At 36.4% G+C, this 57,671-nt stretch carries 53 protein-coding genes (2 of these 53 running past the window's edge); 39 read left to right on the top strand and 14 right to left on the bottom strand.

Going from position 1 to position 57,671, the window contains the following annotated elements; genetic code table 11:
• The 3 genes in view from ACFSQJ_RS01735 to ACFSQJ_RS01725 are tightly spaced (at most 31 nt apart) and all read left to right on the top strand, a layout consistent with a single transcriptional unit that may run on beyond the window.
• Window positions 1–847 carry the 3' portion of a glycosyltransferase family 2 protein gene (locus ACFSQJ_RS01735; protein WP_377765052.1) on the top strand. It extends 584 nt beyond the left edge of the window, so only the last 847 of its 1,431 coding nucleotides appear in the window; the start codon falls outside the window, past its left edge; the stop codon is at window positions 845–847.
• Between the two features lie 8 nt (window positions 848–855).
• Window positions 856–3,231, top strand: coding sequence for a sulfatase-like hydrolase/transferase (locus ACFSQJ_RS01730; protein ID WP_377765051.1), 2,376 nt, complete (start codon window positions 856–858; stop codon window positions 3,229–3,231).
• Window positions 3,232–3,262: 31 nt separating this feature from the next.
• On the top strand, window positions 3,263–4,525 hold the full coding sequence (locus ACFSQJ_RS01725; RefSeq protein WP_377765050.1) for a YaiO family outer membrane beta-barrel protein: 1,263 nt from the start codon (window positions 3,263–3,265) through the stop codon (window positions 4,523–4,525).
• A 27-nt stretch (window positions 4,526–4,552) separates the two neighbouring features.
• On the opposite strand, the gene ACFSQJ_RS01720 is transcribed toward ACFSQJ_RS01725, so the two are convergent.
• Together ACFSQJ_RS01720 and ACFSQJ_RS01715 are read right to left on the bottom strand one after the other, a co-directional pair.
• The gene (locus ACFSQJ_RS01720) at window positions 4,553–5,824 is read right to left on the bottom strand and encodes a hypothetical protein (RefSeq protein WP_377765048.1); all 1,272 of its coding nucleotides are present in this window, start codon (window positions 5,822–5,824) and stop codon (window positions 4,553–4,555) included.
• A gap of 625 nt (window positions 5,825–6,449) precedes the next feature.
• Complete coding sequence (locus ACFSQJ_RS01715) at window positions 6,450–7,313, bottom strand: sigma-70 family RNA polymerase sigma factor (RefSeq protein ID WP_339334431.1); 864 nt, start codon at window positions 7,311–7,313, stop codon at window positions 6,450–6,452.
• Window positions 7,314–7,553: 240 nt separating this feature from the next.
• Between ACFSQJ_RS01715 and ACFSQJ_RS01710 the strand changes: the two genes are divergently transcribed.
• The 4 genes from ACFSQJ_RS01710 (at window position 7,554) to ACFSQJ_RS01695 (ending at window position 14,030) form a co-directional block, all read left to right on the top strand.
• Window positions 7,554–9,065, top strand: coding sequence for a DEAD/DEAH box helicase (locus ACFSQJ_RS01710; RefSeq protein ID WP_377765047.1), 1,512 nt, complete (start codon window positions 7,554–7,556; stop codon window positions 9,063–9,065).
• Window positions 9,066–9,143: 78 nt separating this feature from the next.
• On the top strand, window positions 9,144–10,373 hold the full coding sequence (locus tag ACFSQJ_RS01705; RefSeq protein ID WP_377765045.1) for a glycosyltransferase: 1,230 nt from the start codon (window positions 9,144–9,146) through the stop codon (window positions 10,371–10,373).
• A 103-nt stretch (window positions 10,374–10,476) separates the two neighbouring features.
• Window positions 10,477–11,508: a hypothetical protein gene (locus ACFSQJ_RS01700; protein WP_377765044.1), complete on the top strand. Its 1,032-nt coding sequence runs from the start codon at window positions 10,477–10,479 to the stop codon at window positions 11,506–11,508.
• A gap of 197 nt (window positions 11,509–11,705) precedes the next feature.
• The gene (locus ACFSQJ_RS01695) at window positions 11,706–14,030 is read left to right on the top strand and encodes a tetratricopeptide repeat protein (RefSeq protein ID WP_377765043.1); all 2,325 of its coding nucleotides are present in this window, start codon (window positions 11,706–11,708) and stop codon (window positions 14,028–14,030) included.
• A gap of 11 nt (window positions 14,031–14,041) precedes the next feature.
• Here ACFSQJ_RS01695 and ACFSQJ_RS01690 read toward each other — a convergent pair whose 3' ends face one another.
• Window positions 14,042–15,034, bottom strand: coding sequence for a VOC family protein (locus ACFSQJ_RS01690; protein WP_377765041.1), 993 nt, complete (start codon window positions 15,032–15,034; stop codon window positions 14,042–14,044).
• A gap of 69 nt (window positions 15,035–15,103) precedes the next feature.
• The gene (locus tag ACFSQJ_RS01685) at window positions 15,104–16,198 is read right to left on the bottom strand and encodes a pyridoxal phosphate-dependent aminotransferase (protein ID WP_377765040.1); all 1,095 of its coding nucleotides are present in this window, start codon (window positions 16,196–16,198) and stop codon (window positions 15,104–15,106) included.
• Between the two features lie 153 nt (window positions 16,199–16,351).
• Here ACFSQJ_RS01685 and ACFSQJ_RS01680 point away from each other — a divergent pair, with 153 nt between their 5' ends.
• Window positions 16,352–17,194: a 1,4-dihydroxy-2-naphthoyl-CoA synthase gene (locus tag ACFSQJ_RS01680; protein WP_377765038.1), complete on the top strand. Its 843-nt coding sequence runs from the start codon at window positions 16,352–16,354 to the stop codon at window positions 17,192–17,194.
• Window positions 17,195–17,201: 7 nt separating this feature from the next.
• Here the strand turns inward: ACFSQJ_RS01680 and ACFSQJ_RS01675 are convergent, their stop codons facing one another.
• Together ACFSQJ_RS01675 and ACFSQJ_RS01670 are read right to left on the bottom strand one after the other, a co-directional pair.
• The gene (locus tag ACFSQJ_RS01675) at window positions 17,202–17,591 is read right to left on the bottom strand and encodes a hypothetical protein (RefSeq protein WP_377765037.1); all 390 of its coding nucleotides are present in this window, start codon (window positions 17,589–17,591) and stop codon (window positions 17,202–17,204) included.
• A gap of 519 nt (window positions 17,592–18,110) precedes the next feature.
• Window positions 18,111–19,445 (bottom strand): serine hydrolase domain-containing protein, encoded by a 1,335-nt coding sequence (locus ACFSQJ_RS01670; RefSeq protein ID WP_377765036.1) that lies wholly within the window; start codon window positions 19,443–19,445, stop codon window positions 18,111–18,113.
• Between the two features lie 55 nt (window positions 19,446–19,500).
• Between ACFSQJ_RS01670 and ACFSQJ_RS01665 the strand changes: the two genes are divergently transcribed.
• A complete protein-coding gene (locus ACFSQJ_RS01665; RefSeq protein ID WP_377765034.1) occupies window positions 19,501–20,376 on the top strand; it encodes a pirin family protein in 876 nt (291 codons plus the stop codon).
• On the opposite strand, the gene ACFSQJ_RS01660 is transcribed toward ACFSQJ_RS01665, so the two are convergent.
• On the bottom strand, window positions 20,371–20,772 hold the full coding sequence (locus ACFSQJ_RS01660; RefSeq protein WP_377765033.1) for a DUF2452 domain-containing protein: 402 nt from the start codon (window positions 20,770–20,772) through the stop codon (window positions 20,371–20,373). The two genes, ACFSQJ_RS01665 and ACFSQJ_RS01660, sit on opposite strands and share 6 nt — an antisense overlap.
• Window positions 20,773–20,871: 99 nt before the next feature.
• Here ACFSQJ_RS01660 and ACFSQJ_RS01655 point away from each other — a divergent pair, with 99 nt between their 5' ends.
• The 4 genes from ACFSQJ_RS01655 to ACFSQJ_RS01640 all read left to right on the top strand — a co-directional run bounded on the left by ACFSQJ_RS01655 (window position 20,872) and on the right by ACFSQJ_RS01640 (window position 24,266).
• Window positions 20,872–21,303, top strand: coding sequence for a 3D domain-containing protein (locus tag ACFSQJ_RS01655; protein WP_377765031.1), 432 nt, complete (start codon window positions 20,872–20,874; stop codon window positions 21,301–21,303).
• On the top strand, window positions 21,300–21,959 hold the full coding sequence (locus ACFSQJ_RS01650; RefSeq protein ID WP_377765029.1) for a peptidoglycan recognition protein family protein: 660 nt from the start codon (window positions 21,300–21,302) through the stop codon (window positions 21,957–21,959). The genes ACFSQJ_RS01655 and ACFSQJ_RS01650 overlap by 4 nt, the downstream gene beginning before the upstream one ends.
• Before the next feature lies 1 nt (window position 21,960).
• Entirely contained in the window at window positions 21,961–23,415 is a 1,455-nt protein-coding gene (locus ACFSQJ_RS01645) for a M14 family zinc carboxypeptidase (protein ID WP_377765028.1), read from the top strand.
• A 251-nt stretch (window positions 23,416–23,666) separates the two neighbouring features.
• A complete protein-coding gene (locus tag ACFSQJ_RS01640) occupies window positions 23,667–24,266 on the top strand; it encodes a 3-keto-disaccharide hydrolase (RefSeq protein ID WP_377765026.1) in 600 nt (199 codons plus the stop codon).
• 1 nt (window position 24,267) lies between these two features.
• Here the strand turns inward: ACFSQJ_RS01640 and ACFSQJ_RS01635 are convergent, their stop codons facing one another.
• Both ACFSQJ_RS01635 and ACFSQJ_RS01630 read right to left on the bottom strand, forming a co-directional pair.
• Window positions 24,268–25,230, bottom strand: a complete 963-nt coding sequence (locus ACFSQJ_RS01635) for a 3-keto-disaccharide hydrolase (protein ID WP_377765025.1) — start codon at window positions 25,228–25,230, stop codon at window positions 24,268–24,270.
• A gap of 54 nt (window positions 25,231–25,284) precedes the next feature.
• Window positions 25,285–26,373 carry a vWA domain-containing protein gene (locus ACFSQJ_RS01630; RefSeq protein ID WP_377765024.1) on the bottom strand — a complete coding sequence of 363 codons (1,089 nt, stop codon included), beginning with the start codon at window positions 26,371–26,373 and terminating at the stop codon, window positions 25,285–25,287.
• A gap of 180 nt (window positions 26,374–26,553) precedes the next feature.
• Between ACFSQJ_RS01630 and ACFSQJ_RS01625 the strand changes: the two genes are divergently transcribed.
• From ACFSQJ_RS01625 to ACFSQJ_RS01570, 12 genes are read left to right on the top strand one after another with little or no spacing between them, the layout of a single operon-like run.
• Complete coding sequence (locus ACFSQJ_RS01625; RefSeq protein WP_377765023.1) at window positions 26,554–27,015, top strand: (2Fe-2S)-binding protein; 462 nt, start codon at window positions 26,554–26,556, stop codon at window positions 27,013–27,015.
• Window positions 27,016–27,037: 22 nt separating this feature from the next.
• Window positions 27,038–29,266 carry a xanthine dehydrogenase family protein molybdopterin-binding subunit gene (locus ACFSQJ_RS01620; protein WP_377765022.1) on the top strand — a complete coding sequence of 743 codons (2,229 nt, stop codon included), beginning with the start codon at window positions 27,038–27,040 and terminating at the stop codon, window positions 29,264–29,266.
• A 5-nt stretch (window positions 29,267–29,271) separates the two neighbouring features.
• Window positions 29,272–29,526 (top strand): MoaD/ThiS family protein, encoded by a 255-nt coding sequence (locus ACFSQJ_RS01615; protein WP_377765021.1) that lies wholly within the window; start codon window positions 29,272–29,274, stop codon window positions 29,524–29,526.
• A 9-nt stretch (window positions 29,527–29,535) separates the two neighbouring features.
• Window positions 29,536–30,519, top strand: coding sequence for a GTP 3',8-cyclase MoaA (moaA, locus tag ACFSQJ_RS01610; RefSeq protein ID WP_377765020.1), 984 nt, complete (start codon window positions 29,536–29,538; stop codon window positions 30,517–30,519).
• Window positions 30,520–30,549: 30 nt separating this feature from the next.
• A complete protein-coding gene (locus ACFSQJ_RS01605) occupies window positions 30,550–31,146 on the top strand; it encodes an NTP transferase domain-containing protein (RefSeq protein ID WP_377765019.1) in 597 nt (198 codons plus the stop codon).
• Complete coding sequence (locus tag ACFSQJ_RS01600; protein ID WP_377765017.1) at window positions 31,143–32,213, top strand: ThiF family adenylyltransferase; 1,071 nt, start codon at window positions 31,143–31,145, stop codon at window positions 32,211–32,213. Before ACFSQJ_RS01605 ends, ACFSQJ_RS01600 begins: the two co-directional genes overlap by 4 nt.
• Window positions 32,204–32,986, top strand: coding sequence for a sulfite exporter TauE/SafE family protein (locus ACFSQJ_RS01595; protein WP_377765016.1), 783 nt, complete (start codon window positions 32,204–32,206; stop codon window positions 32,984–32,986). The genes ACFSQJ_RS01600 and ACFSQJ_RS01595 overlap by 10 nt, the downstream gene beginning before the upstream one ends.
• Complete coding sequence (locus ACFSQJ_RS01590; protein ID WP_377765014.1) at window positions 32,983–34,182, top strand: molybdopterin molybdotransferase MoeA; 1,200 nt, start codon at window positions 32,983–32,985, stop codon at window positions 34,180–34,182. The genes ACFSQJ_RS01595 and ACFSQJ_RS01590 overlap by 4 nt, the downstream gene beginning before the upstream one ends.
• Entirely contained in the window at window positions 34,179–35,186 is a 1,008-nt protein-coding gene (locus ACFSQJ_RS01585; RefSeq protein ID WP_377765012.1) for an XdhC family protein, read from the top strand. Before ACFSQJ_RS01590 ends, ACFSQJ_RS01585 begins: the two co-directional genes overlap by 4 nt.
• A complete protein-coding gene (locus ACFSQJ_RS01580) occupies window positions 35,187–35,789 on the top strand; it encodes a nucleotidyltransferase family protein (protein WP_377765011.1) in 603 nt (200 codons plus the stop codon). It begins immediately after the preceding gene.
• On the top strand, window positions 35,776–36,861 hold the full coding sequence (locus tag ACFSQJ_RS01575; RefSeq protein ID WP_377765010.1) for an amidohydrolase family protein: 1,086 nt from the start codon (window positions 35,776–35,778) through the stop codon (window positions 36,859–36,861). Before ACFSQJ_RS01580 ends, ACFSQJ_RS01575 begins: the two co-directional genes overlap by 14 nt.
• Window positions 36,862–36,875: 14 nt before the next feature.
• A complete protein-coding gene (locus ACFSQJ_RS01570) occupies window positions 36,876–37,286 on the top strand; it encodes a tubby C-terminal domain-like protein (RefSeq protein WP_377765009.1) in 411 nt (136 codons plus the stop codon).
• 182 nt (window positions 37,287–37,468) lie between these two features.
• Here the strand turns inward: ACFSQJ_RS01570 and ACFSQJ_RS01565 are convergent, their stop codons facing one another.
• Complete coding sequence (locus tag ACFSQJ_RS01565; protein ID WP_377765008.1) at window positions 37,469–38,089, bottom strand: GntR family transcriptional regulator; 621 nt, start codon at window positions 38,087–38,089, stop codon at window positions 37,469–37,471.
• Window positions 38,090–38,147: 58 nt separating this feature from the next.
• Window positions 38,148–38,612 (bottom strand): hypothetical protein, encoded by a 465-nt coding sequence (locus ACFSQJ_RS01560; RefSeq protein WP_377765006.1) that lies wholly within the window; start codon window positions 38,610–38,612, stop codon window positions 38,148–38,150.
• A gap of 129 nt (window positions 38,613–38,741) precedes the next feature.
• Here ACFSQJ_RS01560 and ACFSQJ_RS01555 point away from each other — a divergent pair, with 129 nt between their 5' ends.
• The 8 genes from ACFSQJ_RS01555 to ACFSQJ_RS01520 all read left to right on the top strand — a co-directional run bounded on the left by ACFSQJ_RS01555 (window position 38,742) and on the right by ACFSQJ_RS01520 (window position 47,389).
• Window positions 38,742–40,055, top strand: a complete 1,314-nt coding sequence (locus ACFSQJ_RS01555) for an alpha/beta hydrolase family protein (RefSeq protein WP_377765005.1) — start codon at window positions 38,742–38,744, stop codon at window positions 40,053–40,055.
• Between the two features lie 26 nt (window positions 40,056–40,081).
• Window positions 40,082–41,272 carry a Gfo/Idh/MocA family protein gene (locus ACFSQJ_RS01550; RefSeq protein ID WP_377765004.1) on the top strand — a complete coding sequence of 397 codons (1,191 nt, stop codon included), beginning with the start codon at window positions 40,082–40,084 and terminating at the stop codon, window positions 41,270–41,272.
• A gap of 64 nt (window positions 41,273–41,336) precedes the next feature.
• Window positions 41,337–42,254: an EamA family transporter gene (locus tag ACFSQJ_RS01545; RefSeq protein ID WP_377765003.1), complete on the top strand. Its 918-nt coding sequence runs from the start codon at window positions 41,337–41,339 to the stop codon at window positions 42,252–42,254.
• A gap of 144 nt (window positions 42,255–42,398) precedes the next feature.
• Window positions 42,399–43,853, top strand: coding sequence for a hypothetical protein (locus ACFSQJ_RS01540; protein ID WP_377765002.1), 1,455 nt, complete (start codon window positions 42,399–42,401; stop codon window positions 43,851–43,853).
• Window positions 43,854–43,943: 90 nt separating this feature from the next.
• Window positions 43,944–44,981: a sensor histidine kinase gene (locus tag ACFSQJ_RS01535; RefSeq protein WP_377765001.1), complete on the top strand. Its 1,038-nt coding sequence runs from the start codon at window positions 43,944–43,946 to the stop codon at window positions 44,979–44,981.
• On the top strand, window positions 44,978–46,003 hold the full coding sequence (locus ACFSQJ_RS01530; RefSeq protein ID WP_377765000.1) for a histidine kinase: 1,026 nt from the start codon (window positions 44,978–44,980) through the stop codon (window positions 46,001–46,003). Before ACFSQJ_RS01535 ends, ACFSQJ_RS01530 begins: the two co-directional genes overlap by 4 nt.
• Before the next feature lie 11 nt (window positions 46,004–46,014).
• Window positions 46,015–46,773 (top strand): LytR/AlgR family response regulator transcription factor, encoded by a 759-nt coding sequence (locus ACFSQJ_RS01525; protein ID WP_377764998.1) that lies wholly within the window; start codon window positions 46,015–46,017, stop codon window positions 46,771–46,773.
• A gap of 61 nt (window positions 46,774–46,834) precedes the next feature.
• Complete coding sequence (locus ACFSQJ_RS01520) at window positions 46,835–47,389, top strand: DUF4251 domain-containing protein (RefSeq protein ID WP_377764997.1); 555 nt, start codon at window positions 46,835–46,837, stop codon at window positions 47,387–47,389.
• A 51-nt stretch (window positions 47,390–47,440) separates the two neighbouring features.
• Here the strand turns inward: ACFSQJ_RS01520 and ACFSQJ_RS01515 are convergent, their stop codons facing one another.
• On the bottom strand, window positions 47,441–48,043 hold the full coding sequence (locus ACFSQJ_RS01515; protein WP_377764995.1) for a pseudouridine synthase: 603 nt from the start codon (window positions 48,041–48,043) through the stop codon (window positions 47,441–47,443).
• Window positions 48,044–48,082: 39 nt separating this feature from the next.
• Between ACFSQJ_RS01515 and ACFSQJ_RS01510 the strand changes: the two genes are divergently transcribed.
• The 5 genes from ACFSQJ_RS01510 to ACFSQJ_RS01490 all read left to right on the top strand — a co-directional run bounded on the left by ACFSQJ_RS01510 (window position 48,083) and on the right by ACFSQJ_RS01490 (window position 52,262).
• Complete coding sequence (locus ACFSQJ_RS01510) at window positions 48,083–49,018, top strand: sugar phosphate isomerase/epimerase family protein (RefSeq protein ID WP_377764994.1); 936 nt, start codon at window positions 48,083–48,085, stop codon at window positions 49,016–49,018.
• Complete coding sequence (locus ACFSQJ_RS01505; RefSeq protein ID WP_377764992.1) at window positions 49,015–50,223, top strand: PQQ-dependent sugar dehydrogenase; 1,209 nt, start codon at window positions 49,015–49,017, stop codon at window positions 50,221–50,223. The genes ACFSQJ_RS01510 and ACFSQJ_RS01505 overlap by 4 nt, the downstream gene beginning before the upstream one ends.
• An 8-nt stretch (window positions 50,224–50,231) precedes the next feature.
• A complete protein-coding gene (locus ACFSQJ_RS01500; protein WP_377764990.1) occupies window positions 50,232–51,368 on the top strand; it encodes an MBL fold metallo-hydrolase in 1,137 nt (378 codons plus the stop codon).
• A gap of 138 nt (window positions 51,369–51,506) precedes the next feature.
• Entirely contained in the window at window positions 51,507–51,698 is a 192-nt protein-coding gene (locus ACFSQJ_RS01495; RefSeq protein ID WP_350288465.1) for a cold-shock protein, read from the top strand.
• A 105-nt stretch (window positions 51,699–51,803) separates the two neighbouring features.
• Window positions 51,804–52,262, top strand: a complete 459-nt coding sequence (locus ACFSQJ_RS01490; RefSeq protein WP_377764989.1) for a cold-shock protein — start codon at window positions 51,804–51,806, stop codon at window positions 52,260–52,262.
• A gap of 26 nt (window positions 52,263–52,288) precedes the next feature.
• Here the strand turns inward: ACFSQJ_RS01490 and ACFSQJ_RS01485 are convergent, their stop codons facing one another.
• Together ACFSQJ_RS01485 and ACFSQJ_RS01480 are read right to left on the bottom strand one after the other, a co-directional pair.
• Complete coding sequence (locus ACFSQJ_RS01485) at window positions 52,289–55,513, bottom strand: two-component regulator propeller domain-containing protein (protein ID WP_377764987.1); 3,225 nt, start codon at window positions 55,511–55,513, stop codon at window positions 52,289–52,291.
• Window positions 55,514–55,706: 193 nt separating this feature from the next.
• A complete protein-coding gene (locus ACFSQJ_RS01480; protein ID WP_377764986.1) occupies window positions 55,707–57,227 on the bottom strand; it encodes an alpha-L-fucosidase in 1,521 nt (506 codons plus the stop codon).
• 244 nt (window positions 57,228–57,471) lie between these two features.
• Here ACFSQJ_RS01480 and ACFSQJ_RS01475 point away from each other — a divergent pair, with 244 nt between their 5' ends.
• A protein-coding gene (locus ACFSQJ_RS01475) for a hypothetical protein (protein WP_377764985.1) crosses the window boundary here: on the top strand, window positions 57,472–57,671 show its 5' portion. It continues 1,771 nt past the right edge of the window; 200 of the gene's 1,971 nt are visible here — the first part of the coding sequence; the start codon lies at window positions 57,472–57,474; its stop codon lies beyond the right edge, outside the window.

Below are 57,671 nucleotides of genomic sequence, written 5' to 3'. Positions count from 1 at the left end.
TAAAAAGAGAGTGATTGCTGTTGGCGGTGTAATTCGTGTTGCAAACTCATGTAAAATATCAGGTGGTACTTTAGAGGAAATAAGACTCCCAAAAAGTTGGTTGGCACGCTTTCAGCTTTTGGAATATACACGCTCATTTTTAATAGGTCGTATGGCCTGGGGCCGCATAGACAGCCTATTAATAATATCTGGCGCTTTTGGTTTTTTTGATCGTGAAATCGCCCTTGCTATTGGCGGGTATGATACGGGTACTGTTGGAGAGGATATGGAAATGGTTTTTAGAATGCGAAGATATATGCATGAGCGCAAAGAACCTTATACCATAGAATATATTCCCGATTCACTATGTTGGACCGAAGTGCCTGAAGACTTGAAGATTTTGGTTAACCAACGTGATCGTTGGGCACGTGGTAATCTAGAAACACTGTATAAGCACAAAGACATGCTTTTTAATTCAAGGTTTGGTAGATTAGGTTTAATAAGTTATCCCTACTGGTTTTTTTATGAGTGGTTAGCTCCTTTATTAGAATTTTTTGGCTTTTTTACCATTATTTATTTCTGGTATTTGGGTATTATAAATTGGGATTTCTTCATTGCCTTGACCGCTGCTATTTACGTTTTTTCGATAACCTTTTCTTTTTATGCTATACTCTGGGATGTCTTTACCTATAATGAATACAAAAAAACAAAGGACATATTATTGTTGCTTTTTTGTGCAATAATAGAACCCGTAACATTTCATCCAATATTGGTTTTTTCCGCAGTGCGGGGTAATTACAAAAAGTTGTTTAGAGTAAATTCTGGCTGGGGTTCACAGGTGCGTAAAGGTTTTGCTAAAGCTGCATAATTTAAGTTATGAATACAAGTACGATAGATAGATATACCTTAAAGCAATACACAAGATTGATCATCTCTTTCTTTGGTACCTTATTGCTACTATCCATATATCAATATGCAACGCTTTATTTTAAGGGGGTCGTAGACACCATATTTAGTGGTAGTTTTTTTATTGCAGTTGCACACCAATTGGGTTATGCATCCATAATAGGTTTGATATTCGTATTTCCTTTTAACTTTTGGGAGAACTTTCGGCCGAGATATGGGTTCAATCTAGTTTTTGTGATTATTGCTTTTTTACTGATAATCGAAGCTGGATTAATAAGTTATTACTGTACAGTTTTGGTTCCTTTAGGTTCCGATATATTAGGATACAGTTTTTCAGATATAAAAATGACGATTTCTAACTCTGGCGGGGTCTCTATCCTGCCATTTATCGGTGTTATCGTTATCATCGCTATATATTTCGGATTATATAAAGTAACCTCAAAATATTACCATTACATCGGTAGAATGTATCCTTTTACAATTATCCTATTCAGTTTTTTCATTTCGACCCTGTACTTAGATGGAAAGCCGATAAATCAAAATAAAAGTCAATACCTTGCACTTAATATCTACAATAGTTCAACAGAGGACACCTCATATAACGCAGACATTGAGTATCCTTTAATTAAGCCGCAACCAGCAGAAAACCCATTGGGTGAATTCTTTAACCTTAAAGAAGAAAAGCCAAATATTGTTTTTATTATCGTAGAAGGACTAGGAAGAGATTTTGTCGGTGAAGGTGCAGAATATGGTGGGTTTACTCCCTTTTTAGATTCTTTAAGCCAAAAATCACTGTATTGGGAAAACTGTCTCAGCAATACGGGGAGAACTTTTGGAGTGTTACCCTCACTACTAGGGTCATTGCCTTTTGGCAAGAGCGGCTTTATGGAGCTTGAAAAATACCCTAATAAGCTTACCCTATTCAGTATTTTAAAAAATAACGGCTATCAAACGGCCTTTTATCAAGGCACCAATAGCTCATTTGATGGTGTGGATAAGTTTTTGCTAAGTGAGAATTTAGACTTTGTATTGGATAAGTCAGGTTTTGGCGCTAACTATACCATGCAAGAAGAAGATGCTGCAGGTTCTTCTTGGGGATACCCTGATAAAGAATTGTTCAAGAAGAGTATGAGTTTAAAGCGAGATGGCAGTAGCCCCAGAATTGAGGCCTATATGACCATTAGTAATCATGAGCCCTTTATACCCCCGAATCAAGAACATTATGAGAAAGAAGTGGCTAAAATAATGCCAGGTCTTAAGCATGATGGCAAAAAGATGAAGGTCATCAGAAAAAATGACAATGTTTTTGCAACATTACTTTATACCGATGATGCTTTAAAATTTGTCTTAGAATCATATAAAAAACAGCCAGGTTATGACAACACCATATTCATTGTTACCGGTGACCACAGATTGATACCGATACCGCAGCGGAATAACTTAAGTAGGTTTCATGTGCCTTTGATTATGTACAGTCCTCTTTTGAAAAAGACCAGAAAGATAAGTGCCATCTCTTCACACTTTGATGTAACCCCAAGTTTGTTGAGTTTACTTGAAAGACATTATGAGTTAAAAATGCCGAAAAAAGTTGCCTGGATGGGTGGTGCTTTAGATACAAACGAAAAGTTTAGATCAAAAAAGAATATTCCTTTAATGCGAAACAAAAATGAGCTTAAAGAATATGTAAGCGGTGACAAACTATATTCCGATGGCGCTGTATATAAAATAGATACCAATATGGATCTTAGTTCTTCTTTTGGTGGCGGAGACATAAAAGCCAAACTAAAGGCTTTCAAGTCTATGAATGCCTATGTGACCACGAACAATAAAATAATTCCTGACAGTCTGGCCATTTTTAGTATTAAAAAGGAAAAATTCACAGAGAGTGAAATGGTTTGGGTAAATAGTCTTTATAATGGACAAAATTATGATAGATATTATATGATAGCTAGAGATTTAGCTTTTGAAAAAGACTATCAAAAATCACTTCTGCTTTGCCGTTATGTACTGTCTGAATCGCCAAGTCACATAGATACTAAAATACTTAGCGGACGAGTACACGCATGGAAGCGAGATCGGGAGAAAGCTATAGAAATTTTTAAATCTTGTATTAAGGTAAACCCAAATTATATAGATTCTTATGCAGCACTTTTTGACGTTTATTTTTGGGAAGGAAGACACAGGGACGCATTAGAATTAATCAACATAGTAAATCAGAACAGTTCTAGTGCCCATATGATTTCCGATAAAATAGCGAGAGCAAAACGGGAAGCCAGAAAAGCGGGCGTAAAAACATTCAAAAAACCCGAAAACGATAAAATAGTTGCAGCCTTAGATAATGATTAGTTTACGAAACATACTGTACCTAGGCTTTGTGATGATATCATTTGTAGGATGGTGTCAAGATGTTTCTAGTAATGAAACAGATATATCCTATCCAAAAGCCCATCAATTGGCTTATGATGGAAAACATGAATCGGCTAAGGTTATTCTCGTTAAAATAACTAATGAAGAACCTGGGAACATTCAAGCGAAAGCATTACTGGCCAAAACCTATACTTGGAGCAGAGAATATAAAGAAGCTAGAAAAATATTTAATGGATTACTGGTTCAAGAACGAAATAATTCTCAGTATTGGATTTCTGCGATAAAGAATGAACTTTACGCAGGTGAAAATATGACAGCCTTAGGCCTTGCGAACAAAGCCATTTTCCAAGGAATCGACAGTAACGAAATCCTCCGTTTAAAGCAACTGGCCAGCAATCGTATTCAAAATAGAGATTATCCAGATTTGGGTTGGCATAACACCAATCAAAAAATCCACAACAGGTATAAAAAGTCAAAAAACAGCAAACAAGTAGATAGCAAAGAGGGAATAGCCACATCTGAGATTAAAAGGGAGGGTGTTACTGAGAGTAGGCTAGGGGTTGATAATGCCTATACCATGTTCAATGAACGCTACGAACCAATATTTTTTTCTAATATATCATATAACCACAGAACAGAAATCGGAAGTATAATTCCAAGAATAAACTACATCAGTAGATCTGGGAGAAACGGTCTTCAATATGAAATCGACCTCTACCCCAAATTTTTAAAGCGCTTTTATGCCTATTTAAATTATGGGTATTCTAACGACGAAATTTATCCATCACATAAAGCTGGGGGAGATATTTATGTAAACTTACCTGGTGCCATTGAGTTTTCGGCAGGTGGTAGATATATTGTAACACAAACAAGAAATGTAACCGCGATTACCAATTCTATTGGTCATTATCGTGGCAACTATTATTTTTCTTTACGCTCTTTTATAACACCAAGACCAAATAACCTTACCCGCATATCTGCGAATATATTAACGCGAAAATACCTTAAGGATGCAGAGAACTATTATGGATTTAGTTTTGGAGTGGGGTATTCACCAGAACTAAGACAAACTATTGCAGGTGATGTATTACTTGCTGAAACCCTGTTATTTATTGAATCACAAAGATTAGGGCTTGAGTATCAATTTACCAGTAAGAACAATCAAAATATATACAGAACTAGACTTGAGGTACGAAGGCAAGAACTTGCATTTGATTCTGGTAGTTTCTTTTGGGGCATTACCGCAGGACTTACCTATAATATAAAGATTTAAAAGTCTAACTGAGATAAATTTCAATTGTTATTCTTTGCTGAATGCCCATTTATCGGCGTACATTCCATAAACGAGACCTATCTCGTTATCATATACATACTTTTCATCTTTGCCAGCGTCAAAATTTACATGGTAGACATATACTTTTATACCTGCATCACGCAGCTGTAATAGTAATTTCTTCTCTCTCTTTATCATTCTTCTAGACAGGGCAATGTACTTGACATTATTGATCTTTAGAAAATCTAGTTTATCTCCTTTAATACTCATAAAAGGTATTTGTGAAATCATGGCATTCAGTCCATGGCTTGCGGCCTCTTCTGTGGCCATCACGCTAAATAATTCCATGATTAGCCTGTCCTTATCTACAAAAGATTCTGCAAAAGCTATAGGATCATTCAGCTTATCTGTTACCAATGTAGCATCCGGGTGCGCCGAAAACCAATCATTGATCCCTTTTAAATCCAGGGTAGTGTAATCTCCATAGATCTTATGTTTCATGAACTCTTCATGTGTTGGAGGTAGTTCCCCGGTAAAATCGGTAAATCTAGACCACATGCCCCAATCATGGGCCGCTACAAGTTTACCATCTGAAGTTTCAATAATATCAAGTTCAAAAAGGCGAAAGCCTTTGGCATAACTCTCATCAAGGGCGTCTTTAGTGTTTGTAGATTTAATACCGTTCACTTCACCACCGGCATGCGCAATGTATCTGTCAATCTTAGGCTCAAAGATATATAACTCTCTAGGAAAGTAGATTTTGCTATCCTTTATCGTATTTGACAATTGGATTCTTAAGTCAATGGAGCTATCATTTATTTCTTCAACAATTTTTCCGTTAAGATTGTGCATAATATACGCTTGTCTACTTTTTATCATGCTTAATTTCGAGAGCCCAAGTTTATTTAGTTCTGAAGTATTTCCCGCTAAACCCTTTGCTGCAGAATCATGTGCTAGCATTAGAAAAGAGGCTTTATTGGTAAACAATTCTTTTAAAATTTCAGTCATTGCCAAGGCTTCGTCTTCACTACCATGTGTATCATAAGTACGGTACTCCAGTTTTTCATTTGTTTGAAAATGAACAATAGTCAAACCTCTTTCTACTTGTTCCGTTAATCCATTTAATGAAAATGCACTCTTTTTCTTTGTATTAAAACTGTGGCTCTGCACTTTAAGCAATCCCTTTTCTTCGGATTGCTCAATTATAGTATTCGAATCGTTGGCCCTAAGAATTGGGCCTGAAATCAACAAGATGAATAATAGTAATATTTTTATTGAATTTATAATGAGCGTTTTCATGGTAGAAAATAATACGTTAAAAGCAACTATAGTATAGGATAAACGTTGATAAATGCTCCTTATTGCGATTTCATATCATCCATAAATGCCTTAGTGTATAAGGACCTATATATGTGATGATTTTAGCATCTTATTTCTTGATATAGAAATGACAAACCTTAGAAAATTATTTTTCTGTAAGATACAGACTACACAAAAACCATTGTTTTAACAAGTTTTTAGTAAATCGATCAATTCACAACATTTTCACGATAGTTCACCACATTTTATTGTCACCTTATGAACTTTGAGATAAGTTTACAGTGTTAATAAAATGACCCAAATTTAAAACCTAATCTAAAATGTTATACGATACCTACGGTGAGGAATACCTTGCATTTTTACAAGAACTAAACGAAATTTTAAGTTTGAACGAATTAGCTGAATTGGATTACCTGTAGCCTTTTTTGCCCCACAAAAACCTAAACTATGGAAAACCAAAATAACGAAAATACAGCCTACATGAATTTCATTAACAAGTTAAATGAAATTCTAACAGATTACAATATTTCCCAAATGAATTGTTCTTAGCGCTTAGTGTTACAATAAAAAAGCCGTCAAGATAGTTATCTTGACGGCTTTTTTATTACCCTAAATATGTTTTTAGGATTTTGCTTTTCGAGTTATGCCGCAATTTTCGAATTGCCTTTTCCCGTATCTGCCTAACACGTTCCCTTGTTAAATCAAACGTACTACCAATTTCTTCTAGGGTCATAGAAGGTTGTTGCCCTATTCCATAGTATAAACGAACCACATCTGCCTCACGCGGTGAAAGCGTATCTAAAGCTCTATTAATTTCCGTGTTCAAAGACTGATGCATCAATTCCCTGTCCGGTTTTGGAGACTCTCCTGCACGCATGACGTCATAGAGATTTGAAGTTTCACCTTCTTTTAAAGGAGCGTCCATAGAAACGTGACGCCCAGAATTTTTAAGTGACTGCTTGACCTCGGTAACGGTCATGTCGAGTTCTTTTGCGATTTCTTCCGCAGAAGGTGGTCGCTCATGGGCCTGCTCTAAATATGAAAATGTCTTCTTGATTTTATTTATTGAACCAATTTTATTCAATGGCAAACGAACAACTCTTGATTGTTCGGCCAAAGCTTGAAGTATGGATTGGCGTATCCACCAAACGGCATAAGATATAAATTTGAATCCGCGGGTCTCATCAAATCGTTTTGCCGCTTTAACCAAACCAACGTTTCCTTCATTGATTAAATCAGGCAATTTTAAACCTTGGTTTTGGTATTGCTTTGCTACAGAAACAACAAATCGTAAATTCGCATTGGTTAACTTTTCGAGGGCAACTTGATCGCCAGTGCGTATTCTTTGTGCTAATTCTACTTCTTCTTGGGCAGTTATTAAATCAATTTTACTAATGTCTTGTAGGTACTTATCTAAGGATTTGGATTCTCTATTGGTAACCTGTTTAATGATTTTAAGTTGCCTCATGCGTTTTTTAGGTTTTTTAAGTATTAATCCTCATTATACATTTTTAGAATCATTTTTCCTAATGACCTAGGGCTTTATTATCAAAAATTTATGAGCATCGCCAAAAAACAGGATGTTTTTTTAAGGGGAATATAATTGTTAATAGTATTTGGAATATTTCCTGCAAAAGAGCCTAGAAGTAGGATTAAAATCTCATAATTTTGTAAGGTTTGTTATTAACTAATCAAGAGACATAGCCTTTTGGAAGTAGAAAAAGAAGTTGCAAGAAAAGACCTCTACGATTACCAATTAGAAGATTTAAAAAGAATCTTTAAAGAATTGCATGGTATGCCGAAAGGCAGCAATTTATTATATCAACTACCAACAGGTGGTGGTAAAACCGTGGTTTTTTCTGAAATTACGAGACGTTATATTGAGCAGACCAAAAAAAAGGTCGTTGTATTAACGCACCGTATAGAACTTAGCAGACAAACCTCTAAAATGCTACATGGCTTCGGGGTTAAAAACAAGATCATCAACAGTGAGGTAAAAGAGTTTGACGACCAAGATGAGTTTACCTGTTTTGTTGCAATGGTAGAAACCCTTAATAATAGGCTACAGGAAGAAAAAATAAAAATCAAGGATATTGGCCTTGTTATTATTGATGAAGCACACTATAATTCTTTCCGAAAACTATTTAAGTATTTTGATGAGGCAACCATACTTGGCGTTACGGCTACCCCTTTAAGTTCAAACATCAAATTACCGATGAAGGACCACTATAAAAAATTGATAGTGGGTAAATCTATAAAGTCTTTGATTGAAAAAGGATTTTTATCCAAAGCCGAACTATATAACTATGATGTTAGCCTAAAGAGCCTTAAACTTGGTATACATGGTGATTATACCGTAAAATCTTCAGACGAGTTTTATGGTAATCAAAGCATGTTGGGTAAGTTGGTTACCGCCTATGAAGAAGTAGCGAAAGGTACCAAGACCTTGATTTTCAACAATGGCATCAACACTTCTCATTATGTTTATGAAACCTTCAAAAAAGCTGGTTATAACGTTCGACACTTAGATAATAGAAACAGCGCAGCTGAACGAAAAGAAATTCTTGAGTGGTTTTCTAACACCCCTGACGCTATTCTAAGTTCGGTTAGTATACTGACTACCGGTTTTGATGAACCTACGGTAGAATCGATTATCCTTAATCGAGCAACACGGTCTTTGACCTTATACTTTCAGATGATTGGTAGGGGATCTCGAGTTTTAGCGAACAAGAAGAAGTTCAATGTTATTGACATGGGCAATAATATTGCCCGTTTTGGTCCTTGGGATGAACCCCTAGATTGGCAAGAGATATTTCATTTTCCAGACTTCTATCTAGAAAATATTAAGAACGACGAGGAGATTGAACGTGAATTTATCTATGAAATGCCCGAAGAGCTTAAAGCCAAGTTCAGCAAATCAAAAAATATCCATTTCAATATTAAAGAGGAATATAAAAAAGTTTTCGCCCAAGGCGGAAAGTCTAAGTTGGTGCTTGAGAAGAGTATAGAACAGCACGCACAAATATGTTTTGAGAATAGCGAAGATGTTTTTGACGCTCGTATTTTGGCAAAATCTTTAAAGGAAGAAATTCAATTTAGAGTACGTCAATATTCCTATTGTATTATGAACAACACCAAGAACTATAAAGAATGGCTCGAAGAAGATTATGAGCGAAAGTTACGCTCTAATATCTCAAAAAAGTTTGCAGCATTAATGTAAAGAGAACTACACGCTTATAAGTGTGGTACTTTTTTGTCACTTGTATTTGAGCTTGAATTTGTTTTTTGAACTTAACACATGAAAACAGCTCTCTTTATCGGTTTTGTCTGGCCAGAGCCAAAAACAACCGCGGCTGGCCATCGCATGCTACAACTACTAACTAGCTTTAAAAAGAAGGGATTTGATATTATTTTTGCTTGTACAGCGCAGGAAACAAATTATTCTGAGGATCTTTCTAAATTAGATATTACAAGAACCACAATTAAACTAAATGATAGCTCTTTTGATGAATTCATCAAAAAACTTAAGCTTAATATAGTAGTATTTGACCGTTTTATGGTAGAAGAGCAGTTTGGCTGGCGGGTGGTAGAATCCGTACCTAATGCCCTTCGTATTTTAAATACGGAAGACCTGCATTCACTAAGAAACACAAGGGAAGTCTGTCATAAAAAAGGGGAGGAGTTCACTACAGAAAAGTGGATGGAGAATGATATGGCTAAACGAGAAATTGCCAGTATCTATCGTTCTGATTTAACGCTTTTGATTTCACCCACAGAAACCGAGTTGCTTAAAACCGTATTTCATATTCCTGAGGATTTGCTATTTACACTACCCTTTATGGTGGAAGCAGCGGCAAATGAAAAAAAACAAGAATTGCCAAGCTTTGAGGAGCGAAAAGATTTCTTGTTTATTGGTAATGGAAAACATGCTCCGAATTTAGATGCCATTAAATACCTTAAAACTTCTATTTGGCCATTGATTAGACAAGAATTACCACAAAGCAATCTTAATATCTATGGTGCTTACTTACCACAACAGGTCACTGAAATGAATAAGCCTTCTGAAGGATTTAATGTCCATGGATGGGCCGAAGATTTGGATGAAACAATGCAGCAAGCCAAAGTCAATTTGGCCCCTCTACGTTTTGGCGCCGGACTAAAAGGAAAAGTAATCGATGGTATGCGAAATGGAACCCCTACCATAACAACCGCAATAGGAGCAGAGGGAATCCCAAACTACACTGACTACTATGATAAGCCTACTGATTTTGCTCAAAAAGCAATTGAAACCTACTGCAATAAGGAAGCTTGGTTGTTGGTTCAAAAATCAGGATTCAATACCATAAAAAATCATTTTTCCGAAGAGCAACTCATACCTATTTTGTTTCATGAAATTGATTTGGTCAGCCAACAACTAGAAGCCCACCGCTCTAAAAATTTCTTTGGCGCTCTTTTAATGCATCAAACAATGGCAAGTACCAAGTATATGAGTAAATGGATAGAAGAAAAGAATAGAAAGACCCTATGAATTTTGGCTCAAGATGCCTTATGTAATTTCGTTGCCAAAATATCCTTTATTAAAAAAATATATCATAATTTAAGACCGAAATAATCAATTAAACTCTTTTAAAATGAAAAAAACCTTATTCGCTTGCGCTTTTGCAGGGGTTCTTCTTTTCAGCTGTGAGGTTGAGGAAGAAACACAGAATCTTGAATTACAAACTGTAAATCTATCCATGAAAAATATGGTGGCGGTTGATATTGCTCAACTACCTCCTGCAACTCCAATTGCTAAATTAGATTTAAAAACTTCTAACCTGCAATTCGCTAAGGCTAACAATACTGAGCAAAATGAGTTCTCTGAACTACAGTCAAGAGCAGATGCACTTAATGCACTGTTAATACCTTATGGGGTTCAATTAGAAAAAATGGAATACTATAGCGCTGATGCTGCAGGTAGAACCGTCTTTTTTAGCGATACAGGAAATAAACAGCTGGGCTCTGATTTCGTCCCTAATGACCCAAGAAATGCAGGTGGGGAAACTGTGCCCTATATCATAGATGGCACACAATTAACAACAGCATCTGGACTAAATACTTTTGGGGCCATCGAGAATGTAATGAACACATGGAATGAAGTTACTTGCTCCGATGGACTTGAACTTCCTAACTTTGGAGTATCTCCAACCGATATTGGTTTTATTTCGAATGTGTTTTTTGGCTTTGGTGGTAGTAATGGTTTTTTTCCAGGAATAATCGTACAAGCGGGAATTTTGCCAAGCGACTTTTTTGATTTGGTTGCACCAGGTGGTGGTTCTTTTATATTGGGGGTTACTTTTACACTTACTTATATCGAAGATATTAATGAAGATGGGGTAGGTGATGTAGCTATTAAAGAAATTTATTACAATGATGCTTTTAACTGGCAAGATACGGTTGCTACTGGTGGTGGCGTAGATTTTGAAACTGTAGCATTGCACGAAACAGGTCATGCACTAAGCCAAGCTCATTTTGGTAAGGTTTCAATTACAGAAAGTAATGGTAAAGTACATTTTTCTCCGCGTGCACTTATGAATGCTGGATATTCTGGAGTGAATAGAGTGGTAGAGAAAACCGACAAAGCAGGGCATTGCAGCAATTGGGGCAATTGGCCCAATAACTAGCGTACCGTTTTTAGTAAAAAGGCCTCCATTTAAGAGGCCTTTTTCTATTTTTAAGGAATGTCTAAAGCCCATAATTTATGAGTAGGGACTAAACCTACTAAACTTTGTTTAGAATACTTTGGTGTTAAAATTTAATTACAATAAAGTACCATTTCAAATTACATACTTTATATATCTTAGCACCTATAAGCTAGTATATGAGTTCAGAAACAAATAAGACATGGATACAGCAGTTGTGGGATAAAAAGGTCCCACAATATCTAGGAACCTATTTTGCCGTAGGTTTTGGTCTTCTTCAATTTGTAGAATTTTTAACTACCCGCTATGACTTAAGCCAATATTTGGTTGATAAATATTTATTGGTGTGGTTTACATTAGTTCCGGCGATAACTGTGCTAATATATTTTAGTGACCAATTAAACCCGAAAACAGATTCTGGAACCATAAAATGGCCAAAATACTTGATTATAGGTAATGTAATTATAGCATTCGTACTAGCGGGTCTATTATTCAATGGTGATACTACGCAACAAACGGAGGTTGTAAAATTAACGAATGAAGAGGGAAAGGAAATTAAAGCATTCGTACCATCACTAAAAAAGGTTAAAACCATTGCCTGCTTTCAATTTGAAAATCTTACTACAAATGAAGAACAAGATTGGTTGGGGGTGGCTTTGTCTTATTTATTGTCCACAACGCTGGATCAGCGACCAGAGTTTTATACCTATTCGCAATATGGGTTGCATCCATATTATGATCAATTAGGCCTTCCTGCTTTTACAGTACCCAATGTTGGCATGCAACGCGAAATAGCGCAAAAATCACGAAATGATTATTTTTCTAGAATATCCTTTACCAAAAAAGATGGACAATTTGTTTTTACAGGAGATTTATATAGTTCAAAAAACGGTAAAATCGTAGTTAAAATAAACGTGCAAAATGCTGATCCATATGTAGCCATAGATGAAATAAAGCAACAGATTTATGATAAAATCCCAAATCCTTTAAAAACTGGTGAAAGTCAAATTGATTTGCCCAGTTCGACTTTAATTTCTGAAAATATAGAGGCACTTGAGTATTTTACGCAATCGCGCATTACTTTTTATAAAAACCCAACGGGTTTAGAAGAGGTCATAAGCTTAGCAAAAAGAGCAGTCGAATTAGATCCTACATGCGCTGTTTGTCATTATTATGTTGCAGATCCACTTTACGGAATGGGCAAAAGAAATGAGGCCATATTATCTGCAAAAAAGGCAATTAAATACGGGGCGTCATTACCCGAAAGGCTACAGTTTTTTCTTAAAGAAATGCTCTATGGTATTAGTAACAATATGGATGCCTACATTAAACTACAAGAAATGCGTAGAAAAATGTTTCCGTATGAATTTAGCCCATATCAGCGTTTGTTACCTCTTTATAAAACCAATTATGGCCTAGACAGTACAATGGTCTTAATAAAGGAAGCTATAGCCAATGGAAATGTTGAAAAAGGCTTGTTAACGCTATACAATTTACAGGTAGAGAATGAAGATTATATAGAGGCAGAAGAAACCTTAAATAGGTTTAGCAAAGAGTTTCCTGATAGGGAACAAGATAGAATGAAGTATGCCAATATTTATGAAAAGCAAGGTAGAATAGCGCAGGCAAAAGAAATACTTTTAGAAGAAGAAACTATAGACCCCCTGAATACTACTGTACAGACTAGGTTGGCCTATTTAGATTTTAAAAACCAAGATATTGAAAGTGCTAATGACAGAATAGATAAGGGAATAAAAGAATCTACCACACTTTCCGATAGTCTTAATTTTTTGTGGATTAAAGGTTACTTTTTGAGAATGCGCGGGCAAGTAGATAAATCTCTAAAAGTATATGCAGATTATGAACAGCTCGGTATAAAACGTACGCCATTAAATGTGATGTTGACCAGAACCTTATCGGTAAAATGCGACCTTTATCAATCTATAAATCAACCAGAAAAAGTTGACGAACTCCTTACGGAAGTAAGTAAGTATTCTCCAGAATCTAAAATTGCCTATAAATGTAATATTCAGGCAGGTTCTTTATTTAGAGGATATGATATGGAAATAAAGGATGAAGAGTTTCTTGCTTGCGGCGAGTATTACAAGACTTTTGGTGATGGTTTTGAGGAATACTTTGAGCTGGTTAATTCGTATCGATTAGGCAATTATGATAAATGTCTCACAATTTTAGAAGAAGATAAGGGTCGGATAAAAAAATTATTAGCAGACGCCGGTTATTTTTTAGCTGATATTTACTTTAAAAATGGGAATATTAAAACTGCTAAAGATATCATCGAAAAGGCAATTGAGCAGAAAACAGATGAACCATTTTACTATTACAGAATGGCGGTTATTCTTGAGAATGAAAACAAGAAAAAAGCACGTGAATATTTAGATATAGCCATGCAATATTGGTCCTTAGCCGATAAAGACTTTATCCCCTTTAAAAAAGCAAATGGTCTAGCTAAGAGATTACTAATTTATGATGAGGATAAAAGCTGACTCACCTTGACTTAATCCATATAATAGGAATGTGGTCCAACACGACCATCAACCTGAACCATTTCTATGTTTATATTATTTGGAGCTGAAAATGCCGTGAAGGTGTAGACTGTTGGTTTATTCTTGTAGATATAGCGTTGTGGCGAAAAAATCGGTGAATATCCTTGTAAAGCTGCCTGATCAACAGCCTTATTAACATCACCGTAAAGAAAACCAAGGTGATCTAGGCCAATCCGAATGGTCCCTTCCTTTTTTCTGAAAGAAACATCTTTTGGATTGATATCAAATACTTTAGGTGCCGATAGTATAAGATTTGCATCGGCAACTTTTAAACTGATTGTGCCGTTTTCTTGTATTGCAGATTGTGCACTATATATTTTTTCAAAGAAAGTTTTCGTCTCTTCAACGTCTTCCACAAGAAATTGAATATGATCAATACTATATTTTGCAGCTCCAAACTCTTTCTCTGTACGCTCTACTATAACAATTTCAAAGCCATCGGGGCCATAAATACTGAAAGCTGGGGTATCAGGTTCCAAGGGCAATGATAGTTTATACTCTGAAATTACAGCTCCTTCTTCTTGAAGTTCTTTAAGCGCAGCTTTTATCGATGGTACTGCTAGTGCCAACCATTTTGCACCATAAACAGGTTTTGATTTTTCTGCTTTTGGTGAAATGACCTCTGCGTTAAGCCAACGTTGATTGCGTTCAACTGGCAAGTCTTTATAAGGGCCGATAGAAGTTATGGTGATTGTGGGGTCTTGCCATTTTAGGGATAGAAAACGTGCCAAATCAAACCTTTCGCCAGGATGAGCCATCTCTCTAGCACCAAAATGTTTTTGGAAGAACGTAACCGCCGCTTCCTCATCGGTGACAATAAAATGGATATCATCTAAATGAATTGGTTTTACTTCATCTAAAGATTTAGTAGTACACGAAAAATTTGTAGCTATTAGACAAAAGGTAAAAAGCACGAACCCTATTTTATTGAATGATAGTTGCATAAACCTATATTCCGCTGAGTTATAAAAATTTCATTAGAATTGAGATGATAGTCCAGATAGTAATAGTCCTTAACTTAAAGCTCTTACCAAAGTTTTCATATCCTCAAGTCTTCCTACAGTGATTCTAGACCATTTCCCTTCTTTTTCATAAATTCGAGTACCTACAATGTTATTTGCCTTAAGCCTTTCAAAGAATTGCCCCTTATAATTTTCTAAAGAAAAATAGATAAAATTGGTATGTGAGGGGATGCATTTAATGTTCAATTTTTCGAACTGTGCTATAGAATAGGATCGTGCGCTAGCATTCAATTCAAAAGTATCTTTGATAAAATTAACGTCTTCTAAAGCTGCCAAAGCCCCCGCAGTAGACACCACACTTACATCACCATTGCTCCAAGACTGCAGTCCGCTTAACTTCTTAATAGTTTTTGGATGTGCTACCGCATAACCGATTCGTGCTCCGGCCAATCCAAAAAGTTTAGAAAAGGTTTTTGCTATAATAAGGTTTTCGTTCTCACTGGCCAAGGTGCTTAAAGATTTCTGATCGGTAAGGTCTATGTAGGCTTCGTCCAATAATACAAGTCTATTTTTTGATACCTCTCGTACAAAATTCAGCAACTCATTACTGTCGGTTATTGTACCAGTTGGGTTATTAGGGTTACATACATAAACTAATCGAGTTTCTGACGTGACCGCTTTTTTTAATGCACCTAAATCATTCTTTTTATCGGCAGTAAGTGGAACGCTGATTTTTTCCAATCCCAGATTCTTTGCAGGAGACATCCAAAAATTAAAGGTATTATCCGCTGTAACAATATTCCCTTTTTGTTGTGCAGCATAATGAAGCACTAAGTTTAATATCTCGGTAGAGCCAGATCCTAGTATAATAGTTTCTTTAGCCACCTTATTGTATGCTGCAATAGCTTCGATAAGCTTTGGTTTTTGTGACCAACCGTAACGGTTACTGTTTGAAATACTTTCCATCATAGCCTTTTTAGACAATGGTGACGGACCATATGGATTTTCATTGGCATTTAAATATATCTTATCGGTGTCTAACCTTATGTCTATTATTCTTTCATTTTCAGAAGCATATATTGGGGGCAGATTTAATGCCAACGCCCCAAGTCCAATTTTCTTTAAGTAGTCTCTTCTGCTCTCCATATGTTTTGTTCTTTGAAAAATGATTAACCTAGTTAACTACTAATTTCGTGAATTAAATCGTAAAACTCCGATATCTTAATGTTATTCTTAGCTTGCTGCCAACTTTGAGAAGGATTTTCCGTTATTTTGTAATCCACAAAAAATAAGTGCCTAATGAAAACTGCCAACTGGAAAACTGCTATCGAGTTTGACGATATCACCTATAAAAAAAGTAATGGTGTGGCTCGTATCGCTTTTAACCGCCCTGATGTTCGAAATGCTTTTAGACCCAATACCACTAGTGAACTAATAAAAGCCTTTTATGATGCCCAAGAAGATACTTCTATCGGAGTAGTACTACTTTCTGGTGAAGGGCCATCTACTAAGGATGGAATTTGGTCTTTTTGTAGTGGTGGTGACCAAAAGGCTAGGGGACACCAAGGTTATGTAGGGCAAGATGGGCAGCATCGTTTGAATATTTTAGAAGTACAGCGTATGATCCGTTTTATGCCAAAAGTAGTTATTGCTGTTGTTCCCGGTTGGGCCGTAGGTGGCGGGCATAGTTTACATGTAGTTTGTGATATGACCCTTGCAAGTAAAGAACATGCTATTTTTAAGCAGACCGATGCCGATGTTACTAGTTTTGATGGAGGATATGGTTCAGCATATCTCGCTAAAATGGTTGGGCAAAAGAAAGCTCGGGAGATTTTCTTTCTAGGGCGCAATTACTCGGCCCAAGAGGCTTTTGAAATGGGCATGGTCAATGCCGTTATACCGCATGCCGAATTAGAGGCTACTGCCTATGAATGGGCGCAAGAAGTTTTGGCAAAATCACCCACATCAATAAAAATGCTAAAATTCGCAATGAATTTAACCGATGATGGAATGGTAGGGCAGCAGGTTTTTGCTGGTGAGGCAACTCGACTAGCATATATGACCGATGAAGCTAAAGAGGGCCGTAATGCCTTTTTAGAAAAGCGTAAGCCAAATTTTGGGGAAGATAAATGGATCCCATAGATTAATGTTAAAGCTTCTTTTTCAGCTTTAAGAGCTTAGCTTCAAGTTTTTCCAGTTGTTCCTTTGTTTTGGCAATTTTTAGTTCTGTTTTTTCTTTTTCAACAAGAGTCATTTGAGTATTTCTTTTCTCCAATCTAGCATTTAGTTTATCAAGCTTTGAAGTTTCCGATTTAATCCGACTTTCCGTTTTATTGATGTCTTTTCTTAAGGCTTCCCGTTTTTTAAATTCCTTTTCCGCTTTTTTAGCGACTTTCTCTTCTTTCTGAGCCTCTTTTATTGCGCGTGCAATTTTTTTCATTTGGGCCTTGTCGTCAGCAGATGTGTCCGTAGAATCTTGGGCGTTTAGGATGCCCAACCCAAAAAATAATAGAAAACCTAAATAGACCAGTTTTTTCATTTCATCTACAGTATTTTAAGTTTAGAAACGAGATTAGATCTAAAGTCACATCATTATAAAAGAAAGGGATATCCTTTTAAATCGAAGGTATACCTAAATTAAAAAGAGCCTTTATCTTATCGACAAAGGCTCTTTTACGAGAACACTATATGAAAATGAAAAAATTATTTACTTGATTATTACGGTGTAAATGTAGCCAAGGCGTGTGTTTGTGCGAAATTATTGTTGTGAAGTGGTTACCTTTTGTGGTCTATGTTCTTTTTTAACTTTTTGAACTAAAAAGACGGTTGGGATGTATACGATTTAAAGTATGCTAGCCAAATGGTCTGAAATTAAAAAGAGCCCCGTCTATTCGACAAAGGCCCTTTTACGAGAACACTATATGAAAATGAAAAAATTATTTACTCGATTATTACGGTGTAAATGTAGCTAAGGTCTGTGTTTGTGTGAAATTATTGTTGTGAAGTAGCTACCTTTTGTGGTATGCTAAGTTAAATCCGCTATTTAATAGATAAACAACTACGGAGTTGCTTTTAAAAGCGCTGATAAAAAGCGATTTACGTCGAAAATCGGATTCTCTGCCAAACCGGTACGTACAACAACAAGGTCTTTTGAAGGAATAATAAAGACATACTGCCCTTGAAAACCATTCATCGAATAGAGTGTTTTGGGTAAATCAGGATAGATACCGCCGCTATTGAGCCAAAAATGGGCGCCGTATCTTCCTTCAGAAAATTGTGTAGGGGTAGTAATGTAATTTACCCAGTCATCATTGAAAAGTTCTTCTCCGTTCCAGCGTCCTTTATTCAAATATAGCTGTCCTACTTTGGCCCAGTCCCTTGTGCTGGCCCATCCATAGGAAGAACCTACATAGTTGCCTCCCAAATCGGCTTCCAATAGCATTGTGTACGCTCCAATTTTATCAATAAAAGCTTCATACGGAAAATCTAGATATTCTGATTGGGTTCTAAACTGTTGCCTTAAAATTCCAGATAAGAGATTCGTCGTGCCCGAAGAGTAATTCCAAACTTCAGTAGGTTTGGCAATAGCATTTTTATTTCGCTGGCTTTTCGTCATATCAGACTCTAAAAAAAGCATGCTTGTGGCATCTGAAATAGTAGTGTAATCTTCATTCCATTCTAATCCACTTTGCATGCGCAATAGATGGTTTAAAGTAATCTTTTTTCGTTCATCATTCTTCCACTCCGGAATTGGAGCTGGCCAATTCATTTCCAATTTTCCTTGTTTTTCAAGAATACCAAAACATGTTGCCAATATACTCTTGGTCATTGACCAACCGAGTACTGGCGTATCTTTTGTAAAACCATCTACATACTTTTCTGTAAGCAAATGGCCTTTGTATAACACCAAAAGTGTGCGTGTCTTTTGCACTTCATTGTCATCAAATGCTAAGGCCACCGCTTTTTGCAGTTGTTCATAATCAACCTCGGAAAAAACAGTGTCTTTAGGTTTTAGATGCCCATAAGGGTATGGTTTTGTGATGAATGTAGTATCACGCTGTGGTTGTATATATATTTCGCCTTCTGGATAATGACGATTTACCAAAACGGTTCCTAAACCTTGCCTATCGATAGCTTTTCTTCCCATTAATCCATAGACACTGGCCGATGCAGAAGCTTCCTCAATGTTATATGCTGTAGTGGCCAATCTTACCAGCGGCATATCTAAATCGTTTGCAACGACGGACTCAGGTTCACGATTACCAACCAAAACACTTGAGGCCAAGTATTTGGCGGCATAGCCCGAAATCATATTCAGTTTTGGATAGTTGATATAAAAAACAATACCGACAACGAGAATTAGTAGCAGTAAAACCCTCTTGAATATTTTCATAACATCAAAATAGAAAATTGTAACTTCCTATCACGAAAATAAGAAATCATATTGCATGTCAAATATTGGGCTAATAATAGCAGAAAGAAGTAGGGATATCGGTGATTTTCTTGTCGGTAGATTAATTCCTTTCCGCAAGAAAAGAATGATTGGTCCTTTTATTTTTATAGACCATATGGGCCCGACAAAACTTGGCCCTGATCAATATATGGATGTAGATCAACATCCACATATTGGCTTATCTACCCTAACATTTATGCTCGAAGGGGAGTTAATGCATGAAGATAGTTTAGGAACAAAACAACTTATAAAACCAGGATCTGTTAATTGGATGACAGCTGGCAGTGGGGTTTCCCACACCGAACGGACCCCACAAGAATTAAGAAATGGGAAGGAGTTTACCGCTCATGGATATCAGATTTGGGTGGCCATGCCTAAATCACAAGAAGAGATTGCCCCAAGCTTTCACCATATTCCCAATAAGGATCTGCCCCAATGGGAAGAAGCCGGTACTTCTTTCACCCTTGTTGCTGGCGAAGGTTACGGCAGAAAATCTCCCGTACCGGTCTTTTCCCCATTATTTATGGTAGAAATAAAGAATAGAGGTTTTTATGCTTTAGATATAGCTGGCCAGTTAAAAGGTGAAATCGGCATATGTATTGTTGAAGGAAGAATCAAAGCCTGCGATGAACTAGTTACAAAAGGCAATATTTTGGTGAGCAAAGTAGAAGATGTGTGCAAAATAGAACTTCAACCCAATTCACATATACTATTATTTGGTGGCGAACCCTTTGAGGAAGAGCGCCATATTTACTGGAATTTTGTTTCTTCATCAAAAGAAAGGATAGAAAATGCAAAAAAAGAATGGCAGAACAAAACCTTTCCGATGATGAAAACCGATTCTAGCTACGTGCCCTTGCCTGGCCTATAATTTCTCCCAAGTTTTATCAGGTCCCAACTTAAAGGTTCCTAAATGTTCAAAATTACATTCATTGGGCAAAATAAGGGATAAAAAAGTGCTTTCGTCTCTAGACCGATACAGATGATATATCTTACCAACAATAGGCTCAAAATTAAATTTGGCATTGTAGACGAGGGCATTATACTCAAATTCTTGCATCATACGCTCATACTCGTCCTGAATGGCCTCGTATTTAGCTTTAAACTGATTATTTGCACTTACGATGTTCGTGTTTTTCCAAGAAGTTACGTCTGGCGGTGTAATTTTTGGAGCAGCAAGGTTACTTGAATAGGGTAGTAGCTTGCTATTATATGATTGCGTTTCTTCGTCAAATACAACGTAATCGGGCTTTTTTTCTTTCTTCATAGCTTTACAAAATTACAGAAGTAGACCAGAGTTTACAACTTACTTCAGCGCTCTTAAAGATTTTATGTAGCCTAGAGTACTTTTCATAAAAGAAATGAATTGACAAAAAATACTATTTATATCGGATTATGCTGTTGCTTGCTCTCTTGTGGGGCCAAAGAAGAAATCAAACAAGAAAAATTCGATTGGTACGGCAAAGAAGTTACTGTTTCAGCTTATAATTCGGTTTCTTGGCAAACACAAGGAGACCCCAATATTGCGGCATGGGGAGATACGCTAAAACCAGGAATGAAAGTGGTAGCGGTTTCTCGAGATTTACTAGCTTTGGGTATAAAGCATAACTCGATGATGATTATTGAATCACTACCGGATACTTTTTATGTAAAGGATAAAATGAACCGTAGATGGCGTAATAGGATCGATATTTATATGGGAAAAGATGTTAAAAAGGCCCGTGAATGGGGAAGGCAAAAACGCTTTATTTGTTATGCGCTTCCAAAAGATTCACTAGTTCAAATCAACAAGCAATGAGAAAAGTAGCTCTTTTGGGTATCATCCTAATCCTTTACAGTTGCGGAGTCAATCATAAAATTATTGATAAACCTATTCAATTTGATGCGGAACGAATAGCCCTGACAAAAGACTATTTAAAGAACCGGTACGGTCTAGAAAGAAATACAATTGAAATAAACCCAAGTATGATTGTATTGCACTGGACTGCTATACCCACTTTTGAAGGCTCTTACGATGCATTTTATGAAAGCACCTTACCCAATTGGCGACAAGATATTGAAAATGTGAGCGGACTAAATGTTTCAACCCACTTTTTGGTCGATAAAGATGGTAGTATTTATAGAATGATGCCCGAAACTTATATGGGTAGGCATGTAATTGGCCTAAACCATTGCTCAATAGGTATAGAGAATGTAGGTGGCACCGAAGATTCACCCTTAACGGAAGAGCAACTAAAAGCCAACATTAAATTGGTTAGGTACTTGGCAAAAAAATATGATATCGAATTTCTAATTGGCCATTATGAGTATACAAATTTTGAAGGGCATCCTCTTTGGTTAGAATCAGATGAGGGCTATCGAACGAAGAAAACTGATCCTGGAAAAGATTTTATGTATAAAGTACGACAAGCAACTAAAAATTTTAATTTCACTCCGATTCCAATAAAAAACTGAAATGAACAAAAACCTTCTTCTTTTAAGTGCTATAATTTTAAGCATTTCGACACTAACGGGGCAGAATATTACTGAAGCTGTTTACGAATCCTATGATAACTATAAGGAAACAAGCTTAAATGATCGAAGAATCAAGCACGCCGAATTACAACCCCTAATCGATAAATTTAGAACGAACTCTAAGTTCAAGATTCAAAAGGTAGGTGAATCAATAGAAGGGCGTGATTTAAATCTAATATCGCTAGGCTCAGGCGCGACTAATATTTTTCTTTGGTCTCAAATGCATGGTAATGAACCTACAGCAACCCAAGCAATTTTTGATCTTTTGAATTTTTTCAAAAGTGGGGATTTGAAAAAGGAGAAGAGGGAAATTCTCAACAATCTTACCCTGCATTTTCTGCCTATGTTGAATCCTGATGGGGCTGAAGTATTTCAAAGACGAAACGCTTTGGGAGTAGATATTAATAGAGATGCCTTACGTTTGCAATCACCAGAGAGCAGAGCATTGAAAAGAGTTCGTGATAGTTTAGATGCTGCATTTGGCTTCAATTTACACGATCAAAGTACCTATTACAATGCTGAGCGTACCGAAAAGCCGGCATCCATATCCTATTTGGCTACCGCTTACAATTATGAAAAAGATATAAATGATGTACGGGCCAACGCCATGAAAGTTATCGTTTTCATGAATGAGATTATTCAAAATTATGCACCGGGTCAGGTGGGGCGTTATAATGATGATTTTGAGCCCAGGGCTTTTGGTGACAATATTGCTAAATGGGGTACAAGCTTAATTCTTATAGAATCTGGCGGATATACAAATGATATTGAAAAGCAAGAAATACGAAAATTAAATTACGTATCGATTCTGTCGGCACTGTACACGATAGCCAAAGGAAGTTATGTAGATATTCCAATTGAGGATTATGAAAAAATACCAAAGAATGACAGAAAGCTATTTGATTTGAAAATTGAAAATGTAACATATAAGATTTCAGGCAAACCATACATTCTCGATTTAGGTATTAACAGGCAAGAAATAGATTTTGCAGACCACAATACTTTTTATTACAAAAGCACAATTGTAGACCAAGGTGATCTATCAACCTATTATGGTTATGAAACTTTCGATGCTACCGGCTATACCATTGTAGCTCCAAAAGTCACAGATGATAAAAATGGAACGGAACTAGACACAAAAAATCTTCATAAATCAGGGGTAGCATTCGTAAAGACGCATTTACCCAAAAACGGTTTCGCAGTAAAAAAGCCAGTTCATTTGGTTGGGGAGAATTTTAAATTACCTGATTTTAACCTTTCTCCGGGAAAAGAGCCAACATTCTTTTTAGAGAAAGACAGTAAAATAAAGTATGCTATAATCAATGGTTTTCTTTTGGATTTAAGTATTGCCAGTGACAAACAGAAGTTTGGAAACGCCTTGATTTATAGAAATTAAAATTTATTAGGTAAAAGCAATGCTAAAAAAGCTAGTATTAGGCCCAATGCCATAAAAATAATAGATAACACAAACCATCTATCTATGTTTTACTTACGTTTTTTAGGGCCAACTTGCAAAAAAGAATTTGTAGTAATTTCAGGCATAGGCTTAAGTTTATAACCCTAAGATACTAAATATGTAAGAAAAAGATTACTATTAAAAAATTATTTTAAGCAATTTTTAGAAAAAATTCACTATCAACTATTTACATGAAAAATCTGTTATTTATCAGCATAATTTTTATATCTAATTTTTCACTTGGGCAAGAAAAAACGCTTTCGCTATTCAATGGAGAAAACTTGGATGGTTGGATTGTACATGGTACCGAAAAATGGTATGTCTCCGACGGTCATCTTATATGCGAAAGCGGACCTGACCAAGCTTATGGCTATCTATCAACAAAGGAAACATATGATGATTTTGAATTGACCCTAGATTTCAAACAAGAAGCTGATGGCAATAGCGGTGTCTTTATAAGGTCTACTTTTGAAGGTACCAAAGTTACAGGTTGGCAAGCTGAGGTAGCACCTCAAGGAAAGCATACTGGTGGAATTTATGAATCATACGGGCGAGGTTGGCTCATAAAACCTAAAGCCGAAAAAGAAGCATTTTTAAAAATGAACGAGTGGAACACTATGCGCATCGTTGCCAAAGGCTCTACAATTATCACCTATTTAAACGGAGTAGAAATGGTAAATCTGGTGGATGAAAAGATAGGTAATGGAAAAGGTGCTATTGCCCTACAAATTCACGATGGTGGCGGAATTAAAGTGCGCTGGGAAAATATTAAATTAAAGAAATTGAATTAGTTTAGTTTTCAGACGATGAACCTGATATGGAGCTGATAGTAATTTGTTTGAACTCCACAGGGCCATGGTCACCTTGAAGCATAACCGGCCCTGATTCACCTTCTTTGCTATCCAATGCGCCACCTGTAATACCAGGAATATTTTGATCATTGATGATTGTTTTTCCATTGGCCATAATAGTTACTCTTCTACCAATAAGCGTAATTTCATATTTCTGCCACTCTCCAGCTGGTTTTGCAGCATTTTCATTTGGCTCTAAAAAACCATAGACCCCACCAAAGTAAATATCTGAGACCGGTAGACCATAATTATCGGCTATCTGAACTTCATAGCGACCTCTTAAAAAAATTCCACTATTACTTCCTTCGGGAATTCGAAATTCTACAACTAATTTGAAGTCCTTAAACTTTTTATCACTTATAAGGTTTGCTCCAGACATAGGGCTTCTCAAAATACCATCTTCGACCAACCACTGGTTGGTATATCTATCTACATGCCATCCGTTCAAATTATTTTTATTAAAGAGCTGATAAGGCGTTGTTTCGATAGGGTTTACTAAATGACTAAGTTCTGGAGCTCTTGTTCCGGTCCATTTCACGGTAGAACCATCGGTGTAAATCATTGTTCCTTGTAATACATCGTTTTCTATTGTCCCCTTAAACTTCATATCTTCTCCTTTGGGTTCCCACTGTCTAGGTATTGAAAAGCTGAAGTTATTGTCTTCTATCATGACCTCAGATATAGGTCTTGCGCTACCAAAAGCAAATACAAACTGACCTACATAGGTCGCATGGCCTGAATGACGTACTTCTAACCATGAAGGTTGGGTTTTACCTTCGAACTCCACTTCCAAATCCCACCTTCCTTCAAGTGCATGATGCTCTTGGGCCGTGATATAAAATGTTGGCAGTAAACAAGCAATAAAAAAATGATAACGCTGATAGTACCTTTGCGAGCCATTCAATTGTGATTTTAATGAGCCTGCAAGATACTAAAACTGGTTTGTCTCAACTAGACTTTATTCACATCCACCGGTAAACCCATTTGCATTGAACTTGGTCTGTACCGCCCCTTGCAAAGAGCCATTGGTAAGTTGAATAACCAAGTTGTTTTCACCACTACCATCTCGTTTTGGGGTACAATATTCAAACAGGTAAAAACTATTGGCCTGTTCAGAAACCCTGGCAGATATTTGGTTGAAGGTTGTTTCTAGTTCTGCCGCGTTACTTGCGACTACACTAGCTGTCTTTCCAATGGCATCAAGGACTTCCGAATCAATTTCCGCACCTAATCCGATTGTAAAAAATGATATATTTCTATTGGCGTTATCAACTGCATTCAAAGCGCTCTGCTCCGTGAAACGTGATGCTTGATCCGTACCGTCGGTAAAAAGAACTACCGAGGCCGCACCGATAGAAGAATTTTGGGTACTGTTCTGCAAAAGTTCCTCCGCTATAGCTGTAGATTTAATTACAGCACCATATAAATCTGTAGACGGGTCATTGCTGATATTTTCATCAATGCCCGCAATGGCATCTGTTAACTCTGTTGTAGACGATGTCAATTCATTTAATAGGTGCAATTCATCTTCACCATCAAACCAATAAATAGCCATTTTAAAGGAACTGGATTCTGGGGATGGCATTACATTGTTCACAAAACTTGTAGATGCTGTCTTCAATTCTTCTAAACTACTCTGCAATACTGAATTACTTAAATCTAGAACAAGTAAGGTGTTGTTGTTGAAGACTTGCGAGTTTGGTGATATGCGGGCAAAAGATTCAGAAGAAGAAATGGTATTGAAACAGTCATCATTTCTGCCTTGCTCATAAATAGTGAATTGATTTGCGGTTAAACCAGAAACCGGATTGCCCAAATTATCGCTTACCTTAAATAAAATAGAAACCTTTCCTGGCAGAGTGGTAAATTGATCTTGAATAGAAAGCAGCAACTCATTCTCCCCAAAATTAAGACAATCATCAGGTTCTTTGCCTTCTCCGAGTTCGCCCTGATTTAAGTCAAAATTGACGTCGTCATCGGCGTTTCCACATGAAATAAATAATAAGAGGCTAAAAACAAGAATAGCGTAACTGAAATAACTTTTCATTTTCAAAATTTTAAGGTTCCTTTCTGCTTAACGAACATTTGCAGTTTAAATTATTTGAAAATTGCATATTAGTTTTAATGAAAAGTTAAATCAAAAGCTGATTTGTTAAAAAACTTAACTTACCTATAAAATTTGGTAACTTGAACATCATACCAATAATCACTTAATACAACAATACCTATGCCAACGTATCAACTCAAAGTTAACGGTGAATCAAAAACGGTAGATGTGGCTTCTGACACCCCCGTTTTATGGGTCTTAAGAGACCATCTTAATCTTGTAGGTACCAAATATGGCTGTGGAATAGGCCAGTGTGGCGCTTGTACCATTCATGTTGATGGTAATCCGCTACGTAGCTGCTCTACCAAGCTAGAACAGGTAGAAGGAAAAGCTATTACCACTATAGAAGGTTTATCAAAAGATGGTGGCCATCCCGTGCAGGAAGCTTGGAAAGAAGTTGATGTTCCGCAGTGTGGATATTGTCAAGCTGGTCAGATTATGACCGCTTCTGCATTTTTAGAAAACAACAGTAATCCTACTGAAGAGGAAATCAAGAATGCTATGCATGGCAACATTTGCAGATGTGCATCATATACGAGAATACGAAAAGCGGTTGCGATCGCCGCTGAAAAAATGTCCTAACTAACCTTTTCAAAAAAACATCATGTCAAAAACTTCAAAAACAACTTTTAGCAGAAGGGCATTTATGCGAACTTCGACCCTCGCAGGTGGGGGAATGCTAATCGGGTTTAATTTGTTTCAATCCTGTAAACCAAAAGTAGCCCCACCAATAGATTTATCTCAGTTAAACTACAATGATTTTAACGCTTTTATCAAGATTGCTTCAAATGGAGCGGTAACTATATTTTCACCTAACCCTGAAATTGGGCAAGGCGTAAAAACTTCCATGCCCATGATTATTGCCGAGGAGCTTGATGTCGCTTGGAAAAATGTGCATGTAGCCCAGGGTGTACTTGATACCAAAAATTATGTCAGACAGGTTGCCGGTGGTAGCCAGTCCATCCGTTTTGGCTGGGACGCCCTACGGCAAACCGGAGCAACTGCAAAACAGATGTTGATTAACGCCGCTGCTACTCGTTGGGGTGTTGATGCATCTGAATGCACTGCAAGTGAAGGCGTTATTAGCAATGCGGCAGGAGAAACTTTAGGCTACGGTGATGTTGTGAATGAAGCGGCTACCCTAGAGGTTCCAGAAAATGTAAAACTTAAAGAACCTAAAGATTACAAAATTATAGGTAAGGATGCAGGCAATGTGGATATTACTAAAATAGCAACAGGCAAGCCTTTATTTGGATTGGACTACAAAGCCGAGGGCATGGTTTATGCCTGTGTGGCAAGACCACCGGCTTTTGGTCAAAAGTTGGTTTCCTATGATGATACAGAGACTAAGAATATGCCTGGCGTAATCGATATTATAACCATTGGCGAAAAAGCCCGGGTTCATTTAAATGGTGACAACCAAAACTGGTCCGTTAGACTGTCGGACAGTGATAAAGTAGTTGTTATAGCAGAGACCACATGGCAAGCGATGCAGGCCAAAAAAGCTTTAAAAGTAGTTTGGGAAGATAATAACCCAGAAAGCACAGCACAGCACGACCAAGAGCTCATGAGTATTTTAGATGGAAACAACTTTAATACCCTACGTTCAGATGGCAATGTTAAAAAGGCTTTTGCAGAAGCCGATACTGTTTTGGAGCGCACTTATGAATCGCCATTTCTACCTCATAACTGTCTAGAACCAATGAATTTCTTTGCAGATGTAACCGATGACAAGATTAATCTGGTCGGTCCGGTGCAAACTCCTGCAGCAGCTGCAGAAACCGTTGCCGATATGCTCGGAAGAAATGTAGAGGATATTCATTTAGAAATGACACGGATGGGGGGTGGATTTGGCAGAAGACTTTATGGTGATTTTGTTTATGAAGCAGCTGAAATTTCAAATGCCATCAGAAAACCGGTAAAGATGGTTTCTTCACGCGAAGATGACATGAATACTGGTGTATATAGGCCTGCCATAAAATACAGAATCAAAGCTGCGATTAAAGATGGTGAGCTCACAGGGTATCATCTTAAAGAGGCTGCCATTAATGATAATATGTACGGGTTAATCCCTAATTTCTTCCCGGCCGGGGCCATAGAAAATTATCAAGTTGATGTGGCTAGTTATGACAGTAATATAACCACTGGGGCATGGCGAGCACCATATACCAATTTTCTTGCATACGCCGAGCAAAGCTTTTTTGACGAGTTAGCCGAATTGATGGAGGTAGACAAAATACAACTTCGTATGGACCTTCTTGAAAAAGTTAAAGGAACCGATGATGAACGTATTCAATACGACCCTGAGCGAATGCAAAACTGTATTAAAATGGCAGTTAAAAAATCAGGATGGGGCAAAAAGCTAGAAGGTGTATATCAAGGTTTTGTAAACTATTATTGTCATAATACCCATGTTGCTCAAGTTGCCGATGTAGAAATTGAAAATGGAAATGCTGTTGTCAAAAAAATAACCTGTGTGGTAGATTGTGGAATAGTTGTAAATCCTTTGGGGGCAATTAATCAGATTGAAGGAGGTATTTTAGACGGAATAGGGCATTCTATGTACGGTGATTTTATATTTGAAAATGGTGTGCCCGTGGCAAATAATTTTGACAGATACCGTCTAATACGAATGAGAGAAGCGCCCGAAATAGAAACCCATCTAATTCAAAATGAGCTATCACCTACGGGGTTAGGAGAACCGACGCTACCGCCGATAGGCGGGGCAATAGCCAATGCATTTAAAGCTGCGACCGGCAATAGATTATATCAGCAACCATTTAGTAAGACACCCGAACTTTTAAAAGTTCCTGAAAAAGAAATCTTAGGATAACAATAATGACAATTTTATTATTCGGGGTTACCAAAGATATCGTTGGTAGCCCTTCACTTTCTATACCTACTGCAAGCGTAACTGGCAGAAGCATACCAAAAACGGTAAGGGAATTACGCAGTTTTTTAAATAAATCGTATCCAGAATTAGGTAAGCTATCTTCTTTAGCCATAGCGGTGAATAACTCCTATGCCCAAGATGATGAACAAATCAATTCTTATGACGAAATTGCATTGATTCCACCGGTGAGTGGCGGCTAAAATTTAGACATGCTTTTAGACAATCACAACAGACATATTAATTACTTGAGATTGGCCGTAACGGATCGCTGTAACCTTAGGTGTAATTATTGCATGCCTTCAGAGGGAATCGATTTTGTGAAGAATGACAAATTACTCACTATAGACGAACTTGTTACCTTAAGCACAATCTTAGTGGGGCGGGGTATAGATAAAATTAGGATAACCGGAGGTGAACCCTTTGTAAGAAAAGACCTGATGCTCCTTTTGCGACATTTAAAAAAATTAGACGGGCTCAAAGATATTTCGGTGACGACCAATGCTACGCTAATTGGCCCTTATATTACAGAATTAAAAGAACTGGGTATTAAGGATGTTAATGTAAGTCTTGATGCCATTGATAAAGCGACCTTTGAACGCATTACCAGACGTGATCAATACGATACCGTTCATGAAAATCTGATTCGACTGATTTCTGAAGGGTTTAATGTTCGTATAAATTTCATTGTTCTGGAAGGACAGAACGAACAAGATATTATTCCAATCTTAGAATTAATGAAACATTATCCCGTTTCAGTTCGATTTTTGGAAGAAATGCCTTTTAATGGCGGAAGCAAATCTTTTCAGACCATTAAATGGGACTATAAGACCATTTTAGGCCATATTACGAATGCATTTCCAAAGTATACTAAGTTGAAGTCTCCTATAACTTCAACATCTATCAATTATCAAATTGAGGGTCATAAAAGCACCTTCGGTCTAATTCCGTCATTTAGTAGAACCTTTTGTGGAACATGCAATAGACTTCGTCTTACGGCAACGGGAGATATTATTACCTGTCTATACGGAAAACCGAAAGCCAATCTAAGGGATATTTTACGACATAAAGGTAACAGTGACAAAATAAAAGAGGCCATTCTTTCTGCAATCAATTCGAGAGCAAAGACAGGCTTTGAAGCACAACAAGAGCATAAATCTGTTTTCTCAAGTTCTATGACCTCTATTGGCGGTTAATATGAATTGAAACTAAAACGTTTTAAAGCAATGCAGACTAAAATAGCAATTCTTAACGGCTTAGTACTTTCTGGGGGTAAAAGTACCAGAATGGGTAATGATAAGGGGCTTATTGAGTATCATGGTATACCACAGCGAGAATATTTGTATAGTTTACTTGAAAGTTTATGTGATAAAACCTTTTTAAGTATACGAGAAGAGCAACATAAGGAATTGGTGTCCAATTTCAATTGTATTGTCGACCGAAATGAATATAGGGGTCCGTTAAATGGTATTTTAAGTGCACATAAAGAACATTCAGAAAATGCTTGGCTGGTTGTTGCCTGCGATTTACCATTACTTAATGCATATAGTCTTGAGAAGTTGATTTCAGAAAGAGATACCAATAAAGTGGCTACAGCTTATGCAACCAAAAAGAGCAACTTGCCAGAACCGCTCATTACAATTTGGGAACCAAAGGGCTTACAATTGGCTAAAGAATATATGAAAACAGCGGAGAGTTCATGCCCTAGAAAATTTTTAATTAATTCCGATATCAAACTAGTTTATCCAGAGAAAGACGAAGTATTGTACAATGCGAATTCAATAAAGGAATATGAATTTGCTTTAAACAAACTAAATTCATGATTAAACCGGATAGATTTGTTAGGCAAACCAGCCTCTCGGGTTTTGGTCTTGAAAAACAGGCCAAGTTGGCTGATAGCAAAGTTCTAATAGTGGGCCTTGGAGGATTGGGGCTACCTGTTGGGCAATACCTTAATGCAATGGGAGTTGGAACATTAGGGCTAGTAGATCAAGATTTTGTTGAGCTACATAATTTACAGCGTCAAGTGTTGTATTCTGAAGATGATATCGGAAAATTGAAACTTGAAGTTACTTCCCAAAAATTAAAAGCACAAAATAGTCAAACACTATTAAAGTGTTTTGATACCTACTTGACAAAAGATAATGCACTTGAGATAGTAAAAGAATTCGATGTAATCGTAGATGCTACCGATAATTTTGCCGCCAGGTATGTAATCAATGATGCTTGCGTAATATTAAACAAGCCTTTTGTTTATGGTGCATTACACGCTTTTGAAGGTCAGGTTAGTGTGTTCAATTATGAAGATGGGCCTACCTACAGGTGTTTGTTTCCAAAAATGCCAAGCCCTGAGGAAACTCCCAATTGTGCAACAAATGGCATCTTGGGTATTCTCCCAGGAATTATAGGCACGCTGCAAGCATTGGAAACGGTAAAAATTATAACTGGAGTAGGAGAGGTCCTTTCCGGAAAATTATTGGTCTACGACGGTTTATTGCAAAATACCCGAAAAGTGAGTTTTACAGTAGTTCCAGAAAATAAAGTGATAACAAAGCTTCAAACGGATTATGGGTTTGATTTGTGTGAATCAAGTCCTTCTATTTCAGCAAAAGACTTTTTGGCACTTCAGCAACGAAAAAAATTACAGGTAATCGATGTAAGAAGTATTGAAGAATTCAATAAAGATCATTTAAGTGGTTCCGTTAATATTACTTTTGAAGAACTAAAAAGTTCCTTACAGAAGATAAATTTTGATAAAGACGTTTATTTGCTCTGTCAATCTGGTAAACGTAGCGAAAGGGCTTATGCTATCTTAATAAGTCTAAAACCCGAAGCAATTGTGTATAGCGTAAGCGGAGGGCTCAATCAAATGGCTTCTGTATGTCCATAGCATTAAGCGAGCTAATCATATTGATGCTTATTTTTTTTGGCATTGCTACTTTGTATGCATCTGTAGGCTTTGGCGGTGGCTCTAGTTACTTAGCGATTTTAGCGATTTTCTTCACCAGTTTTTTTGTTATTCGAAGTACGGCATTATTTTGCAACTTAATAGTGGTTGCTGGAGGTTGTTATTTGTTTTATAGGAAAGGTCATTTGCATTTTAAAAAGTTCCTTCCTTTTGTTTTAACAAGTATTCCTATGGCCTTTATTGGGGCCTCCTTTAAGCTAAACGAAGTGATTTTCTTTAGTATTTTGGGTGTTTCATTGGTCATAGCAGCCATTGCTCTTTTCACACAGACAATAAATTTAAAAACCGATTTCAATCCAAGGAATTACCCTCCATATCTTTCATATGTACTCGGCGCACTTATTGGGCTGTTATCCGGATTAGTAGGTATTGGAGGTGGTATTTTTTTAGCCCCCATACTACACCACATGAAATGGGACAGGCCTATTGTTATAGCTGCACTCTCCAGTTTTTTTATATTGGTCAATTCCATTTCTGGGCTTAGTGGGCTGTTATGGAATAACTCGTTTGAAATATATTGGGTAGAAGCCGTTTGTCTATGCATAGCAGTTTTAATTGGAGGACAATTAGGCACACGTTTTAGCATTAGTAATCTTTCCGCTCGAAGGATACGGATAATTACTGCTATTTTAGTATTGTTCGTTGGTGTTCGGGTTTTAATCAATAATGGGTTGCAACTAAATTTTTTCTCATGATATCATTTAGCGAAGCACTTCAATTAGTACTAAAACATAGCGTTGATCTTGGTGAAGAAAAAGTTCTTTTAAATGATTCTGTAGGCAGGGTGTTAGCTGAAAAAATTTATGCTGATCGTGACTTCCCTCCATTTGACAGAGCTACTAAAGATGGCATTGCTATTAATTATAAAGCAATTGAAAAGGGTTTGATTGATTTTCCTATTTCCGATATTGCCGCCGCCGGAAATCCTCAAAAAGAATTACACAATTCGGAATACTGTATGGAAATAATGACCGGTGCCGTAATCCCTAAAAATGCCGATACAGTAATCATGTATGAGCATTTGTCCATTGCTCAGGGAAAAGTAAGAGTAAAAGAAACTGTAAAAAAAGGGCAAAACATCCATCAAAAAGGTGGTGATGAGATGAAAGGAGCTACTTTGTTAAAAGATGGTGTTTTATTGAGTGCTGCAGAAATTGGTGTTTTGGCTTCCGTTGGAAAATCAGAGGTTTTGGTTAAAAAACTTCCAAAAATTTGTGTTATATCTACAGGAGATGAATTGGTCGATGTAAACGAAGTGCCCCAACCTCATCAACTACGAAAATCAAATACCTATACACTTAAAGCCATACTACAAGGCGAAAAAATTATAGCCAATCGACTTCATATAAATGATGACAAAGAAATTACCAAAAAGGAACTTTTAAAGGCCCTAAAAAGATATGACGTTTTGTTATTAAGTGGCGGTGTATCAAAAGGGAAGTATGATTACCTGCCAGAAGTGTTTAAAGAAATAGAAGTGAAAAAGATTTTTCATAAGATAAAACAGCGTCCCGGTAAGCCGTTTTGGTTTGGCAACCATGAAAGCTCACAAACCACTATTTTTGCTTTCCCTGGAAATCCTGTATCTACTTTCGCAAACTACCATATCTATTTTAAGCCCTGGATTAACAAATCATTGGGTTTGCCCTCGGTTAGAATTAGTGTAATTTTAGATGAAACTTTTAATAATACTACGGATTTGACACGATTTATTCAAGCCAAAGTACAAATAGCCTCAGGTAAATTAGTAGTGTCATTAATACAAGCTAACGGATCAGGAGATTTAACCAGTTTATCAAAGGCGAACGGATTTGTAATCTTTGCGCCAAATACCCCATATAAAAAAGGGGAAGTCGTTCAAGTCATAGCAACGCGAAGATTTTTTAAATGACGCACGAATTAAAAGAAATAGTTAAAGCTTTTGAAACGGCCAAAACAAAAGGAATACGGGCTGTTTTAGCTACGGTAGTAGCTTTAGAAGGGTCTTCATATCGTAGACCAGGAGTTCGCATGCTTTTGTTGGAAAATGGACAAAGTATCGGCGCGGTAAGCGGAGGTTGCGTTGAAAAAGAAGTTTTGCGACAGGCCGCATCTGTTTTTAAAACAGATATTCCTAAAGTAATGACCTATGACGGACGATATCGCTTGGGTTGCGAAGGAATCTTATACATATTACTTGAACCTTTTAATCCCAACGAGGCTTTTCTAAATTCTTTTAGGAAAATAGTGAAAAAAAGAAAATCCTTTGCCATTGACAGTTATTACTTAAAAGCCTATGGTGAATCGAAAAGTTTTGGCTCGGTCTTTAAGCTTGAGGACGAAATAATACCAATTAAGGCATCCTTCGAACCAAAGACAGATACATTAGTATTCATTCAAGAGCTGAATCCATGTGCTAAAATGATTCTTATTGGTGCAGAACATGACGCTGTGCAATTATGTCATTTCGCGGCATCTGCAGGATTTGAGGTTTGCATTATTACCGATCCAAAAGAAGGAAAATCCATTACCGATTTTAAGGGAGCAACCCATTTTATACATATTGAGCCAGCGTCCTTAAACGTGACTATTGATGAACAAACTGTGATAGTTTTAATGACACATAGTTATGTTAAGGATTTACAATTTTTAATGGCCTTAAAAAACGAAAAGCCCTGTTATTTTGGATTGCTAGGTCCCGTCAGAAGAAGAGAAAAATTATTTAATGAACTCTTGGAAACAGACCCTGATATTTCAGAAACTTTTTTAGATAGTATCCATGGTCCCGCCGGACTGGATATAGGTGCGGAAACGCCTCAAGAAATTGCAATAGCCGTTCTTGCCGAGATTTTGACTGTCACCAATAAAAGAAAACCTATGCTTTTAAAAAATAGGGAAGGCAGAATACATAATTAAATGAACTCTCAACAGAAAGAACTTGCTATTTTAATCTTAGCTGCTGGTGCATCCTCTAGAATGGGAGAAATAAAACAGTTACTTCCCTGGAAGGGAAATACCATGTTAGGGCATACAATAAAGCAGGCAAAACAAGTTTCTAATGCTGTTTTTGTAGTTCTCGGTGCCAATTCTGAGGTGATTAAAGAAAAGCTAAATCAAAATGTGACCATTTTTAAAAATACGAATTGGAAAGATGGTATGGGTTCTTCTATCGCGTTCGGGGTTAGTCAACTAAAAAGGCACTCCTATAAAGCTGTTCTTATTATGTTGGCCGATCAACCCTTTTTAACTGCCGACTATTTGATGGAATTAAAAGAACAATTTTTCGGTTTCGAATATGATGTAGTAGCAACTTCTTATCCTAAAAAGAATGGAGTACCCGCTATTTTTAACAAGACTTATTTTTCGCAATTAGAGCAATTGAACAAAGACTTTGGCGCTCAGCATATTATAAAGGCTTCTGATAATATTATGACAATCGACCCCAAAGACAGGGCCATTGATATTGACACAATTGAAGTATACGAACAACTCAAAACTAAAAGTGATGATAAAATTTAAAATAATACTGACTTTTCTTGCCTTTTGTATTGGTCTAAACGCCTTTACACAAGAAATGAGCTTTGAAGCGTACAATCCGAAATCTACTTTGATAGTTCCTGAAAATCCTACTCCACGGGCCAAGTTTACGTTTATAGATGTTCATAGCCATCAATTTGAGATGGCAGAGCAAGACCTTTCGGTTCTCATCAAAGATATGGACAAGCTAAATGAAGGTATTATGGTTAACCTTAGTGGTGGCTCTGGCGAAGGCCTCCGAGCCATGCTCAAAAATGTTAATGACCATTATCCAAATCGATTTGCCATTTTTGCCAATGTCGACTTTAGCGGTGTTGGAAATGAGGACTGGGGCAAAAAAGCTGCCGCCCAATTAGGCGCCGATATAAAAGCTGGTGCAAAAGGATTGAAAATTTATAAAAGTTTGGGGCTTCGATATAAAGATGTCAACGGAAATCGAATTCGTATTGATGATTCGAGGTTAGACCCCATTTGGGAAAAATGCGCAGAAATGGGAGTACCGGTTCTTATACACGCCGCCGATCCAAAGTCATTTTGGGATGATATGAACAGTGAGAATGAACGGTGGCTGGAACTAAAGACAAGGCCTCGTAGAAAACGTTCGGCGACCAATCCTGCCCCGTGGCAACAAATTATAGATGAGCAGCATCGAATCTTCAAAAAGCACTCTAAAACTAAATTCATTAATGCCCATATGGGTTGGTATGCCAATGATTTAAAAACACTTTCGAAGCTTCTTGATGAAATACCAAATATGTCCGTTGGTATTGGGGCAATTATTGCTGAGCTCGGCAGGCAACCCAAACAGGCTAAAGCATTTTTCATAAAATACCAAGACCGGATTCTATTCGGAAAAGATAGTTGGAAGCCTGAAGAGTTTCCGACTTATTTTAGGGTATTGGAAACAGCTGACGAATATTTTCCGTACTATAAAAAATATCATGCTTTCTGGGCGATGTATGGTTTAGATTTACCTGACCAAGTCTTAAAAAAGGTATATTACCAAAATGCATTGAAGCTAATTCCTGGCTTAGATAAAAATCTATTTAACTGAAACCTATTATTACAATGACCGACCTTAACTTTCCTATCTCATTCAATTTTAATATTACCACCTTATCCAATGATTTTACTGCAAGAGATGCAAAAGGGAATATAATTGCCTATGTGAGACAAAAAATGTTCAAATTCAAAGAAGATATTGAAGTGTTCTCAAATGAATCTAGAACTCAAGTAAATTACAGAATTAAAGCGGACAAGTGGATCGATTTCTCAACGGCGTATAGTTTTACCGACAGCAATGGCAAGGCCTTGGGGAAGGTTGCACGTAAAGGATGGGCCTCACTCTGGAAAGCCAATTATGACATTATAGACCAGCATGAAAAACCGCAATATAAAATTCGTGAAGAAAATGCCTGGGTCAAAGTAGCGGATGGGCTACTTGGGCAAATACCTATTCTCAATATTTTTACAGGATAACTTTTCAATCCTAGTTATGTTGTTCTCGACAAAGAAGAACAGATAGTTGTTCGGCTAAAGAAAGAAGCTTCTTTTTTTGGAAGAAAATTTAAAATTTCGCAGGTAAAAGCAACGGATGCCGACGATGATCATCGCGTAATGTTAAGCTTAATGATGTTGGTGCTATTAGAGCGGAGAAGGGGCTAGGGGTTTTCGGTTTTCATTTGTTTTTTTAGATACTCTAGAACCGTAATCCAGTTCATTTTTAAAATTAATGCAGCTGTAGGAATGTTATCCTCTTCAATTGCCCGCAGTACACCTTCATTTTGGTTATCTATGGTTTCGTAAAAATTGGCATCATTGATATAAAGTTGCTCGTAGAACAAAATTCTTGTTTTTAGCTTACTAAGAATTGTTTTCAATATTCTATTGTAGCAAGCATCCATCAAAGTCTCATGAAATTTTAGACGTAAGCCCAAACGTGCATTTGGTGTATGACTTTGCTGCAATTGTAATTGTAGATTGTGGAGCTTAGCTATAAGATTTTCATCAAATGTAGAAGAATCCAAGGCAATCACCTCAAGTTGAGCTACCGTATGATATAGATCATTAGCTTCGTTTACGGATAGCTCATTAATAATAAAACCTCGATTCGGTATTGCCTTTACTATTTCTGACTCCTCTAATTGACTAAGCGCCTCACGGATTGGGGTTACACTAACATTTAATTTTCTGGAAAGAGCCGCAAGATTTATGGTCTGACCTATTTGTAGGTTACCTTCTCGTATCTCCCTTAACAAATACTGTTTAACTCCACTTCGCAAAATATAAATTTCTGACACACAATAAAATTACAAAATCGCATATGATTTAATAATTTTATTATCTGAGTGTGTAAACAAATTTTTGGAATCCTGGTAAATCTTGATTAAGGTTTAGCACAAGGTTACCATCTTCAATTTGTAAAGTTGAAAATTGGGGGTTATCCTCAAAGGTAACTTCTGTCTCATCCGAAAACCATATACCGCTTTCAGTTATTATACCATTGCACCTAATATCAAACTGTCCTCCGGTTATTGCAGTTATGGCTAAATCGGTTTGTTCTAAACTCCATTGCAAATCTCCATCAATTAAAAGTTCTCCTGTAAGACAATCTAACTCATCCAAAAGATTTGTTGAAGATATTCCATCATCATTGAGGTCTTGTGGAGGGTTCATAACAACTTCAGATAGATCCCAGAGACCAACAGCCGCAAAATTTGGTGGTGTAATACCATCAACGCCGTCGTCTAAATTACAACTAAATAGACTTATCAGGCATAGGAAGAGAAATACATTTTTTTTCATAGCAAGCAATTTATATCAAACAAATATTATGTTTTTTTTCAGTATTTGAAAGTTATTCTTTAAAAGCAATTGATAATAAGGGTTATACGCTAAAGTTTACTATTTTTAAAAGTATAATCAAACAACAAAATGAATACCAGAAAACAATTTTATTCTATTCTATTTATTTTATCTGTTCTAGTGATAGTAGGTTGGAACGCAACTAGTAATAACACGGAACCATATACCTATCTATTCGGAGACTCTTTACCTGATGCTCCCGAATTGGCGGCAAGAGGTGATTTCGGAGTTGGTGTCCGCACCATTAAACTTATTAATAAAAACCAACTGGATATCTTGAATATTAAGAATGGTGAAGCACCTATATATGACCGTCCAATTACGGTTGAAGTTTGGTATCCCGCTGTAATACCAGATGATTCAAAAGAAATTGAATCCTACACACAAGTTCTGGGCAGAAATGGTGACCCAAACCGTCCTTTGAAACCCTTCACATTTAAAGGAAGGGCACTTCGGGATGCTGAAATAGTAATTTCTAAAGAAAAATACCCCTTAATTATTCTATCTCATGGTTATGTTGGGTCCAGGTTTTTATTTACCTATTTATCGGAAAACTTGGCCTCAAAGGGATATGTTGTTGTTTCAATCGACCATACCGATTCAACCTATAAAGATGCAGCGAACTTTACCAGTACCTTGGTGAACAGATCTCTTGATCAGTTATTCGTTTTAAATGAGATAGCAAGGCTCTCAGATTTGTCAAATAATGGATTTTTGTCTGGCAGGGTAAATACTTCACAAACTGGTCTAGTCGGTTACTCAATGGGAGGTTACGGGGGTTTGAACACTTGTGGTGCTGGCTATAGCTCAAAGGCAATCGGGTTTTACAAAACCGCTACTGGTGGCAATACGGCACTAGATGGAAGGACGATGGATAGTGAAGCATATAAAAATTTTACTGATTCAAGGATAAAAGCCTTTGTAGCATTAGCGCCATGGGGTATGGCAAATGAGGTTTGGGATGCAAAAGGTCTTGCTGGATTAAAGACACCCACCTTTTTAGTTTCGGGAAGCGAAGATGATATTTCAATGTATGAGAATGGGGTAAAAGCAATATATGAAGGAGTAGTGAATAGCGATCGATATTTACTAACCTACATAAATGCTAGGCATAATGTAGCTCCTAATCCACCCGCAGACGCCACCATGGCCTCAGGCCTTGATATCAATGAATACCTGCGTTACGCAGATTCGGTTTGGGATATGAGGAGAATCAATAATATTAATCAGCATTTTATAACTGCATTTTTTGGGATACATTTAAAAAATCAGGATTTTGAAAGTTATCTAAATCTTGATCAAAACGCCAGTAGTGGTAATTGGAAAGGTTTTAAACCTAGAACTTCTATCGGGATGGAACTAAGACATAAGACCCCAAATTAATTTCTCTAATTAAAATAATCAACCTAATGAAGCGAAGAGATTTTGTAATTGGCACAGGTGCAGCTCTATTATCCGCAGCGTCTTACAGCAATATTATTGGTGCAAATGATAGATTGGGCGTGGCTTTGGTTGGAGCTGGTCGTAGGGGTAGATGGATGTTAAAAAAAATGTTAGAGACAGGTATATTTAGGCCAATAATTCTATGTGACGTTTGGGACGAACAAATGAAGCGTACCAAAGACTTTTTAAAACTAGATAATTTAAAGGAGACATATAGCATTGATGAAGTCTTGTCCAACAAGGATGTCGATGTAGTTCTTTTGGCCTCCCCAGATCATCTGCATAAATCTTATGCGGTAAAAATTGTTAAAGCTGGTAAGCACCTCTATCTAGAAAAGCCAGTCACCTTAAAATATCAAGAAGGGTATTCACTGAAAAAAGCGTTGAATAATTCAAGCTCGGTTTGTCAAACCGGAACCCAACAACGTAGCGGCAATATGTACAAACAAATCAAAGAAGATTTTTTTGAAAGTTCTAAGATGCTTGGAAATATTGTTTTTGCTAGAGCGGTATGGAGTGATTTTGGTTGGCAACGAAGAAAAATAGAATCAAGACCTGAGCCAAAAAATTTCAAATGGAACACGTTTTTAGGGGAATCTACTAAAATACCTTATCAATGGGCAAGATATGATGCATGGCGAAATTATAAGGAATATGGAGCAGGAATCTTATCAGACCTATTGACCCATTGGGTAGATGTAGCACAATGGATGATGAATGATACAAATCCACTTAATGCAGTTACCACAGGTGGTATTTATTACTTGAAAGATGGGAGAAGCAACCCTGACACCGTAAATTCTGTCATACAATATAACAAGTGGAACTTTTCTTTTGAATGTACTGTATTGCCAATAAAAAACTCACAAGATTCGGTCTTATTTCAAGGAACAAAAGGAAGTCTTGAAGTTTTTAGGTCTGGGTATATCTACCGACCTCATGTTGGAAATGAAATAGTATATGAAAACAGCGAAGACTTAGATTTAGCACATGTATATAATTTTATCGATGCAATAAAAACTGGCAAGAAACCTTCTGCAAACATTCAAGTCGGCTTAGATGCTGTAAAACCATCGCATCTAGCCGTCTCTTCATATTGGGAAGGAAAAAAGGTCATGTTTAATGAGGAACAAACAAAAATTATAGACGCTAACTAATCACCAATCTTATGAATTAAGCTGATAAAAAGAGTTTAATTTTACAGAATATACCCAAGCTGTTTTGAAAGAATCACCGAGCAAAAGCTTAATCATTTTAGCATTTATTTCAATTTATATAGTTTGGGGCTCTACCTATTTACTGAACAAAATTGCGGTAACAGAATTACCTCCCTTTTATTTAGCATCGATACGTTTTATAGTTGCGGGTATTTTAATTTTCATTATAGCTCGTATTTTAGGTCATTCTTTAAGGATCACGCAAAAGCAATTCTTGAACACGCTTTTTTTAGGCTTCTTATTTTTAAGCTATGGCAATGGTGTTGCTGTTTGGGCCTTAAAATATGTTGACAGCGGCTTTGCTGCTTTAGAGGTGTCGGCTCAGCCCTTGGTGATTTTAATAATGATGTACGTACTACAAGGAAAAAAGATTCAGCCCATGTCTATTGTTGGAGTCGTTTTAGGCGTAATAGGTATTTATTTATTGATCAGCCAAAAAGAAATTCTGGCACAAGAAAATTCAATCATTGGTATACTAATGATTTTTTCAGTAATGCTTTTTTGGGGTTATGGCAGTCTATTTGTTCGAAAAGCAGATTTGCCATCGAATTACTTCGTAAATACAGGTTTTCAAATGTTTAATGCAGGTATTATACTTGCATTTATGAGTTTAGTATTCAATGAATCGTGGTCATTGCCAAATACATGGCAGACAGATACCCAGTGGTCTATGGTTTTGTTAATTGTCTTTGGCAGCATTATCGCTTTCACATCCTTCAATTTTTTATTAAAACATGTTTCCCCCGAAAAGGTCGCTACAAACACCTATGTAAACCCTATAGTGGCCTTGTTTCTAGGCTGGTTGTTTTTAAATGAAAAAATTACAGTACAGTCCATTATAGCAGCCATCGTACTTTTGGCAGGGGTATATTTTATAAATACCAAGAAAAAGCTGGTGCTTTTTGAACGATTTAAGAAATAGCTGTTTTTCATCTCATGTACATTTCAATACAAAGAATGTTCAATTGATTACATTTTATTTTTTCTGGTGGGCAACACTTCTCATATTTGTCGTGTCAATCAAAAACAATCAATCATTTATTCATCAATCAAAAAACGAACAATCATGATTCAACTATCGAAAATCATCGCTTCATTTCTAATTAAACTACTATTCATATTACTTCTAGTCAGTTCAACGGCGGTGAGTGGGCAAAAAAGAAGTACTTCAGTAAATATTTCTAGTAGCGGCAAGACTACAGTCTCCATTAAAAACGGTTTCGGCAATAATTTTTCCTTAGAGTATAAAGGGGAAATTACACTGTCAGATGACGATACCGATGTGATTTCTATTTCCGATAACGGTTATATGGAAATTAAGAAATCAGCATTTGGGAGTAGAAGAAGGATTTTTATTGAACCAGATAATTCTGGTCGTTTAATTAAGAAATACTATGTAGGAGGTTCGCAAAAAAGTTTTGACGCCGAAGGAAAAAAATGGCTATCGGAAATTCTTCTGGAAGTTGTTCGCTCTACGACTTTAGGTGCAGAGAAAAGAGTTGATAGATTTTACAAAGAAGGTGGTTCATACAAGGTGTTGAAAGAGGTAGGTAATATTTCAAGTGAACACGTAAAATCTAGGTATTTAAAGTTATTATTAGAAAAAGATTTAAAAGAGAAGGACTTAATTTCTGTTTTAAATACAATTGGTGACGATATAGACTCTGACCATCATAGTGCAAGCATTCTCAAATCCCACACCAAAAAATTCTTAGCTTACGAAGGCGCGACTTCAGCCTATATAAGGGCTACCGGAGAAATAGATTCTGATCATCATAAGGCCGAGGTATTAAAAAGGTCAATTAAAGATGGTGAAATATCAGATACACAACTTAAAGCCTTGTTTCAGATAACAAAAGCTATTGATTCTGATCATCATAAAGCTTCGGTATTAAAAGAGGTTCTCGATAGACGTTCTTTAAGTTCTGAAAATATGAAGCTTTTAGTAAGTACAGCTAAAGATATCAATTCTGATCATCATAAGGCTTCGGTTTTAAAACAGGCCTTAAACAAGAACGATATGCCTCAAAGTGTTTACAATACCTTACTATCTTCAATTGGTGATATGGATTCTGATCATCATATTGCAAGTGTCTTTTCTGAGCTATTACGAAACAAAATAGATGGGGCTTCGTTGACATACCTTCTTGACTTAGTTGGTGATACGATGGATTCTGATTATCATCAAGCAAATGTTTTAAGCCAAGTAGCGAGCAAGCAAGATATAGCTAACAATGTACTGACCAACTATTTGAGTGCCCTTAGAGAAATAGATTCAGACGCTCATCAAGCTTCTACTTTTAAAGAACTTTCAAGAAAAGACTTTAAAGCCGCTCAATTGATTAAAATACTTGAAGCCACAAACAATATAAGCTCTGACCATCATAAAGCCGAAAGTCTTTTAAGTTTTGCTTCCAAGGTTCGAAATGCTAATAGCGATGTAAAGGCTGCCTATACCGCTGCCTGCAAAGATATTTCTTCATCTTCGCACTATGGCAGAGCCTTAAGGGCAATTCAATAGTTAAGTCTAAACAACAACCAATCAAAAACCGACTCTAACATCTCCAAAATAGACACCTTATAATTCTAAGATTATGTCTATTTTGGTTATATGGAGTTAAACTACCAAACCATATTTTACCGACCAGCCGTGAGAAAACATCTCAGCATTCTTTTTATTGGTTTTCTGTTAGGAATTCTACTCTATAGTTTTATAAAGTTTAACGACTCACAAAGTTATTTAGAATACTATTTGAGTGGCTTTTTAGGAGTACTGGTTAGCTATGGGGTATATTATTCCAACTCAAAGCTAAATCAAATATTACCTTTTAAAAAACTTCCAGGAACCCGAATTTTAGCAGGTATTATTTGGGGTTTAATACTAAGCTATTCCATAGTAATTCTTGGTTTTTGGTCTTATTCCGTGGTAATGGATTACCAATTTTCATTTGAAAACGAGTCTAGTTTATTCATTAAAATCGGCATTTTACTATTTTGTGTAGCTATAATTTATAATGTGATATACTTTGCGCTGTATTCTTATAATTACTTTGCCAAAGTACAGGTCAAAGAATTGGCCATACAACGTAAACAGGCAGAACTTCAGCTGAACGTTCTTAAATCACAATTAAGACCACATTTTCTATTTAATAGCATTAATGTTCTTACTTCTTTGTTCCATAAAGATCTCGCGCTAGCGGAGTTATTTATAAGGGCTTTGGCGAAATCATACGACTATACATTAACTACTTATAATTCAACCCTGGTTACAGTTAAAGAAGAACTTGCTTTTGTAAATGCCTATTTATTGTTAATTCAAACCCGATTTGGGAATGGTTTCGACCTAATGGTCGAATTAGATGATTCAACTCAAGAAACAAATATCCCTCCTTTAACATTGCAGTTATTAATAGAAAATGCATCAAAGCATAATTTTTTTGATAACGAGAATCCACTAAAAGTAAAATTATACAGAGAGCGAAATGAATTGATAATAACCAATCTAAAGTCCGATAAAACAAATAAGAAAAATGTGTCTACAAAACTTGGATTAAAAAATATCAGCTCAAGGTATGCGATACTAACGGGTAAAAAGATTACGATCTTAGATAACGAAAGCTTCACGGTCAAACTACCTGTAATAGTATGAAAAAGTTATTCGTACATCACCCACTATTTAGGTTGTTAAGTCCACTCTTCAGTGGTGTTCTGGTTTACCTGCTTTTACTTTTAATCAATAACACCATCGATCAACTCCAAGACACTTTTTTGGGGCAAGAGCTCTATGTTTGCATAGGCTTAGCATACATTATTCAAGAGTTTTCTAGGTATTCGTTGCTGTTTTTTAAGAGCTTTAAAAAGCCAAAGTCTTTTTTAACAAAATTGATATTGCAAACAATCACCTCTGTGCTTCTTACAATTGTATTGGTCACGGTAACTATGATTTTGTATTTTAAGTATATTTTATTATTCACACCTAATAGTAGGGAACTACTTGTCTTCAATTCAATCTTTGTTTTTATCACTATAATTTATGTAATCTTATTTGTAGCCCATTATTATTTGCATAAAATAAATACAGAAAAACTAACTAAAGAAAAAGAAGCGAAAGCAGCGATTGAAGATTCGTTTAAAGAATTTAAAAAGGGTATCAATCCTGATTTGCTTTTTGAAAGCCTTGAAGCACTTCTTGTACTTATGAAAAAGGATGCAGACAAGGCCGAAGCTTTAGCTGATCGTTTTTCTTCTATTTACAGATATATACTCACAAAAAAGAACAGTGAACTAGTAGCAATTAATGAAGAACTGTATACTTTGGAAGAGTTGGTGGCATTATTAAATCAACTACCGTACAGAAAAGTTAGTTTACAAAATTCATTAAGCGGTAACAGCTTTATTGTTCCTTGTACCTTGTTACAAATTACAGAAACCATTGTTAAGACCACCGTTGTTTCAGAAAACCAGAAACTAATAATCTCCATTGAGGAGTCAGAAGGTGAATTAAAAATAAGTTACAACCCTGAAGAAAAACTGAGGGATAGTTTTACAATTGATAGTGTTCAAGGCATATTAAAAAGCTATTCCTTTTATACTGATCAAAATATACGAATTGCCGTAGATGGAATCTATAAATCTATATTTCTCCCCCAATTATATTATGAAACTGAATAAAGGTTAACAAAATGAGAGTTGTAATTATTGAGGATGAACCATTAGCAGCCGAAAAGTTATCACGCTATCTATTGAAACACAATAGCGCCATTGAAATTTTAAAGACCCTAGGTTCTTTAAAAGAAGCCATTCCGTGGATTACGGCAAACAAGTCTTCAGTTGACTTATTTTTTATGGATGTACAGCTAAGTGATGGGCTTAGTTTTGAAATATTTTCACAATTGTCCATCAATAAACCTATTATTTTTACTACGGCTTTTGATGAGTTTGCCGTAGATGCCTTTAAAGTTAACAGTATCGATTATTTACTTAAGCCGGTTACTTTTACCGCACTATCACAAGCACTTAAAAAATTGGATGACCTTCAAAAGCAATATTCTACTATTGAAAATAATAAGCCATTGCTAGAACAACTCACACAAAAAACTTTTAAAGACAGATTTCTTGTAAAAATAGGCAACCACATACGGTCTATACCAAGTGAGGACATTATTGCCTTTCAAGCAGATGGTCGAGATGTTTCATTGTTTACCTCAAAAGGGAAAGAATATCTTATTGAATATAAATTAGAAGTATTAGAAGGTCTGATAGACCCCAAATTGTTTTATAGAGTAAACAGAGGATTCATTGTTGCATTAGATGCTATAAGTGATGTAACGCTTTACTCTAACCGAAGACTTAAACTAACCCTGAGTCCTACTATAGAAAAAGAAATTGTGGTAAGTAGAGAAAAGGTGCATGATTTTAAAAAGTGGTTCGAAGGCAATTAGATGTTGTTAAATTGTAATCTGGTTTAGTTTTTGAGACGGTATTTTAATAAATTAGAATACTATGAAGACAAAAGTGTTTTTTTACCTCACTATATGTAGCTTGTTTTTTCTTATTGCAAGTTGCAGCAGCTCAAAGCAAGTCTATTCCGATAAAGAAATGGAATCACTTCATACTTTAGTTAAAAGCAAATCTTTTGAAATTCAATCAGATTGGGCTTATCCTTTACCTTCAAATAGTCTTAATAGTCTTGCAAACGCAGGTTTATTTCTGCCAGGGAATAATGCTAACCAAATAAGTTTAATAGGCAATGCTAATTTTCTTAGAATAAAAGGAGACAGTATTAAAGCGCAATTACCTTACTACGGTGAGCGGCAAATTTCTTCCAATTACGGCAGTACTGATACTGGCATTGTCTTAGATGGCTTAGTTGAAGATTTAACAATGGATTTCAATGAAAAGAAGAATAGATATGAGCTACGCTTTCAGGCAAATCAAGCTATTGAGAACTATCAAATTGCTATAAATATCTTTTCAAATAAGCAAGCTTCAATAAATATTAATAGTACACATCGCACCAATATTGCTTATCGTGGGGATATTAAAGTTGTTGAATAGTAAAAACTATATTCATCCCTCTTTTAACAGTAGTTAACCAATAGGTATATGCTATTTTGATTTGGTAAAAAGCTCAGCTAAAAAAGCTAGTTCTTTAAATTCATTTGGAGACAATTCAGATAGTGTTATTGTTCCGACTCGTATGCGGATGAGGCGTAACGTAGGAAATCCAACAGCTGCTGTCATTTTTCGCACCTGTCTAAACTTACCTTCTGTAAGGGTAATACTTATCCAAGAACTTGGCCGATGGCTTCCTATCCTGAGTTTTTTGTCCGCTTCAGAAAATTCAGGGGATTGTATTGTTTTTGCCACACATGGCATTGTGGTGTATTTTTTTCCTTCAAATCCAATTTCAACACCTTTGCACAATTGAACGATTGCATTATGAGTGATAAGCCCATCTAATTGCGCATAGTATTCCTTTTCAATTCCGGAACGATTTATTCGGTCACTTAATTTACCATCGGTGGTAAATAGCAAGAGGCCTTCCGATTTTTCATCTAATCTTCCAACGGGCATTAATCCATCAGGAATATTTTCGGGTTTGGGCAAGAATTGTTTCTTCTTATCTTCCTTAAGATTATTAGAAGAGAACTGACTCAAAACCCCAAATGGTTTGTAAAATTTATAATGTTTGTGAATTATAGAAGACATTCTCTTTTAAAAATCAATACGTAAACAATTTCAGTATTTTTGAACAAGACAACAAGCAATTCCGTTTTTAATATCAAAAATATGCTGAGAAGAGGTTTTATAAAGCAAACTGGGCTGCTGACAGCTTCTACTTTATTACCCATTTCTTGTTTATCTTCAATGAATATGCGTAATTATAAGATGGGCCTTCAGGCGTATACCATTAGGGATGCTATGGAAAAAGATTTAATCGGAAGTTTAAATACCGTCAAATACCTGGGTTTTGAAGATTTAGAATTGTATGGCTTTAATCCAGTGGATGAAACGTATTATGGACATAGCGCCACTGGGTTTAAAAAGATTATTGATGATATCGGACTTACTGCCTCCAGTTGTCATTATGGCTTTTCCGATTATTTTGAAGTATCTGATGATGAATTAAGCACCTATGTTTCTAAATGCATAAAAGGGGCAAAAAAACTTAATCTGAGCTATATTACCTGGCCATGGTTGGCTCCAAAGTATAGAAACATTGAAAGTTTTAAAATACTAGCGGATAAATTAAATAGAATAGGGGAGCAAGTAAACAAATCAGGTTTAGGTTTTGCATATCATAATCACGATTTTGAGTTTATTGAAGAAGATGGTCAAATAGGTTATGACTTTATTATGAATAATACGGAATCAAACCTTGTAAAATTACAATTAGACCTATATTGGGCCGTGCATTCTTCAAAATTGAGCCCTGAAGAACTAATAGCAAAAGAGCCCGAGCGTTTTGTAATGTGGCATATAAAAGATATGGATAAAATTACCCGTGATTATACGGAGCTCGGTAATGGCGCTATAGATTACACTAAAATGTTGGCGAGTTTAGATCAAACTGGTTTAAAATATTATTATTTGGAACAAGGCGGTAATTTTGCCCGTAATTCTATACAAAGTATAACCGATAGCGCTGCTTACTTTAAAAACAATTTACAACAATACTTATGAAAATAATGATTTATACTACTCGCATTTTAGTTTTTGTATTTCTACTATGTTTAGGATACTCTTGCAAGCAAAAAGAATCAAAAGAAGATGAAAAGAAAACCATTATTCAGTATGATGAACCCATATCTGAACTTCCAATTCAAAAACTTAAATTACCAGAAGGCTTTAAAATTGAGGTATATGCCGATAAAATAGATGGGGCACGTTCTATGGCCATGGGTGATGATGGAACCTTGTTTGTAGGAACCAGAAATGATAAGACCGTTTATGCCATACAAGACTTAGATAAAGATTATAAAGCAGACCATATAAAGGTTTTAGACTCTACTTTAGAAGTACCGAACGGTATTGCCTTTAGAAATGGTTCTTTATATGTAGCCGAAGTGGGAAGGCTATTACGATACGATAATATTGAAGCACAGTTGGATAGTGTTCCCGAACCAGTAGTAGTCTATGATGATTACCCTACAGAATTTCATCACGGATGGAAGTATATTGCCTTTGGGCCTGATGATAAGTTATACGTGCCTGTAGGAGCACCGTGTAACATCTGTGATTCAACAGTTTCTGATAAAAGATATGCGACCATAACACGAATGGACCCAGATGGCGGCAATCGTGAAATCTATGCCCAAGGGGTAAGAAATACAGTCGGGTTTACTTGGCACCCCGAAACTAAAGAACTTTGGTTTACCGATAATGGTAGAGATATGCTAGGAGATGACATTCCCCCATGTGAATTAAATAGGGTGTCCGGAGCTGGTCAGCATTTTGGTTACCCGTATTGCCATGGCGGTTTGGTAAAAGACCCAGAGTTCGGTGATCAGCGCCCATGTTCAGATTTTGTGGCTCCAGTGCAGGCAATGGGGGCACATGTTGCACCTTTAGGAGTAAAATTTAATACCGGTGCGATGTTTCCCAGCAAATACAAAAACATGGCCTTTATTGCTGAACATGGTTCATGGAACAGAAGTAAAAAAGTAGGTTATAAAATAAGCTTGGTTACTTTAGACGGTAATGTGGCCATAAACTATGATACTTTTTTAGACGGATGGTTAGATGAAGAAAACCAAGAAGCTTTTGGTAGGCCCGTAGATTTATTATTCTTAAAAGATGGTTCCATGTTGATTTCGGATGATTTTGGGGATGCGATTTATAGGGTAACCTACGATGGCGGAAGTATGGCAAGCGCAACCAATTCTTAAAGCATTCTTTGAAAAGATTTAAAAAATATCTAAAACGTATGCTTTGGACCATTCTAGCTATTGTAGGGGTTTTAATTCTGGTTTACTTTCTTTTTGTTAGCTTTCATCCCAGCTTTGGTGGGGATGTCTCAAAAGAAAAAAAACTTGAATTTGCTAAATCCAAAAATTATAAAAATGGTCAGTTCGTAAATAAAAAAGATGTTCCCAAAGAATTAAGTTTTAGTGAAACCTTAAGCTTAACACGTAAATTTTTTTTTACCAAAGTCCCCAACGGAAGTCCTTCAAAAGACATTGGCGTACAAAAAATAGATTCGACCAATATCGCCGACTATAAAAGTGACACACGTTTAATTTGGTTTGGCCATTCTTCTTTTTTATTGCAAATAGATGAAAAGAACATTCTAATAGACCCTATGTTCGGTAAAGTTGCTGCACCACTTGATTTATTGGGTGCTAATCGGTTCAATAGCGAAATGCCCATAGCTATTGAGAAATTGCCAAAAATTGATGCGATTTTGATATCACACGACCATTACGATCATTTAGACTATCCTTCAATTAAAAAACTAAAAGATAAAGTAGAAATATTCTATACGCCTCTTGGTGTTGGCTCTCATTTAGAAGCCTGGGGAATTGAAAAAGAGCGAATTATAGAATTGGACTGGTGGGAGAGTGAAGTATTTAAGGATTTACAATTTGTCTGTACTCCAGCCCAGCACTTTTCTGGAAGAAAATTTGATAATAGACAAAATACTTTGTGGGCCTCTTGGGTAATTAAGTCAAAAACGGAATCGCTTTTTTTTAGTGGAGATAGCGGGTATGCGCCTCATTTTAAGGAAATAGGGAATTTTTACGGGCCGTTTGACTTTGCCATGATAGAATGCGGACAGTATAACGAGATGTGGGCCGATATTCACATGTTTCCCGAAGAAACGGCCAAAGCAGGAATAGATTTAAAAGCCAAACTTGTAATGCCGATTCATTGGGGTGCTTTTAAACTAGCTTTGCATGACTGGACAGAACCGGTTAGACGTTTTAAAATAAAGGCAGAAGAACTTCAACTAAGCCATATTACGCCACAAATTGGTGAAAATATTATTCTTGGCGCGAAAGAGCATGATGCTTCAAATTGGTGGCAAGAGTAGTTTACAGAGATTCAATAGGCACCTAAAAGAAGCGTTTTTAAAGAAAAACATAAAGATTATTGAATTAATTAATTGTAAATCAATTTAATGGCACCATCTTTGCAAATCAAATAGTATTATAAATTTAATTACATTACAATGAGTAAAGGAACAGTAAAATTCTTCAATGACACTAAAGGTTTTGGTTTTATCACTGAAGAGGGCGTAGACAAAGATCACTTTGTACACGTATCTGGATTAATTGACGAAGTGCGCGAAGGTGACGAGGTTGAGTTTGATCTAGAACAAGGCAAAAAAGGATTAAATGCAGTAAACGTAAAAGTTATCTAATACATATACTTTAAAGTCTAATAAAAAGCCTATCTTAAAGATGGGCTTTTTTAGTTTTGGAGCTTAGGGCCCAATTAACATATCTTTACAGAACTAAATATACAAATGGCAAAGTCGCAGCAAACCTATAGTAAAAGTGAAAAAGAAAAGAAACGTCTAAAAAGGCGTGAAGAAAAACAAAAGAAAAAAGAAGCGCGTAGGGCAGAAGCCAAAGAAAATGGAGGTGGTATTCCTCTAGCTTATGTAGATTTTAATGGTAATCTTGTAGATACCCCGCCGGACCCTACCATGAAGGTAGAAATTGAAGCAGAGGATATTGTCTTGGGAATTCCTAAAAAAGAAGAAGGAGATGTTGAAGAATTTGACCCGGTAAGAACCGGCAAGGTTTCCTTTTTTGATACTTCAAAGGGATTTGGTTTTATTATTGATGCTGAAAATCAAGAAAAGTATTTTTGCCATGTTAGTGGTTTAATCGACGAAATTGCCGAGAATGACAAAGTTACCTTTGAATTGGAAAAAGGTATGAAAGGCATGAATGCGGTTAAGGTTACTTTGGTCAAGTAACCGAAAAGCGGCTTTTAATAGTTTCCTTAAGCAGCTTTTGCTCTAGGAAGTTGAAGCACAAAGGTAGTTCCCTTTCCCTTCCCTTCAGATTCCGCCCATATAGCCCCATTGTGCGAATTGATTATCTTTTTAATCATATACAATCCGAGACCTGTGCCCTCGGTATTTGTGTGAAAACGTTGAAATGGACCGAACAATTTTTCAAGAGCTTTTGCATCCATACCCGAACCATTATCGGAAACAAGAAACTCATGAAATTGAGGGGTATTCTTTGAGGTAATCTCCACTACAGGTTTTTCTTGGTCTCCCATATATTTTATCGCATTATCGATTAGGTTTTCGAAAACTTGTATCAATCGATTTCTATCACCATAGATTTTTGGTAAGTTTTCACCGATAATCAATTCTGCCTTTTGTTGTTTAAAGCGACCTATTGCCATATTACTTGCCGTCTGTATGATTTCACTTGAATCTAAAACCTCATTTTTATTTTCAATTTTACCTAGCTTGGCAATTTCGGTAATATCACTTATAAGATTTTTCATGATAGCGCAAGACTTATTGATAAAGGTCAAATACTGAGTGGTTTCCGGTTGTTCATTTTCATCAATATCTTCAGATATAAAGTTGGCCATCACCTCTATACTGTTCAATGGGCTTTTTAAATCATGCGATACGGCAAAGGCAAATCGCTGTATTTCTTCATTTTTTATCGAAAGTTCTTCAGCCGCCAGCTTAAGCTTATTTTGTTGATTTCTTATTTCTTTGGTACGATCTTCTACCTGCTGTTCTAGTTTTAATTTATCTCTTTTAATATTTTGTATTCTTATATAATAAACGAGATACACCAACAAGGCAATAGCAACTATAAGTGCTGTTTTGAACCACCAAGTTTCCCAAAAAGGAGGTATGATGGTAATTACCAATTTTTTTTCCGTAGCGCCCCAAAGACCATCAGAATTAGTAGATTTTATGTGAAAAGTGTAGCTGCCAGGATTTAGGTTGGTGTATGTTGCAGAGTTTTTATCTCCTACATAATTCCATTCCGTCTCCAAACCTTCCAAAAAGTATGCGTAGTTTACTTTTTCAGCGCCTTTTAATGTAAGTGCCCTAAAGCTAAGGTCAAAAACCGCATGCTCATGGCTAAGGGTAACAGAATCTACCATCGCAATATCTTTCTTCAGCACTCCCGAACCATCATTGGGCCGAATTGTATTGTTGAATATCTTAAGCTTGGTAAGCAGTATATCTAGATTCTCTTTTTTCTTTTTGGCCTGATTTGGGCTGAATAGGTTGAAACCATTGTTGCCCCCGAACAAAATTTTATGGTCATAGGTTTTGAAAGAAGCATTTCCATTGAACTCATTTCCTTGCAAGCCATCATAGATATCATAATTAAGAAAGTTTTCATTTTCAAGGTCATACTTTATGATTCCGCTATCAGTGCTCAACCAAAGACTATTCTCAGCCTGTACGATACCACTGATTACATTAGTGATTAGGCCATCTTTCTCGTTTATTATTTTAAATCTATCTTCTAGAGGAAGGTATTTGTTAAGCCCAGACAAGGTACCCACCCAAATATTCCCAAAATCATCTTGTAAAATGGTATTTACAAAATCATTGCTTAAGGTTCTTTCTTGATCTTTACTATGAAATTGCTCTATATCCCATTCTGTATTCTTTTTAGTTACCTTAAAAACGCCCATTGTTTGGGTACCTACCCATAAGGAACCATCATTATCTTCCATTAACCTCGCTACAGATGTTACCTCTTTACCATCGATATTTGATTTTAACTTAATCGTCTCATGTTTTTTTGTGGCTTGATTATAAACCTGTAAACCACCAAAAAGTGTCGCAATCCATATATTGCCTTCCCTGTCTTGCAACAGATCCATCACATTGTCCGATGCTAAAAAGGAATTTTTACTGGTCATATTTTCATAAGTGAAATCTTTTGGGTCAAAAATGGTAATTCCACCGGCCCAAGAGCCTAACCATAACTTACCATCAATGTTAGGAAGTATGGAAAGAATAACATTGGTGTTCAACTTTCCATCATTCAAAGAAAAATGGGTGAACCGATTGTTCTTTCTATTCCAATAGTTCAAACCGCCGCCGTCAGTGCCGATCCAAATATTACCTTTTTCATCTTCGCTGAAACAGTTCACAATGTTATTACTTAATGAATTTGCGTCAAAAGGGTCTAAAGCAAAGCTGTCGAATTTATAAAATGATGGGTCATAAAAGCTTAATCCTTTTTTAAACGGCCCCATCCATATAACCCCATTTTTTGTTTTGCACAATGACCATATAGAATTATTTGAAATGGAATTTGGTTTTTTGAAGTTTGATTTATGGTTTGAGATACTATCCGTATTCAAAGAATAAATGAAGAGACCTTGATTTTCTGTTCCAATCCACACGTTGCCCTTAGCATCTTTCTCCATATCCAACACGGCATAGCCAGTACTTAGTTTAATATGGTTTACCTCTGAAGTTTCATTGTTCTCAATGTTTAATTTCAGCAAATTGCCTTCTCTTGAACCAATTAATAGTGAGGTATCATCGATTTTAAGCGCACTTTTGTAAAATTCTGTATCACTGAAAATCTTGGATTTATTTAACTCCTTATCCACAAGATAGACAGATGCCTGCGTCACCAAGATTATCTTGTCATCTTTGAATTCAAAAGCATCAACAATGTAATTATCATTTGGGAGGGCCTTGGTAGGTTCAGAGAAAGATAATCGCTCTGTTTCACCTGACTGGATATTATACCTGTATAAGCCGTTTTCTGCAGTACCAAGAAAAAGATGGTCGCCGATTTTGGTAATCGTATTAATAATATTTGATGCAATCTGTTTTCCATCACCAATAAAATCATACGGTTTAATAGCATCTAAGTACTTATCGTATGTATTCAATCCGCTATTTGTGCCAATATATAAGAGTTTATCTGAATCTTCATAAATACTTTTAATATAACCATTGGAAAGCCCTGTATTGCCATCATAAGCTTTTTCGAATACCCGAAATTCAGTTCCATTATATCTGTTTATACCGTTCGGGGTACCGAGCCATAAAAAACCATTACTATCTTCAAAAATGACTGTCGCTGAACTTTGCGACATACCACTAGGTATATGTTGAAAAGATAACTTTTCTGGAATATCTTGGGCAGTTATGGATGCAGCTGCAAAAGCAATTAAAAGGGGCAAACTTTTAAGAAAAGAGGGTGGTTTCATTGAATGCTTTTTATGTTGTAAGAATTTACCTTCAAATATATTTTAAAGCACTAAACCCCAGCAACTTTTGTTGACAAACATCAATTATTTGTGGTTAACCATCTCTATTCAATCTTTATTAAAATAATCATCAATTAGGCCTGCAATACGTTACAAGCCTAACACTTACAAACAATACACAGTATTACCTATTTTAATCCAATTCAATTTTGAATACTGTTGCGATATCGTTGCCACCATGTTCTGGAATTGTCAAAAAGAAATCCTTATAGCTCGAGCTATCATATTTTACTTCATCATCATAACCTAAAATTGTAATTCGCTTGATTGGACTACCAGGCAGGTACCTACGCTTAGAGAATAATGGCAAGTTGACGACTTCTCCTGGTTTTGGCTTACCTAACATAAAAAGATATACTGTTTTTCCATCTTTTGATTGTGTAAACCTGACATCTTCAGCGGTGTAGGAAACTGTTGCCGATTGGCCACCAAAATGTCCGTCTTCGGCTATTGCCGGGCCAAAACCGAACAGGGTGTAAGGTCGGGTTTCATATATAGCCTCTGCATGTGTTTTCATCCAAGCGCCAATTTCTTTAAGAACGGTCAATTGTTCTTCAGGTATCGACCCATTGGCCATTGGTGATATATTTAACAAGACCACACCATTTTTACTGAATACATCGATCATGTTACGTATAACCAAATCAGGACTTTTATAGGTCTGGCCTTGCACATAACACCAAGATTTATTGCTCAAGGTGATATCGGTCATCCAAAGTCTTTCACCCAATTCACGACGCCCTCCTTGTTCGATATCCTTTATACCTACTTCTTTAGGTAAATCTGCCTGCTTGTAACCGATAGTTACATCCTGTTTTTTATCATTGGCCTGGTTATAATAATAGCTAGACATCTCTTGAACTTTTTTGGTATCTATTGAATTAAACCAAGTATCAAACCATATCATATCTGGATTGTATTGATCGATAACTTCCTTTACTTGATCGAACCAATATTGGTCAAAATCCTTTTCAGGTATCATCCCATATAGTTTAGAAAGTTTAGGGTCTTCTGAACTGGTGTGCCATTTGGGGTTGTAGGGAAAATGACTGTCCCATGAATCCCATTTCTTAGGATTGTCCCTGTTTCTTTGGTTGTTCTTAGCGTGGTGAAATGTTGTAATCAACTTTAAATCGTTCTTTTTTAGTGCTTTTGAAAGCGCTCCGGTTATATCCTTTTTAGGTCCCATATCGACAGAATTCCATGGGTTCACTTCACTATCCCACATCGCAAAGCCATCATGGTGTTGGGCAACCGGCCCTGCAAAACGTGCTCCGGCATTTTTGAATATTCTGGCCCATTCTTCGGCATTAAAATTTTCAGCGGTAAACTTGGGGATAAAATGATGGTACCCAAACTCGCTTTGGTCACCGTAATTTGCCTTATGATAATCAAATTCTTTGCGCCCAGGAACATACATGTGCCTCGCATACCACTCATTTCCATAGGCTGGAACGGAGTACACTCCCCAGTGAAAATAAATACCAAATTTGGCGTCTTTCAACCATTCTGGGGAAGCATTGTGCTTTTTTAAAGATTCCCAAGTGGGTTCATACACTAGTTTTTGTGGTTCGGTTTCAGCGGTAGTATGCTTAGAATCGCTACAGCCATAAAAAATAGAAATCATAAAAAATACAAAAACAAGGCACCTCATAGTGTAGAAATTTAGAAGAACAACATAAAGAGTTCTTTTTGGTCTCATAATATTAGTGCACCGCGCTTAGCTATGAAAGTGAACACATAAAACCATGTAGAGATTTGATCATTTGTAGTATTGAAAGTTAAAAAAGCCTAAGACCAGGCCTATTTCAAAACAGTTTTATTAATAAATACTTTCGAAAACATCTAAATAAGTATTTCAACCGTATCAGTAATGAACTAACTTTCATTGTTGATTTGTGTATCTAACGAACTATAGTTTTAAAACGTTAATTTTTAGAGTTCTATTTTCAGTTTTCTTCTGCTATATAGCAACAGCACAAGAAAACAAGCGTTATCAGGGAACACTTTCAGTTGGCAAATACAAAGGGGATGCCGATTACAGTTATAAAATCATAGATGGTGATACCCTATTAGATGGAAACTTTAGTCTAAAAAA

Source organism: Croceitalea marina, from assembly GCF_042684265.1.
GTDB classification, from domain to species: domain Bacteria; phylum Bacteroidota; class Bacteroidia; order Flavobacteriales; family Flavobacteriaceae; genus Croceitalea; species Croceitalea marina.
This window is presented reverse-complemented; position numbering and strand designations above follow the sequence as displayed.

What these genes read in the sequence shown, in the direction of transcription:
- ACFSQJ_RS01480 (WP_377764986.1), bottom strand. Translation starts at nt 57,227, where the DNA reads ATGAGGTGCCTTGTTTTTGTATTTTTTATGATTTCTATTTTTTATGGC.
- ACFSQJ_RS01700 (WP_377765044.1), top strand. Translation starts at nt 10,477, where the DNA reads ATGAAAAAAACCTTATTCGCTTGCGCTTTTGCAGGGGTTCTTCTTTTC.
- ACFSQJ_RS01725 (WP_377765050.1), top strand. Translation starts at nt 3,263, where the DNA reads ATGATATCATTTGTAGGATGGTGTCAAGATGTTTCTAGTAATGAAACA.
- ACFSQJ_RS01550 (WP_377765004.1), top strand. Translation starts at nt 40,082, where the DNA reads ATGAAGCGAAGAGATTTTGTAATTGGCACAGGTGCAGCTCTATTATCC.
- ACFSQJ_RS01605 (WP_377765019.1), top strand. Translation starts at nt 30,550, where the DNA reads ATGCAGACTAAAATAGCAATTCTTAACGGCTTAGTACTTTCTGGGGGT.
- ACFSQJ_RS01575 (WP_377765010.1), top strand. Translation starts at nt 35,776, where the DNA reads ATGATAAAATTTAAAATAATACTGACTTTTCTTGCCTTTTGTATTGGT.
- ACFSQJ_RS01585 (WP_377765012.1), top strand. Translation starts at nt 34,179, where the DNA reads ATGACGCACGAATTAAAAGAAATAGTTAAAGCTTTTGAAACGGCCAAA.
- ACFSQJ_RS01535 (WP_377765001.1), top strand. Translation starts at nt 43,944, where the DNA reads ATGGAGTTAAACTACCAAACCATATTTTACCGACCAGCCGTGAGAAAA.
- ACFSQJ_RS01695 (WP_377765043.1), top strand. Translation starts at nt 11,706, where the DNA reads ATGAGTTCAGAAACAAATAAGACATGGATACAGCAGTTGTGGGATAAA.
- ACFSQJ_RS01485 (WP_377764987.1), bottom strand. Translation starts at nt 55,513, where the DNA reads ATGAAACCACCCTCTTTTCTTAAAAGTTTGCCCCTTTTAATTGCTTTT.
- ACFSQJ_RS01555 (WP_377765005.1), top strand. Translation starts at nt 38,742, where the DNA reads ATGAATACCAGAAAACAATTTTATTCTATTCTATTTATTTTATCTGTT.
- ACFSQJ_RS01640 (WP_377765026.1), top strand. Translation starts at nt 23,667, where the DNA reads ATGAAAAATCTGTTATTTATCAGCATAATTTTTATATCTAATTTTTCA.
- ACFSQJ_RS01525 (WP_377764998.1), top strand. Translation starts at nt 46,015, where the DNA reads ATGAGAGTTGTAATTATTGAGGATGAACCATTAGCAGCCGAAAAGTTA.
- ACFSQJ_RS01540 (WP_377765002.1), top strand. Translation starts at nt 42,399, where the DNA reads ATGATTCAACTATCGAAAATCATCGCTTCATTTCTAATTAAACTACTA.
- ACFSQJ_RS01520 (WP_377764997.1), top strand. Translation starts at nt 46,835, where the DNA reads ATGAAGACAAAAGTGTTTTTTTACCTCACTATATGTAGCTTGTTTTTT.
- ACFSQJ_RS01645 (WP_377765028.1), top strand. Translation starts at nt 21,961, where the DNA reads ATGAACAAAAACCTTCTTCTTTTAAGTGCTATAATTTTAAGCATTTCG.
- ACFSQJ_RS01630 (WP_377765024.1), bottom strand. Translation starts at nt 26,373, where the DNA reads ATGAAAAGTTATTTCAGTTACGCTATTCTTGTTTTTAGCCTCTTATTA.
- ACFSQJ_RS01660 (WP_377765033.1), bottom strand. Translation starts at nt 20,772, where the DNA reads ATGAAGAAAGAAAAAAAGCCCGATTACGTTGTATTTGACGAAGAAACG.
- ACFSQJ_RS01615 (WP_377765021.1), top strand. Translation starts at nt 29,272, where the DNA reads ATGACAATTTTATTATTCGGGGTTACCAAAGATATCGTTGGTAGCCCT.
- ACFSQJ_RS01690 (WP_377765041.1), bottom strand. Translation starts at nt 15,034, where the DNA reads ATGCAACTATCATTCAATAAAATAGGGTTCGTGCTTTTTACCTTTTGT.
- ACFSQJ_RS01730 (WP_377765051.1), top strand. Translation starts at nt 856, where the DNA reads ATGAATACAAGTACGATAGATAGATATACCTTAAAGCAATACACAAGA.
- ACFSQJ_RS01600 (WP_377765017.1), top strand. Translation starts at nt 31,143, where the DNA reads ATGATTAAACCGGATAGATTTGTTAGGCAAACCAGCCTCTCGGGTTTT.
- ACFSQJ_RS01705 (WP_377765045.1), top strand. Translation starts at nt 9,144, where the DNA reads ATGAAAACAGCTCTCTTTATCGGTTTTGTCTGGCCAGAGCCAAAAACA.
- ACFSQJ_RS01580 (WP_377765011.1), top strand. Translation starts at nt 35,187, where the DNA reads ATGAACTCTCAACAGAAAGAACTTGCTATTTTAATCTTAGCTGCTGGT.
- ACFSQJ_RS01675 (WP_377765037.1), bottom strand. Translation starts at nt 17,591, where the DNA reads ATGAAAAAACTGGTCTATTTAGGTTTTCTATTATTTTTTGGGTTGGGC.
- ACFSQJ_RS01490 (WP_377764989.1), top strand. Translation starts at nt 51,804, where the DNA reads ATGGCAAAGTCGCAGCAAACCTATAGTAAAAGTGAAAAAGAAAAGAAA.
- ACFSQJ_RS01590 (WP_377765014.1), top strand. Translation starts at nt 32,983, where the DNA reads ATGATATCATTTAGCGAAGCACTTCAATTAGTACTAAAACATAGCGTT.
- ACFSQJ_RS01570 (WP_377765009.1), top strand. Translation starts at nt 36,876, where the DNA reads ATGACCGACCTTAACTTTCCTATCTCATTCAATTTTAATATTACCACC.
- ACFSQJ_RS01625 (WP_377765023.1), top strand. Translation starts at nt 26,554, where the DNA reads ATGCCAACGTATCAACTCAAAGTTAACGGTGAATCAAAAACGGTAGAT.
- ACFSQJ_RS01620 (WP_377765022.1), top strand. Translation starts at nt 27,038, where the DNA reads ATGTCAAAAACTTCAAAAACAACTTTTAGCAGAAGGGCATTTATGCGA.
- ACFSQJ_RS01505 (WP_377764992.1), top strand. Translation starts at nt 49,015, where the DNA reads ATGAAAATAATGATTTATACTACTCGCATTTTAGTTTTTGTATTTCTA.
- ACFSQJ_RS01515 (WP_377764995.1), bottom strand. Translation starts at nt 48,043, where the DNA reads ATGTCTTCTATAATTCACAAACATTATAAATTTTACAAACCATTTGGG.
- ACFSQJ_RS01560 (WP_377765006.1), bottom strand. Translation starts at nt 38,612, where the DNA reads ATGAAAAAAAATGTATTTCTCTTCCTATGCCTGATAAGTCTATTTAGT.
- ACFSQJ_RS01720 (WP_377765048.1), bottom strand. Translation starts at nt 5,824, where the DNA reads ATGAAAACGCTCATTATAAATTCAATAAAAATATTACTATTATTCATC.
- ACFSQJ_RS01650 (WP_377765029.1), top strand. Translation starts at nt 21,300, where the DNA reads ATGAGAAAAGTAGCTCTTTTGGGTATCATCCTAATCCTTTACAGTTGC.
- ACFSQJ_RS01715 (WP_339334431.1), bottom strand. Translation starts at nt 7,313, where the DNA reads ATGAGGCAACTTAAAATCATTAAACAGGTTACCAATAGAGAATCCAAA.
- ACFSQJ_RS01595 (WP_377765016.1), top strand. Translation starts at nt 32,204, where the DNA reads ATGTCCATAGCATTAAGCGAGCTAATCATATTGATGCTTATTTTTTTT.
- ACFSQJ_RS01670 (WP_377765036.1), bottom strand. Translation starts at nt 19,445, where the DNA reads ATGAAAATATTCAAGAGGGTTTTACTGCTACTAATTCTCGTTGTCGGT.
- ACFSQJ_RS01530 (WP_377765000.1), top strand. Translation starts at nt 44,978, where the DNA reads ATGAAAAAGTTATTCGTACATCACCCACTATTTAGGTTGTTAAGTCCA.
- ACFSQJ_RS01680 (WP_377765038.1), top strand. Translation starts at nt 16,352, where the DNA reads ATGAAAACTGCCAACTGGAAAACTGCTATCGAGTTTGACGATATCACC.
- ACFSQJ_RS01495 (WP_350288465.1), top strand. Translation starts at nt 51,507, where the DNA reads ATGAGTAAAGGAACAGTAAAATTCTTCAATGACACTAAAGGTTTTGGT.
- moaA (WP_377765020.1), top strand. Translation starts at nt 29,536, where the DNA reads ATGCTTTTAGACAATCACAACAGACATATTAATTACTTGAGATTGGCC.
- ACFSQJ_RS01665 (WP_377765034.1), top strand. Translation starts at nt 19,501, where the DNA reads ATGTCAAATATTGGGCTAATAATAGCAGAAAGAAGTAGGGATATCGGT.
- ACFSQJ_RS01685 (WP_377765040.1), bottom strand. Translation starts at nt 16,198, where the DNA reads ATGGAGAGCAGAAGAGACTACTTAAAGAAAATTGGACTTGGGGCGTTG.